The sequence below is a fragment of the Nitrobacter winogradskyi genome (assembly GCF_006539545.1).
In the GTDB taxonomy this organism is placed as follows: Bacteria; Pseudomonadota; Alphaproteobacteria; order Rhizobiales; family Xanthobacteraceae; genus Nitrobacter; species Nitrobacter winogradskyi_A.
Genome location: NZ_BJNF01000068.1, coordinates 1 through 48,653 on the forward strand (window position 1 = coordinate 1; position 48,653 = coordinate 48,653).

45 protein-coding genes and 1 pseudogene are annotated in these 48,653 nt (G+C 62.7%); 29 read left to right on the top strand and 17 right to left on the bottom strand.

Features of this window, described 5'->3' with window-relative positions; all coding sequences use genetic code 11:
* Positions 1-204 precede the first annotated feature (204 nt).
* Together NWI01_RS12310 and NWI01_RS12315 are read right to left on the bottom strand one after the other, a co-directional pair.
* Complete coding sequence (locus tag NWI01_RS12310; RefSeq protein WP_141384126.1) at positions 205-576, bottom strand: DUF2794 domain-containing protein; 372 nt, start codon at positions 574-576, stop codon at positions 205-207.
* A gap of 432 nt (positions 577-1,008) precedes the next feature.
* Positions 1,009-1,764 carry a DUF1223 domain-containing protein gene (locus tag NWI01_RS12315; RefSeq protein ID WP_141384127.1) on the bottom strand — a complete coding sequence of 252 codons (756 nt, stop codon included), beginning with the start codon at positions 1,762-1,764 and terminating at the stop codon, positions 1,009-1,011.
* A gap of 39 nt (positions 1,765-1,803) precedes the next feature.
* Here NWI01_RS12315 and NWI01_RS19355 point away from each other — a divergent pair, with 39 nt between their 5' ends.
* Positions 1,804-2,001, top strand: a complete 198-nt coding sequence (locus NWI01_RS19355; protein ID WP_210242972.1) for a hypothetical protein — start codon at positions 1,804-1,806, stop codon at positions 1,999-2,001.
* Positions 2,002-2,008: 7 nt separating this feature from the next.
* Here the strand turns inward: NWI01_RS19355 and acnA are convergent, their stop codons facing one another.
* Entirely contained in the window at positions 2,009-4,726 is a 2,718-nt protein-coding gene (acnA, locus tag NWI01_RS12320; protein WP_141384128.1) for an aconitate hydratase AcnA, read from the bottom strand.
* 223 nt (positions 4,727-4,949) lie between these two features.
* On the opposite strand from acnA, the gene ccmA reads away from it, so the two are divergent.
* The 6 genes from ccmA (at position 4,950) to NWI01_RS12350 (ending at position 8,396) form a co-directional block, all read left to right on the top strand.
* On the top strand, positions 4,950-5,552 hold the full coding sequence (gene ccmA / locus NWI01_RS12325) for a heme ABC exporter ATP-binding protein CcmA (protein ID WP_141384129.1): 603 nt from the start codon (positions 4,950-4,952) through the stop codon (positions 5,550-5,552).
* Positions 5,553-5,625: 73 nt separating this feature from the next.
* Entirely contained in the window at positions 5,626-6,294 is a 669-nt protein-coding gene (gene ccmB, locus NWI01_RS12330) for a heme exporter protein CcmB (RefSeq protein ID WP_141384130.1), read from the top strand.
* Between the two features lie 96 nt (positions 6,295-6,390).
* The gene (locus NWI01_RS12335; RefSeq protein ID WP_141384131.1) at positions 6,391-7,122 is read left to right on the top strand and encodes a heme ABC transporter permease; all 732 of its coding nucleotides are present in this window, start codon (positions 6,391-6,393) and stop codon (positions 7,120-7,122) included.
* Between the two features lie 5 nt (positions 7,123-7,127).
* Positions 7,128-7,307 carry a heme exporter protein CcmD gene (gene ccmD / locus NWI01_RS12340; RefSeq protein ID WP_141384132.1) on the top strand — a complete coding sequence of 60 codons (180 nt, stop codon included), beginning with the start codon at positions 7,128-7,130 and terminating at the stop codon, positions 7,305-7,307.
* Positions 7,304-7,897, top strand: coding sequence for a DsbE family thiol:disulfide interchange protein (locus tag NWI01_RS12345; RefSeq protein ID WP_141384133.1), 594 nt, complete (start codon positions 7,304-7,306; stop codon positions 7,895-7,897). Before ccmD ends, NWI01_RS12345 begins: the two co-directional genes overlap by 4 nt.
* Before the next feature lie 136 nt (positions 7,898-8,033).
* Positions 8,034-8,396: a ComEA family DNA-binding protein gene (locus NWI01_RS12350; protein WP_141384134.1), complete on the top strand. Its 363-nt coding sequence runs from the start codon at positions 8,034-8,036 to the stop codon at positions 8,394-8,396.
* Between the two features lie 46 nt (positions 8,397-8,442).
* On the opposite strand, the gene NWI01_RS12355 is transcribed toward NWI01_RS12350, so the two are convergent.
* Both NWI01_RS12355 and ftsY read right to left on the bottom strand, forming a co-directional pair.
* Positions 8,443-9,045 (bottom strand): septation protein A, encoded by a 603-nt coding sequence (locus NWI01_RS12355; RefSeq protein ID WP_141384135.1) that lies wholly within the window; start codon positions 9,043-9,045, stop codon positions 8,443-8,445.
* Positions 9,046-9,047: 2 nt separating this feature from the next.
* Positions 9,048-9,995, bottom strand: coding sequence for a signal recognition particle-docking protein FtsY (gene ftsY, locus NWI01_RS12360; RefSeq protein ID WP_141384136.1), 948 nt, complete (start codon positions 9,993-9,995; stop codon positions 9,048-9,050).
* Positions 9,996-10,052: 57 nt separating this feature from the next.
* Here ftsY and NWI01_RS12365 point away from each other — a divergent pair, with 57 nt between their 5' ends.
* The 4 genes from NWI01_RS12365 (at position 10,053) to NWI01_RS12380 (ending at position 13,688) form a co-directional block, all read left to right on the top strand.
* Positions 10,053-10,820, top strand: coding sequence for an RluA family pseudouridine synthase (locus tag NWI01_RS12365; RefSeq protein ID WP_141384137.1), 768 nt, complete (start codon positions 10,053-10,055; stop codon positions 10,818-10,820).
* Positions 10,821-11,118: 298 nt separating this feature from the next.
* Complete coding sequence (locus tag NWI01_RS12370) at positions 11,119-12,558, top strand: DEAD/DEAH box helicase (protein ID WP_141384138.1); 1,440 nt, start codon at positions 11,119-11,121, stop codon at positions 12,556-12,558.
* A gap of 382 nt (positions 12,559-12,940) precedes the next feature.
* Positions 12,941-13,222 carry a translation initiation factor IF-1 gene (gene infA / locus NWI01_RS12375; protein ID WP_011313644.1) on the top strand — a complete coding sequence of 94 codons (282 nt, stop codon included), beginning with the start codon at positions 12,941-12,943 and terminating at the stop codon, positions 13,220-13,222.
* 253 nt (positions 13,223-13,475) lie between these two features.
* Entirely contained in the window at positions 13,476-13,688 is a 213-nt protein-coding gene (locus tag NWI01_RS12380) for a cold-shock protein (protein WP_002714433.1), read from the top strand.
* A 343-nt stretch (positions 13,689-14,031) separates the two neighbouring features.
* On the opposite strand, the gene NWI01_RS12385 is transcribed toward NWI01_RS12380, so the two are convergent.
* The 3 genes from NWI01_RS12385 to NWI01_RS12395 form a co-directional block, all read right to left on the bottom strand.
* Positions 14,032-14,604 carry a TadE/TadG family type IV pilus assembly protein gene (locus NWI01_RS12385; protein ID WP_141384139.1) on the bottom strand — a complete coding sequence of 191 codons (573 nt, stop codon included), beginning with the start codon at positions 14,602-14,604 and terminating at the stop codon, positions 14,032-14,034.
* A gap of 162 nt (positions 14,605-14,766) precedes the next feature.
* Positions 14,767-15,327, bottom strand: coding sequence for a TadE/TadG family type IV pilus assembly protein (locus NWI01_RS12390; protein WP_141384140.1), 561 nt, complete (start codon positions 15,325-15,327; stop codon positions 14,767-14,769).
* 176 nt (positions 15,328-15,503) lie between these two features.
* Entirely contained in the window at positions 15,504-15,995 is a 492-nt protein-coding gene (locus tag NWI01_RS12395) for a pilus assembly protein N-terminal domain-containing protein (protein WP_141384141.1), read from the bottom strand.
* A 406-nt stretch (positions 15,996-16,401) separates the two neighbouring features.
* On the opposite strand from NWI01_RS12395, the gene NWI01_RS12400 reads away from it, so the two are divergent.
* From NWI01_RS12400 to NWI01_RS12445, 10 genes and pseudogenes are all read left to right on the top strand, one after another.
* Positions 16,402-16,572, top strand: a complete 171-nt coding sequence (locus NWI01_RS12400) for a Flp family type IVb pilin (RefSeq protein WP_141384142.1) — start codon at positions 16,402-16,404, stop codon at positions 16,570-16,572.
* A gap of 101 nt (positions 16,573-16,673) precedes the next feature.
* Positions 16,674-16,817 (top strand): hypothetical protein, encoded by a 144-nt coding sequence (locus NWI01_RS19360; RefSeq protein WP_210242973.1) that lies wholly within the window; start codon positions 16,674-16,676, stop codon positions 16,815-16,817.
* 89 nt (positions 16,818-16,906) lie between these two features.
* On the top strand, positions 16,907-17,431 hold the full coding sequence (locus NWI01_RS12405; protein ID WP_141384143.1) for an A24 family peptidase: 525 nt from the start codon (positions 16,907-16,909) through the stop codon (positions 17,429-17,431).
* A gap of 124 nt (positions 17,432-17,555) precedes the next feature.
* The gene (gene cpaB, locus NWI01_RS12410) at positions 17,556-18,338 is read left to right on the top strand and encodes a Flp pilus assembly protein CpaB (RefSeq protein WP_141384144.1); all 783 of its coding nucleotides are present in this window, start codon (positions 17,556-17,558) and stop codon (positions 18,336-18,338) included.
* Positions 18,339-18,353: 15 nt separating this feature from the next.
* Positions 18,354-19,831: pseudogene (locus NWI01_RS12415) on the top strand (type II and III secretion system protein family protein).
* 20 nt (positions 19,832-19,851) lie between these two features.
* Positions 19,852-20,589 (top strand): CpaD family pilus assembly protein, encoded by a 738-nt coding sequence (locus NWI01_RS12420; RefSeq protein WP_141384145.1) that lies wholly within the window; start codon positions 19,852-19,854, stop codon positions 20,587-20,589.
* Positions 20,586-21,851, top strand: a complete 1,266-nt coding sequence (locus NWI01_RS12425) for an AAA family ATPase (protein ID WP_141384146.1) — start codon at positions 20,586-20,588, stop codon at positions 21,849-21,851. Before NWI01_RS12420 ends, NWI01_RS12425 begins: the two co-directional genes overlap by 4 nt.
* Before the next feature lie 261 nt (positions 21,852-22,112).
* Positions 22,113-23,579, top strand: coding sequence for a CpaF family protein (locus NWI01_RS12435; RefSeq protein ID WP_141384148.1), 1,467 nt, complete (start codon positions 22,113-22,115; stop codon positions 23,577-23,579).
* A gap of 12 nt (positions 23,580-23,591) precedes the next feature.
* On the top strand, positions 23,592-24,566 hold the full coding sequence (locus NWI01_RS12440; protein ID WP_141384149.1) for a type II secretion system F family protein: 975 nt from the start codon (positions 23,592-23,594) through the stop codon (positions 24,564-24,566).
* Positions 24,567-24,578: 12 nt separating this feature from the next.
* Positions 24,579-25,556, top strand: a complete 978-nt coding sequence (locus tag NWI01_RS12445) for a type II secretion system F family protein (protein ID WP_141384150.1) — start codon at positions 24,579-24,581, stop codon at positions 25,554-25,556.
* Positions 25,557-25,584: 28 nt separating this feature from the next.
* On the opposite strand, the gene NWI01_RS12450 is transcribed toward NWI01_RS12445, so the two are convergent.
* A complete protein-coding gene (locus NWI01_RS12450; protein ID WP_141384151.1) occupies positions 25,585-26,445 on the bottom strand; it encodes a tetratricopeptide repeat protein in 861 nt (286 codons plus the stop codon).
* 147 nt (positions 26,446-26,592) lie between these two features.
* Here NWI01_RS12450 and NWI01_RS12455 point away from each other — a divergent pair, with 147 nt between their 5' ends.
* Positions 26,593-27,975 (top strand): leucyl aminopeptidase family protein, encoded by a 1,383-nt coding sequence (locus NWI01_RS12455; RefSeq protein WP_141384152.1) that lies wholly within the window; start codon positions 26,593-26,595, stop codon positions 27,973-27,975.
* Positions 27,968-28,813: a C40 family peptidase gene (locus tag NWI01_RS12460; protein ID WP_141384153.1), complete on the top strand. Its 846-nt coding sequence runs from the start codon at positions 27,968-27,970 to the stop codon at positions 28,811-28,813. Before NWI01_RS12455 ends, NWI01_RS12460 begins: the two co-directional genes overlap by 8 nt.
* 126 nt (positions 28,814-28,939) lie before the next feature.
* On the opposite strand, the gene NWI01_RS12465 is transcribed toward NWI01_RS12460, so the two are convergent.
* The 6 genes from NWI01_RS12465 to NWI01_RS12490 form a co-directional block, all read right to left on the bottom strand.
* Entirely contained in the window at positions 28,940-30,577 is a 1,638-nt protein-coding gene (locus NWI01_RS12465) for an ABC transporter ATP-binding protein (RefSeq protein WP_141384154.1), read from the bottom strand.
* 9 nt (positions 30,578-30,586) lie between these two features.
* Positions 30,587-31,759 carry an ABC transporter permease gene (locus NWI01_RS12470; protein WP_141384167.1) on the bottom strand — a complete coding sequence of 391 codons (1,173 nt, stop codon included), beginning with the start codon at positions 31,757-31,759 and terminating at the stop codon, positions 30,587-30,589.
* Positions 31,760-31,764: 5 nt separating this feature from the next.
* The gene (locus tag NWI01_RS12475) at positions 31,765-32,874 is read right to left on the bottom strand and encodes a microcin C ABC transporter permease YejB (protein WP_141384155.1); all 1,110 of its coding nucleotides are present in this window, start codon (positions 32,872-32,874) and stop codon (positions 31,765-31,767) included.
* Positions 32,875-32,876: 2 nt separating this feature from the next.
* Positions 32,877-34,787 (bottom strand): extracellular solute-binding protein, encoded by a 1,911-nt coding sequence (locus NWI01_RS12480; RefSeq protein WP_141384156.1) that lies wholly within the window; start codon positions 34,785-34,787, stop codon positions 32,877-32,879.
* A 14-nt stretch (positions 34,788-34,801) separates the two neighbouring features.
* Positions 34,802-36,697 (bottom strand): extracellular solute-binding protein, encoded by a 1,896-nt coding sequence (locus tag NWI01_RS12485; protein WP_141384157.1) that lies wholly within the window; start codon positions 36,695-36,697, stop codon positions 34,802-34,804.
* Between the two features lie 416 nt (positions 36,698-37,113).
* Complete coding sequence (locus tag NWI01_RS12490; protein WP_141384158.1) at positions 37,114-37,671, bottom strand: c-type cytochrome; 558 nt, start codon at positions 37,669-37,671, stop codon at positions 37,114-37,116.
* A 193-nt stretch (positions 37,672-37,864) separates the two neighbouring features.
* Between NWI01_RS12490 and NWI01_RS12495 the strand changes: the two genes are divergently transcribed.
* The 5 genes from NWI01_RS12495 to NWI01_RS12515 all read left to right on the top strand — a co-directional run bounded on the left by NWI01_RS12495 (position 37,865) and on the right by NWI01_RS12515 (position 45,104).
* Positions 37,865-38,629, top strand: a complete 765-nt coding sequence (locus NWI01_RS12495; RefSeq protein ID WP_141384159.1) for a 3-deoxy-manno-octulosonate cytidylyltransferase — start codon at positions 37,865-37,867, stop codon at positions 38,627-38,629.
* Positions 38,630-38,651: 22 nt separating this feature from the next.
* Complete coding sequence (locus tag NWI01_RS12500; protein ID WP_141384160.1) at positions 38,652-39,500, top strand: prephenate dehydratase; 849 nt, start codon at positions 38,652-38,654, stop codon at positions 39,498-39,500.
* A gap of 328 nt (positions 39,501-39,828) precedes the next feature.
* Positions 39,829-40,743 carry a methylenetetrahydrofolate reductase [NAD(P)H] gene (gene metF / locus NWI01_RS12505; RefSeq protein WP_141384161.1) on the top strand — a complete coding sequence of 305 codons (915 nt, stop codon included), beginning with the start codon at positions 39,829-39,831 and terminating at the stop codon, positions 40,741-40,743.
* 60 nt (positions 40,744-40,803) lie between these two features.
* The gene (metH, locus tag NWI01_RS12510) at positions 40,804-44,676 is read left to right on the top strand and encodes a methionine synthase (RefSeq protein WP_375782183.1); all 3,873 of its coding nucleotides are present in this window, start codon (positions 40,804-40,806) and stop codon (positions 44,674-44,676) included.
* A gap of 2 nt (positions 44,677-44,678) precedes the next feature.
* The gene (locus NWI01_RS12515) at positions 44,679-45,104 is read left to right on the top strand and encodes a PAS domain-containing protein (protein ID WP_141384163.1); all 426 of its coding nucleotides are present in this window, start codon (positions 44,679-44,681) and stop codon (positions 45,102-45,104) included.
* A 46-nt stretch (positions 45,105-45,150) separates the two neighbouring features.
* On the opposite strand, the gene glpK is transcribed toward NWI01_RS12515, so the two are convergent.
* A complete protein-coding gene (glpK, locus tag NWI01_RS12520; RefSeq protein WP_141384164.1) occupies positions 45,151-46,653 on the bottom strand; it encodes a glycerol kinase GlpK in 1,503 nt (500 codons plus the stop codon).
* A 251-nt stretch (positions 46,654-46,904) separates the two neighbouring features.
* On the opposite strand from glpK, the gene NWI01_RS12525 reads away from it, so the two are divergent.
* Positions 46,905-47,297 (top strand): hypothetical protein, encoded by a 393-nt coding sequence (locus tag NWI01_RS12525; RefSeq protein ID WP_244613744.1) that lies wholly within the window; start codon positions 46,905-46,907, stop codon positions 47,295-47,297.
* 124 nt (positions 47,298-47,421) lie between these two features.
* Here NWI01_RS12525 and NWI01_RS12530 read toward each other — a convergent pair whose 3' ends face one another.
* On the bottom strand, positions 47,422-48,609 hold the full coding sequence (locus NWI01_RS12530) for an acetyl-CoA C-acyltransferase (protein WP_141384166.1): 1,188 nt from the start codon (positions 48,607-48,609) through the stop codon (positions 47,422-47,424).
* Positions 48,610-48,653: the final 44 nt, after the last annotated feature.

A 48,653-nucleotide genomic window follows, 5' to 3' on the forward strand; every position in this document is an offset into this window, starting at 1 on the left:
TGACCTAGAGCATGATCCCGAAAAGTGGAAACCGGTTTTCGGGTAAGATCAGGCTCGATCAAAAAGTAAGGGCTAGAGTCTGATTCAATGTAGTCGGATCAGACTCTGGAGCATTATCGCTTCCGACGGAATCAGAAGCAAAATCCTCCGCGGAGCATTCATCCTGCGGTCCCCTTATCCGGGGGCCGCAGGAGCGTGGCTGCATCAGACCAGCGACAGCTTGCGATCGATGACAAGCAGCACGCGGTCGAGTTCGTGGCCACGCCGCAGAATGAGGCCACTCGCCGAGATCACGCTATACGCACCCTGCTTGCGCGCCAGTCGCGGATCTTTCTCGATACGATAAATCGGAACTTCAGAAGCGCGGCGGAAGACCGAGAACACCGCGCGATCCCTGAGAAAGTCGATGGCATAATCGCGCCAGTCCCCATCGGCAACCATCCGTCCATAAAGATTGAGGATGCGATTGAGTTCGAGACGGTTGAACGTCACCCTGCCTGGAGTGGGAACGGGGGCGGGGCCACGTTCCGTCACGCGGCTCCCGGCTGGATCAAGGTCGTCCGGTAACGAACTCATCGGCGCCTCCTGTCAAGGTCGGATGGCATCATCGCCCCGGCCACGACTTGCCGCAAGAGGCTCGGCTCCCCGGTCCAGGAAGCGGCGCGGGGATCAACTCATTCCTTCATTCCTCGCCTTATTCCTTGCGCTGCCGCCGCGTCCCAATAACAAGAACGTTAGGCGAAATCATAATGCAGCCCAAATTCCGTCAAGCAACCGCCCCGCTGAGCTGCGAAAAAACATTCTCTGCGATGGCCCGATTCTTTTGGAACCGGTTCCTCAGCCCCCAGCCCCCCGGGGCCATCAGGATCGGGCCTATTCGCAGGGTTCAATTTCGGATTTGCAAAAGCTCGGACCCGGCGCCGGGCTTTTTTCGTTCAGATCATCCCTGACTGAAGACAGGCTGCATTCATCGCGCGGGATTCGAGTCGCGGCAAACGCGAATCAATATCAGTGCAGCAGGGTGTAGGCCGCGCCAAGCATCCGGCCGGGTCTTTCGCGATTGCCATCCTGAACATAGACCACCGCAGCATCGACGCCGTGATGGGCGATATTCTCAATTGGCACCGCCCAGGTGCCCGCCTTGCCCGTCCAGTCACCCACCTTGAGCCAGCTCCGAACGACATTGTGGTAGGTCACTTCGCGGCCGCTGTTCTCTCCGCGCTTGATCGCAATCGGGACCGCCTTGGAGATCGCACAGACCCAGATTTCGCCGCGATCAGAAAGATGCTTGCCGTTGGTGGATGCGACCGACACGTTGAGCTGCCGGCCCGACACCGACATCGAAACCGGCACCGACATCACCTCCTTGCTTTGTTGCGTATCGCGAACCGCCCTTTCGATGGCCCCGCGATCGTTGCCGATCACATGGACCGATCCATTGACGATCACCTGCGGCGTGTAGACATCGCGATCGCCCCGCATCTGCGAATAGGCCTTCTGGCGCGCTGTGAAGCGATTGTCCGCGAGCGTATCCTTCCAGCCGAGATAATCCCAGTAATCGATCGGCATACTGACCGCGACGATCGACGGGTCCTTGGAAAGATCACCCAGAATTTCATCGGCGGCCGGACATGAGGAGCAGCCCTGCGACGTGAACAGTTCAACCACCGCGCGCGGCTCCGCCAAAGCTGCACGACTGAGCGCAACAAGCGCGCAAACACCGAGCGCACCGGACAGTCGTGTCAAACCACCACGAGACATCATCAAGATCACCGAAACCGCGGCACGGCGGGGGCCTGCGGCATGAAGGAAAAGCACACTTTAAGAATGCGAGAAGCCGGCATTTTGATAGGCTGCCCCTCGCTTGCCCGCCACTCAATTCGCGGTGAAGGCCTCATACATCAAATGCGCCGTTCTGACATCGTCACTCCGGCGATCGCGGCCGTCGAGGCTACGGATCCTCAGAATGCGCCTGAACGCGATGCACCTGTCGGTGTCTGATAAGCAATCAGGCCGCGAGCTTGCGCAGCACATAGTGCAGGATGCCCCCGTTGCGGTAGTAGTCGAGTTCGTCGAGCGTATCGATGCGGCAGAGCAGCAAGACGCGGCGAAGCGAGCCGTCGCGGGAAACGATGTCCGCCGACAACCTCTGGCGCGGCTTCAGATCGCCCTGCAAGCCGCGAATCGTCACCGTCTCATCCCCCGTGAGACCGAGGGATTGCCAGGACACGCCGTCCTCGAAGGTCAGCGGCAGGACGCCCATGCCGACGAGGTTGGAACGATGGATGCGCTCGAAGCTCTCGCAGATCACCGCACGCACGCCGAGCAGCCGCGTCCCCTTGGCTGCCCAGTCGCGCGACGAGCCGTTGCCGTACTCGGCGCCGGCGAACACGACCAGCGGCACGTTCTCCTGCTGATACTTCATCGCGGCGTCATAGATCGACATCTGCTCGCCGTCCGGCCAGTGCCTGGTCAAGCCGCCTTCCGGCACCGTGCCGTCGGCGCCCCTGAGCATGAAGTTCTTGATACGGATATTGGCGAAGGTGCCCCGCATCATCACTTCATGATTACCGCGCCGCGTGCCGTATTGATTGAAATCCGCCGGACGCACCTGGCGTTCGCTGAGATATTGTCCGGCCGGCGACGTCAGCTTGATCGCACCGGCCGGCGAGATGTGATCGGTGGTGATCTTGTCGCCGAACATGGCCAGGATGCGCGCATCCACGATGTCCTCGATCGGCTCCGGCTCCTTCTTCATGCCATCGAAGTAGGGTGGATTCTGCACATAGGTCGAATTCATGTTCCAGCGATAGGTCTCGCTCGCGACGGTCTGGATCTTGCGCCAGTTGTCATCGCCCTTGAACACGGCGGCGTACTTCTTCTTGAAGATTCTGGAAGTCACGTATTTCTTGATGAGGGCGTTGACCTCCTTCGAGGTTGGCCAGATATCCTTCAAGTACACCGGCTTGCCGTCCGTGCCCGTGCCGAGCGGCTCGCGGCCGAGATTTTTGGTCACCGAGCCCGCCAGCGCATAAGCGACGACCAGCGGCGGCGAGGCCAGATAATTCGCCTGCACGTCCGGCGAAACGCGACCCTCGAAATTTCGGTTGCCCGACAGGACCGCGGCGGCAACGATGCCGTTGTCGTTGACCGATTTTGAAATCTCCGGCGCCAGCGGTCCTGAATTGCCGATGCATGTGGTGCAGCCGAAGCCGACCAGATTGAAACCCACCTTGTCGAGATCGAGTTGAAGCCCGGACGCCGCGAGATATTCGGCGACCACCTGGCTGCCCGGCGCCAGCGACGTCTTCACCCAGGGCTTCGCGGTCAGCCCTTTCGCCGCCGCCTTGCGCGCCAGCAGCCCGGCGGCCATCAGCACGCTCGGATTGGATGTGTTGGTGCATGAGGTGATCGCCGCGATCACCACGTCGCCATGGCCGAGATCGAAGTTGCGGCCCTCGACCGGGAATCGCGCCGCAGCGTCGGTCTTCCTGTATTCGTCGGCAAGCGCGCTCGCGAAGCCGTCCGCGACCGCCGACAGCGGCTGCCGCCCCTCCGGCCGCTTCGGTCCCGCGAGTGACGGCACCACCGTTCCGAGATCGAGCGCCAGCTTTTCGGTGAAGACCGGATCGGCCGAAGCGGCGCTGCGAAACAGGCCTTGCGCCTTGGCGTATTTCATCACCAGCGCAACGCGGGCCGCCGGGCGCCCGGACGTCTTGAGATAGTCGATGGTCGCCGCATCGATCGGAAAGAAGCCACAGGTCGCGCCGTATTCCGGCGCCATGTTGGCGATGGTCGCCTTGTCCGCGACCGACAGATGATCGAGGCCCGGCCCGTAGAATTCGACGAACTTGCCGACGACTCCCTGCTTGCGGAGCATCTGGGTGACGGTGAGCACGAGATCGGTGGCGGTCACCCCTTCCTTGAGCGCCCCCTTCAGCTTGAAGCCGACCACGTCGGGCAGCAGCATCGATAACGGCTGGCCAAGCATGGCGGCTTCCGCCTCGATGCCGCCGACGCCCCACCCCAGCACGGCAAGACCATTGACCATGGTGGTGTGGGAATCGGTGCCGAGCACCGTATCCGGATAGGCAACCTCGGTGCTGGCGGTCTTCTTGCCGATCGTCAGCCTTTCCTTTCGCGTCCAGACCGTCTGCGCCAGATATTCCAGATTGACCTGATGGCAGATGCCGGTGCCGGGCGGCACCACCGCGAAATTCGAGAATGCCTTCTGTCCCCATTTCAGGAACTCGTAGCGCTCCCGGTTCTGCCTGTATTCCTCGACCACGTTCCGGGCGAACGCCTTGTTGTCACCGAAGAAATTCACGATCACGCTGTGGTCGATGACGAGATCGACCGGCACCAGCGGATTGATCTTCTCAGGCTTGCCGCCGAGATTCTGCATCGCGTTGCGCATCGCCGCGAGATCGACCACCGCGGGCACCCCGGTGAAATCCTGCATCAGAACGCGAGCCGGACGGAAGGCGATCTCGTGCTCAAGCCTGCGCTTTCTCAGCCATTTGGCGAACGCGGCGATGTCTTCCTTCTTCACCGAGCGGCCGTCCTCGTTGCGCAGCAGGTTTTCCAGCAGCACCTTCATGGAATAGGGCAGCCGGGAGATGCCCTTGAGGCCATTCTTCTCCGCGGCCGGCAGACTGTAGTAAGCGTAAGTCTTGCCTCCGACCTTGAAGGTTTTCAGGCACTTGAAGCTGTCGAGCGAAGCCATGTGAGAAATCCCGAATTAACGTCTGGGGTACCGGCCGGCGAACCAGGGTATTGAAACACCGCTGACGCACCAAGCCGCGGGGTTTCGCTGCGGCGCGTTTTGTGCTGCATCAGGTTCCAGATTTATAGAGTCTTTCCAGATCGTCCGCCACCGCCCCTCGAACGCTTGTACCCCGCCTTTCAGCCATACACAGAAACGCGACAGTTCCGCGAACAGGACCATCATGAGACTCTCAGGGAACGGATTGCGATGCGTCAGAGGTGGACGGGAGGTGTTTTCCGGCCTTGATGTGGCGGCGGAGTCGGGCCACGCCGTGGCGATCACCGGCCCTAACGGCGCCGGGAAAACGTCCCTGCTCCGGCTGCTGGCGGGTCTTCTGGCGATGGAGGGCGGGTCGATCAGCCTTGAAGGCGGCGATCCCGAATTGACGCTGCCGGAACAGGCGCATTACCTCGGCCATCGCGACGCCTTGAAGCCTGCGCTCATGGTCCGTGAGAACCTGTCGTTCTGGCGGGATTTCCTCGGCGGCGGGAAATCGGACGAATCGGATGCGCTCGCGGCGGTCGGACTCGACCATGTCGCGCATCTGCCGGCGGCCTATCTTTCGGCGGGACAGCGGCGGCGGCTATCCATCGCACGGCTCCTGGCGGTCAAGCGCCCGGTCTGGCTGCTGGACGAACCGACCTCGGCCCTCGACGTCACCGGTCAGGCCGCCTTCGCCGCGATCATGACCGGCCATCTCGCGGGCGGCGGCATCATTCTGGCCGCGACCCATACGCCGCTCGGCATTGCCGTGCGGGAACTGCGGATCGGAGGCGCGGCATGAGGTTGGCTGCAATCCACATGCGACGAGCCTTGCCCCCCCTTCCCTCGCGGGAAAGAAGAAAAGGGTCCTCTTCATGACCGCCCTCGCTGCCGTGATCCGCCGGGACATGCGCGTCGCGCTGCGCGTCGGCGGCGGCGCGCTGATCGGGGTGCTTTTTTTCCTGACCGTCGTGGTGCTGATGCCGTTCGCGGTCGGCCCCGATCTCGCGCTCCTGAAAAAACTCGGGCCCGCGATTCTCTGGCTCGGCGCGCTGCTGGCGAGCCTGCTGACGCTCGATCGCCTGTTCACCGCCGATCACGATGATGGTTCGCTTGACCTGATCGTCATGGGCCGCACGCCGCTCGAACTGGTCTGCGCCGCGAAGGCGCTGGCGCACTGGTTGGCGGTAGGGTTGCCGCTGGTCGCCGCGACGCCGGTGCTGGGGCTGCTGCTCAACCTTGACGCCGTCGCGACCGGCGCGGTGGCGCTGACGCTCCTTGCGGGGACGCCCGCGCTCACCTTCACCGGAATGGTCGGCGCCGCCCTCGCCGTCGTCCTGCGTCGCGGCGGGCTGCTGCTCTCGGTGCTGGTGCTTCCGCTGTCGATCCCGGTTCTGATTTTCGGCGTCGCCGCGTCCAACGCCGCAATTTCCGGACCATCGCCGTTCGGCACCCCGTTCTCGATTCTGTGCGCGCTGTCGCTGTCAAGCCTGGTCATCGGCCCATTCGCCGCCGCCGCAAGTCTGCGGCACGGGCTGGATTGAGGCGCCTGATGCAGCCAATCAATTTTTGCTCACGGAAGGAAACCGGACGCAAATCCGCATTGCCTGCGGTAGCTCCGGCGACTATCAGTGGTGCCCATGCCGTTGATTGACCTCGCCAACCCCTCCCGGTTTCTCACGCTTGCCGGCCGGATTCTGCCGTGGCTCGTGGCCGTCACCACACTCGTGCTCGCGGTCGGCCTCTACCAGTCCGTGATCGCGCCCGACGACTACCAGCAGGGCGCCACCGTCAAGATCATGTTCATCCACGTTCCCAATGCGTGGCTGTCGATGTTCGTGTGGGGCGTGATGAGCATCGCGGCGCTGGGCACGCTGGTGTGGCGGCATCCGCTGGCCGACGTCGCGGCCAAAACCGCCGCGCCGATCGGCGCGGCCTTTACATTTCTCGCGCTGCTGACGGGATCGCTGTGGGGCCGGCCGATGTGGGGCACCTATTGGGAATGGGATGCGCGGCTGACCTCGGTTTTGATCCTGTTCCTGATGTATCTCGGCCTGATGGCGCTATGGCGCGCGGTCGAGGATCCCTCACGCGCCGCGCGCGCCGCCGCGGTGCTGACGCTGGTCGGCTCGGTCAACATTCCCATCATCAAATTCTCGGTGGACTGGTGGAATACGTTGCATCAGCCTGCCTCGGTGGTGCGCATGGGCGGCTCGACGCTCGACCGCGCGTTCCTGATCCCCCTCGTGGTGATGGCAATCGGATTCACCTTGCTGTTCCTGACGCTGCATATCGCGGCGATGCGGAATGAAATCCTGCGCCGGCGCGTGCGCACCTTGCAGATGCTGCAAGCCAGCAAATCGGTGGCGTGACAATCATGGCGCTCGGTCCCTATGCCTCGTTCATCGTGACGTCCTACGTGTCGGTCGCAGCCGTGGTTGCCGCGCTCATCGTCTGGGTGACCATGGATTACCGCCGCCAGAAGGCGCGCCTGCGCGGCCTTGAAGCTTCGGGCGCGGTCAGGCGATCGGGACGCAGCGCAGCGGAGGTTCAATGACCGACCCTGCGACGCCCGCCGCCGCGCCGAAACGGCGCTGGCTGATGGCGCTGCCGCTTGTGCTCTTTGCCGCGCTGGCGCTCCTGTTCTGGTTCCGTCTTGGCGACAGCGACATCTCGCGAATCCCCTCGGCGCTGATCGGCCGAGCCGCGCCCCAAATTCCGCTGCCGCCGCTGTCCGGCCTCATGGTGGACGGCAAGCCGGTGCCAGGGATCGACCCCGCGACCTTCATAGGCAAGGTCAGCCTGGTCAACGTCTGGGCATCCTGGTGCGTCCCCTGCCATAGCGAGGCGCCGCTGCTGACCGAGTTCGCCAAGGACCGGCGCGTGCAATTCGTCGGCATCAACTACAAGGACGCTTCCGACAACGCCCGACGCTTCCTCGGCCGCTATGGCAACCCGTTCGACGTCGTCGGCGTCGACAGCAATGGCCGGGCCTCCATCGAATGGGGCGTCTACGGCGTGCCCGAGACCTTCGTGGTCGCGCGAGACGGCACCATCGCCTACAAGCTGGTCGGGGAAATCACTCCCGAGAATATCGAAGCGGTGCTGAAGCCCGAGATCGAAAAGGCCCTGAAGGCGGGCTCGTGACATAGGTGCCGTCGCGGCGAAGGCCCGCCAAAGTATTCGGGGCATTTATTTGCCGTTCACTCGACCGCCATGCCGCCGCCGCAAATTAGCAGCTAGCCTTAGCGTCGCCACCAAACACCCGCTCAGGGAGGTTTTCATGCGCCGTTACACGCTCGCCTCGATCACCACCGCCGTTCTTGCGCTCGGCCTGCTTGCTTCTTCACCATCGATGGCCCAGTCGTTTCAGCCCGCTCCCCACTCCGACAGGATGGCGCCGGCGGGGAAGATGGCTCCCGCCAGCAAGATGGCGCCAGCGAAATCCGACGTGGAGAAGCTCGACATCAACACTGCGACCAAGGAAGAACTGATGGTTTTCAAGGGCATCGGCGACAAGTATTCCGACAAGATCATCGCCGGCCGTCCCTACGCCAAGAAGGACCAACTCGTTTCCAAAAAGATTCTTCCCGAGGCGACGTACAAGAAGATCTCCGGCCAGATCATCGCCTCGCAACCGAAGTAAGTCACGCCTACCCCACGCCGCTCAAACAGGGCAAAGGTGACACTGATCAGCCTTGGCTGACGTCCCCTTCCCTGGCATCGCTGGCTTCCAGGGTAGCCGGCTCCAGATGATAGCGCCGGGTCAGCGGCATCTGCATCATGGCAAAGATCATGGTGAGCGGGACCGCTCCGAAAACCTTGAAATTGACCCAGAAATCCGTGCTCTGGGTCCGCCAGACGAATTCGTTCAGGACGGCCATCGCGGCAAAGAACAGCGCCCAGCGCAGCGTCAACAGCCGCCAGCCGCGCGGCGTCAGGTTGAACACCTGATCGAACATGATCGCGATGAAGGAACGGCCGAACAGCAATCCGCCGCCGAGCACCGCCGCGAACAGGGCATAGATAATGGTGGGCTTCACCTTGATGAAGGTCTCATCATGCAACACCAGGGTCAGCGTGCCGAACACGATGACGACGACCCCGGTCACCAGCGCCATCAGGGGAATATGTCGCGTCACCGCATAGGACGCGATCATCGCCGCCATGATCGCCACCATGAACGCGGCCGTTGCGACGAACAGCCCGAACTTCGCATTGGCGGCGAAGAACACCAGCAGCGGACCGAGTTCGGTCGCGAGCTTGAACAGCGGGTGCGGTTGGGATTTGTTCATCGTCAGCCTTCGATCCCCGCGACCGCCCGCGCGAAATCGCCTGCCGTGAACGGCGCGAGATCGTCCACTCCTTCGCCGACGCCGATGAAATGCACGGGCAGCTTATGCTTCTCCGCGAGCGCCACCAGAATGCCGCCGCGCGCCGTGCCGTCCAGCTTGGTCATCACCAGCCCGGTAACGCCGGCGGTGCGATGAAACGCCTCGACCTGCGACAGCGCGTTCTGTCCGACCGTGGCGTCGAGCACCAGCAGCACGACATGCGGAGCCGACGAATCAACCCGGCGGATGACGCGAACCATCTTTTCCAGTTCGTTCATCAGTTCCGCCTTGTTCTGCAGGCGGCCCGCGGTGTCGATCAGCAGCACGTCGCGGTTCTGGTTTCGCGCCTCGGTCAGCGCGTTGAACGCAAGGCTCGCGGAATCCGATCCTTGCGCGCCCGCGATGACCGGCGATCCGGTCCGCTCGCCCCAGACCTTCAACTGGTCAATCGCCGCGGCGCGAAACGTGTCGCCGGCCGCCATCATCACCTTGCGGCCCTCGGCGGACAATTTCGCCGCCAGCTTGCCGATTGTCGTGGTCTTGCCGGAGCCGTTGACGCCGACCACCAGAATAACGAAGGGCTTGACCGTCTCGTCGATGACCAGCGGCCGTGCCACCGGAGCGAGGACTTTTTCGACTTCGGTCGCGACGACGGCCTTCACCTCGTCGGCGGAGATCGCCTTGTCATAACGTCCCTCGCCGACCGCCTCCGCGATGCGTTCGGCGACCGCGGTTCCGAGGTCGGCGCGCAGCAACACGTCCTCGATGTCGTCGAGCATCGCGCGGTCGAGCTTGCGCTTGGTGACGAGATCGGCCACCGCCGTCCCGAGCGAAGCCGAGGTCCGCTTGAGTCCGCCGGACAGCCTGCGCCACCAGCTTTGTTTCGGTTGATCCTCGGTGCTGTCGTTCATTGTGGAGGTGTGTTAGCCGTTTCGGCGATCATGCTGCAACCGGAAATAAAGTGAACCATGGATACGGCACAACCGACGCCGGAGGAAATCCAGGCCCGCGTCCTTCACCGCGACGGGTTGATGCTGGTGATCGACAAGCCCGCGGGCATCGCCGTCCATCGCGGCCCCAAGGGCGGCGCCAATCTCGAAGCGTCGTTCGACGCGCTGCGGTTCGGCCTGCCGCGCCCCCCGGTGCTGGCCCATCGGCTGGACCGCGACACCTCGGGCTGTCTGGTGCTCGGACGACACCGCAAGGCGACGGCTTCGCTCGGCCTGCTGTTCAAGCACGGCAGAATTTCAAAGACCTACTGGGCCGTGGTCGAAGGCGGCCCGACAGATGACGAGGGCACCATCGACATTCGGCTCGGGCGGATGAACGAAGAACGCGGCTGGTGGCAGAAGCCGGATCCGAACGGATTGCCGTCGACCACGAAATGGAAAGTGCTGGGGCGATCCTCCGCTGACGCCTCCTCCATCGCGGAAGCAGGAGTTCAGCTCACCTGGTTATCTCTGGAACCGCTTACCGGCCGTACCCATCAACTGCGCGTCCATTGCGCGGCGATGGGCTGGCCGATCGTCGGCGACAATATTTACGGAACGCAGGCCAGTTTACGCCGTTCGCGGAACGAACAGTACGTCCCGCGCCTCGACGAGCCGGGCCTGCATCTGCATGCGCGCGAAATCGCTGTTCCTTTGTCGAAGAACAAGCCGCCCGTCGTGGTCACCGCGCCCGCGCCCGCGCATTTGCACGCGCGGCTCAGGGCGTGCGGCTGGAACGCAGAGTAATCCGACAGGTGCGGACGACCGGTTGAAGGGGCAAAGGGTCGGCCAAGGGGCCGGTTATGGCTCCACGCGGAGCCCCCGGCGGACGGAGTCACGACAATTCACCTTGAATCCGCCGCGTTCCTGCTTCATATGGTAACATGACCTTGAGAGATGTCAGGTCACCGCGAGCCGCGTGTTCTGAGCCGTCAACGGTTTTTGGCTTGCCCCTTCAGCTAAAGTCAATCGACGCCCCAAACACGCGGGTGTCACAGACGCCCTGGCACGCTCCGGCCGATGTGGCCGGGCGCCTGGTCCCATAATGGAAAGAAGCAACCTTTTGTCCTCCTTTCAGGATTTCGGCCTCGCCGATCCGATTTCACGTGCGCTCGCGGAAGAGAATTATCTGACGCCCACGCCCATCCAGGCTCAAACCATTCCTATTGCCCTCACCGGACGCGACCTTGTCGGAATTGCCCAGACCGGCACCGGCAAGACCGCGGCCTTCGCGTTGCCGATCCTGCATCGGCTGCTCCAGAATCGTATCAAGCCGCAACCCAAGAGCTGCCGGGTTCTGGTGCTCAGCCCGACACGCGAGCTTTCAGGCCAGATCCTCGAAAACTTCAACGCCTACGGCCGACACCTGCGCCTGAGCTCGGCTCTCGCGATCGGCGGCGTTCCGATGGGACGTCAGGTCCGCGCCGTCATGCACGGCGTCGAAGTGATGGTCGCCACGCCGGGCCGCCTGCTCGATCTGGTTCAAAGCAACGGGCTGAAACTCGGTCAGGTCGAATTTCTCGTGCTGGACGAAGCCGATCGCATGCTCGACATGGGCTTTATCCACGACATCCGCAAAGTCGTCGCCAAGCTGCCGGTGAAGCGGCAGACGCTGTTTTTCTCGGCCACCATGCCGAAGGACATCGCGGAACTCGCCAACCAGATGCTGCGCGATCCGGCCCGCGTCGCGGTCACGCCGGTCTCCTCGACCGTGGACCGCATCGCTCAACGCATCATTCAGGTCGATCATGCGGGCAAGGCCGCGTTCCTGGCCCAGCTCCTGAAGCAGGAACCGGTCAACCGCGCGCTGATCTTCACGCGGACCAAGCATGGCGCCGACAAGGTCGTGAAAAGCCTCGCCAAGTCCGGCATCAAATCCAACGCGATCCACGGCAACAAATCGCAGAACCACCGCGAGCGGGTTCTGGCGGAGTTTCGGGCCGGCGAGATCCGGACCCTGGTTGCGACCGACATCGCGGCACGGGGCATCGACGTCGACGGGATCAGCCATGTGGTCAATTTCGACCTCCCGAATGTCCCGGAAACCTACGTCCACCGTATCGGCCGCACCGCGCGGGCGGGCACCGATGGCGCGGCGATCTCGCTGGTCGCCGGAGCGGAAGAGATGGCCTATCTCCGTGATATCGAGAAGCTGATCCGCGTGGTCCTCCCAAGGGAAGACCGCCGGACATCGGGGCAGCGCGAGGCTGCGCCGGCTCCCCCGCAAAATCGCGGCGGAAGCCCCGCACCCCACGGTCATGCGGCCAGAACGGGCGAGGTCTCCTCGGGGAAAGGTTCGCGCCGTCGCCGCAGCAAGAGCAGCAAGAAGGGGACGCCGCAAACCAGCCGGCGACCGGAATCCGGTCGGCAGGAAACATCCCGTTCAGCACCGGGGAGCAAGCCCGGTGGAATGCAGGGGGTTGCCTTCCTGCACCGCAAAAGCCGGCCAGCGCGCCTGAAATCCAGTCAGCCGCCTCAGCGCTAGCGGGTGAGGATAACCTTTGCTATCCACTTCGCGACAGATCGGTAAGCGCAAATCGGTAGGCGAATGTCGATAAGCGGATGTCAAACCCGGAAGTCATCCGCAGGGATTGCTGCCCGACGGATGCAAGTATCAGACTCGAACGACCGGAGCGGGCGAGGACGTAGCGGTTTTCCGCCCGCCTCCCGCTTCTCAAAATATCGAAATCGATCGCGTTGATGGGTTTGGATCGTTTCGATCCAGAATCATCGTGATCCAGGGCGTTTTCAACGTGGGTACCAGTTCACCCCAAGAGAATGCATCAGACAAGAAACTGGAGCCTTATTCCGATTTGATCGGAACGGAAATGGCTCTCTTGAACCGCCACTCGATCCGGAGAACCTTCATGGCGAAAGAAGAATTGATCCAGTTCGAAGGACTGGTCACCGAAATCCTCCCCGACGCCCGGTATCGGGTGCAGCTCGATGCCGGGCACGAGATCGTTGCCTATACCGCCGGCAAGATGAAGAAGAATCGGATCAAGACGCTGGCCGGCGACCGCGTGACCATCGAGATGTCCCCCTACGATCTGGAGAAAGGACGCCTGATCTTCCGGCATAAGGACGAGCGCCCCGGCGGGCCGCCGCGCAGTGGACCGCCGCGAGGGGGTCAGTTTCGCCGCAGGTAAGTCGTCGGCGTGGGAAAGACCTTGCGCCCTGCGGGGCCAAAGCCCGGTCAAACCCACCCCTTAAAAAATCCTGCACGTCAGGATTGTTTTGGAGCCTGCCTTCGAATAACATTGGAATAGCGATTTTCGGCCGGACGACATTAGCTACCACCGGTACAGCCGGTTTAGACGCTGACGACCCTTCCAAAAATCCGATCTCACCAGTTCGCCAAAAGCGAGCTTCGACATATGTACTTGATCAAAGGGACTACCCGTGAGCATGGGAACCGTGAAGTGGTTTAACGCAACCAAGGGCTACGGCTTTATTCAACCTGACGATGGCGGCAACGACGTGTTCGTTCACATCAGCGCGGTTGAGCGGGCCGGACTCGGAACGCTGCGTGAAGGACAGAAGATCAGCTACGAGATCGTTGCTGATCGCCGTTCTGGAAAATCTTCAGCCGACAATCTCCGAGCGGCTGGATAGGCAGCGCCAGCGTCCTGTTGGTAACGAAAAGATCACATCAGAAGAAAAGGCCGCGCCCTCAGCGCGGCCTTTTCAGTTTGCGACGAGCTCCGAACGGGCCAGGATAGTTGGGGTGGTGGCCGCCTGGATCCCTCCTGAACGGGAGCGTTCTGCAGCGAAGTGTGTCCGCGGGCTTGACGTGATGAACGGAAGCCCGTCGCGTGTAAAAAAAAGCGTCGAGCGAAGCGGATACCGGCTCGCGTAACGAAAACGCGTCAAAACATAAGGGTAGAGCACCCTTTCCATGAAGTGGTGAAAGACTCCAGCCCCCGTGATCCTGTACAGCAACGATGACCTGTCCCTGTCAGGTCGTCGGGCAAATGATGCTGCTGGGGTTGCCAAAAAACACGCACGCCGATTGCCGCGGCCGGGTGAAGGCGGTGTCGCGCAGCCTGATGCCGGCCTTCGACATGACGTAGCCGAGGACCGGTTCATAGATATAGCTGACCTCGCTGAAGATCAGGTATTGGTTGGGAAGCACTTTGCCTGACGAGTCCCGCCCGATGAGTCCCGAGGGAATGCTGACGGTCGACCCGGCGCCTCGCGGCGCCTTGCCCTTGCTCCATTGCACCCGCGCCACCGATGTCGCGGGATCGATATACAACTCCGAGATCGTCGCCTGGACCGGTGCCGAGGAATAAGGCCACATGATGCCGTAGCTGGCAGCCAGAAAATTCGTCACGTCGGCATCGTTCACCACCTTGGACTGCGAAGTAAGATCGGACAGCGTTCGCGCAACCAGCGTGACCTTGCGATTGACCGCGACACCTGATGACACCTCGATGGTCCCGAACAGCATCACCAGCATCAGCGGCACGATCATCGCAAACTCGGTCGCTGCCAAGCCGCGCGTATCCCGCCGCAGCGCTGCCGCCATACCTTTCAGGCAAGACCACCGGTCAGAGCCATTTCCGTTTCGATCGGATCGGAACGAGGCTTCGGGTTTTTGTCTTGCAGCGCTTTCTTCGCTCAAACACGCGCCCCGCATCGGCTTCACATTCTCAACTCGCATATGCTGCCGTTTCCTGCATACCCATCATCAGGATGATGGGGCCGGATAGGGCTCGTTCTTGAAGGCTGCGGTCGCCGACAGCAGCCGCTTGCTGCCGCTCAGGTTGGCGATATTGTAACCAAGTCCGGTGACGAACAGCGGCCACTGATAGAACAGCCGGACGACGACGATATCTCCCGGACCGCCCGGATTGTACTGGGTGTTGTCGGCGAAGCTTCCGCCGGCGATCGGATCGGAGATCGTCACGCTCCCGAAGCCGGAAGGATAGCTCTGGACATCGACATAGATTCCGTTCTCGCAGTCGAACAGAACGTTGACGTTGGCGCAGACGACGTTGGCCTTGAAGCTCTGTTTCGTCAGATTAGTGATCTGCGCCTCGCCGGTCATGATCTTGCGCGCCGAGTCCTGCAGGGCGGTCTCAAGACTCTGGCTGGCGAAGAACACCAGTCCCGTTTCGATGATGGCAAACAGCAGCGCGAAGAACATCGGCGCGACGAGCGCAAATTCCACCGCCGCGGACCCGCTCTCATGGCCGTGAAAACGAGCGGCCATCCTTGCTGTGACCTTGAAACGGGGAAGCAACGACATCGGGAAATCCTTGCACACGGCGGGATTTATCTACCGTCAAGGACTACCCGAAACTGATTGTGGAAGTGTTTCGCCCAATAGAAGCAAAACGCCCATTGTCGTATACTTGTTGCTAACCAACTCCGGACCGTGAGGCGCCGCGCCTGGGAAGCCGGATACGCGTGTCGACCGGCGCTTTATCTTGTGGCGCCGCCGCCGGCCTGCGAACTCAGATTGCTCGCCTGATCCATCGTCGCCTTGAAGTATGCGGCGCTGTCCCCGAGAGTGACCCGCTTCTGGCAGATCGGCATGCAGCTATATGATTCACGCTCGAGGCCGCGATACACGGTCACCACCTGATCGCTTGGCCCCTCGACCTGAATGACGCGATCAACCATGATGCTCCCGGCGCGGTCCATCGCAATCATGTTGGTTGCGCCATAGCCCTTACCCGTCACGACAACGAGGCCGCCGGGCTGCAGGGTGACGTCGGCAATCAGCGGATTGCCGACCACGATCGTCGCGATCGGTCCGGGCAACCTGACCAGCTTGGCCTGATCGACATTGACCGAGATCGGCTCACTGATCACCTCTGCCGGAGCCGTCGCCGCACCCAACAAAATCGCTGCCGCAAACGATACGCCGATGACCGAGACACGCGACCGGCCGCGCAGGAACTTGAACCACATACTCTATACTCTACTCGGGAACGCAGAGAGCCGAAAAGGCGATGCCAACCGTGTCGGCCCACAACATGAAATCTGCCGTTAATTGATGAATGAACCGCAAACGCGCACCAGGAGAGAAGCGCGGCCATCCCTTCATTTCCGGATAAAGATGGATGATATGCAGACGCCGCCGCCGCGAACATGCGAAGCGCTGGAGGACGGCATTTTAATAGAACGCATTTTTATAAATCACCCTTAAATATAAATTCACCGTGTCGCACACACGGCTCGTTATGGCTGTGTTTCTGCAATCGAATTAACTGCGCTGCAATTCTCCCCGCTTACGGTAAGGCCATGGTCACGGTGCTCGAGAACGCCGTTAGGACCAAGTGAAGTTCGACAGCCACGTGAACACATGGAGCCAGTTATGAAGAACCTTTTTTCGCGCTTCCTGAAGGATGAATCCGGTGCGACCGCGATCGAATACGGCCTGATCGCCGCTGGCATTGCGGTCGCGATCATCACCGCGGTCAACACGCTCGGAACCTCGCTGAACACCACCTTCACGAAGGTCGAGCAAGACCTGAAGAAGAATTGAACGAAAGTCTTTCGTTCCGCGATCAAAAAGGTCCCGGCATGCCGGGACCTTTTCTTTTCCTGCTTCCTTCTGCTCACAGACAAAAGCGCGGTCGAACGACAATGACTATATTAAAGCCTTCCGCGCCCGAGACGCATCTTCCGCCGGGCGATGAGGCAACGAGACGGGCGATCCAGACTGTCTGCATGGCGCTGACAGTCGCCGTCATTGCCGTCGCGGCGAGAATTATCGCCGTTTGGCCATGACCTTTCCCGTTTCCAGAATGTTCACATCGAACGCATACGATCGGACTCCATAACGGATCACGCCGCAGAGGAACGGGAGTGGTATTTCCATGGTGCTCGATGTCGCGCGATTGCTGTTATTCCCCGCGCTGATGGCGTTCGCGGCCGCGAGCGACCTGCTGACCATGACGATCTCGAACAGGGTCTCGCTGCTCTTGGTCGCCGGCTTCCTCGTGCTGGCTCCCCTGAGCGGCATGGGACTTCACGAAATGCTATCCCATGCGGGAGCGGGGCTTGCGGTTCTCGTCGTGGCGTTCTCGTGTTTCGCGATGGGCTGGGTCGGCGGCGGCGACGCCAAGGTGGCGGCGGCGGCCGCTCTCTGGTTCGGCTTCGGGCACACGCTGGAGTACCTCGTCTATGCCTCCCTGTTCGGCGGGGCCCTGACGCTCCTGCTGCTCCAGTTCCGGCAATGGCCTTTGCCGGCCTCGCTTTACGGTCAGGACTGGCTTCTCCGGCTGCACGGCAAGAACACCGGCATCCCCTATGGCATCGCGCTCGCCTTCGCGGCTCTGCTGATCTACCCGGAAACCGACTGGGTGCGGGCGGTCGATCTGGCGCGCTTCGGCCTTCACTGATCACGCGCAACAACAGCTCGTTAACGCGATTTAGATACGCCTCATTAACCATGCTTTGACGAATAAATGTTCAACTCACGTGACGGCGACGCAAGCGCCGCGCCGTAACGTGGACAATCAGCGCATGAACACCGCACGCATCGTCGTCCTGACCATCGCAGTCGGCGCCGGCGGCCTCGCCGCCTACCTCGCGAGCGGATCCGACAAAGAGACCCAACCCGTTCAAACGGAGCAGCTTCGAACCGTCGACGTCCTGGTTGCGAAGTCCGACATTCCGCTCGGCCAGGCGGTCACCGCGAACGACGTGGCATGGCAGGTCTGGCCCGCAGATAGCGCCAGCAGCAGCTTCATTCGCCGTGACCAGCGCCCGGACGCCACCACCCAGCTCGCAGGGTCGATCGCCCGCTCGCCCTTCATCGCCGGAGAACCCATTCGCGAACTCAAGCTCGTCAGCGCGAAAGGATCCGGCTTCATGGCCGCGATCCTGCCGACGGGAATGCGCGCGATCTCGACGGAAATCTCGCCGGAAACCGGAGCCGGCGGTTTCATTCTTCCCAATGACCGCGTCGACGTGATCCTGTCGAAACGGGAGAAAAACGCCGATCACGCCAACGGGGATTCCGTCAACTCGGAGACCGTACTCGGCAACGTGCGCGTTCTCGCGATCGATCAGACCATCGAGGAAAAGAACGGGCAAAAGGTCGTGGTCGGCCGGACCGCGACGCTCGAACTGAAACCGGAGCAGGCGGAAACACTGGCGCGATCGCGCCAGATGGGAACGCTGTCGCTCGCGCTGCGCAGCCTCGCCGACGCCAATGCCCCGGAAGGCGACATCGATGATCGGAGGCGCGACAGCATCAATGTCGTCCGTTACGGCGTTCCGACTCAGACCAGCGTACAGAGGTAATCGAGGACGCCCGCCATGGAATCGACGACAAAACCCACATCAGTGCGGGCCTTTGTGGCGCGGTCGCTCGCCTTCGCGGCAATCGGCGCTTTCACGCTGGACCCGGCGCTGACGCCGGTGTTCGCGAGCGATTACCGCGTATCCGCTGCAATCGCTGGCGCAAACATGCACGCGCAATCGCTTTCGCTCGGCATCGGCAAGTCGGTCGTGGTGGACCTGCCCCGCGACGTGAAGGATGTTCTGGTCGCCGACCCGAAGATCGCGAACGCCGTGGTGAGGTCGGCGCAGCGCGCCTACATCATCGGCGCAGCGGTGGGTCAAACCAACTCATATTCTTTGACAGCAGCGGGCAGCAGATTTCGGCCTACGATATCGCGGTCACGCGCGACCTGAACGGCTTGCGCACCGCGCTCAAGCAGCTGCTGCCGAACGCCGCCATCAAGGTCGATGGCCTCGGCGACGGCGTCATGCTCTCCGGATGGGTATCGAACCCGATCGAGGCGCAGCAGGCCGGCGATCTCGCCGCGCGCCTCGCCGACGGCCCACAAAAGGTCGTCAACAACATCGCCGCGCGGGGTCGCGACCAGGTCATGCTCAAGGTCACGGTGGCCGAGGTCGCTCGCACCATCATCAAGCAGATGGGCATCGATCTCAGCGCCAACATGAACTACGGCACCGCGGTCGTGAACTTCACCAATGCAAATCCGTTCACCGCACTCGGCCGGCCGCTGACGAACAACAGCGCGGCCGCGTCATTCGGCTCGACGATAGTCGGCGGCGCTCCGGTGCCCTCGGTCACCGCGACTCTCCGGGCGATGGAAAGCGCCGGCGTGATCCGGACGCTCGCCGAGCCGAACCTCACTGCAATATCGGGCGAGTCGGCGACATTCATCTCGGGCGGCGAGTTTCCCATTCCAGCCGGCTTTTCATGCGATCCCGCCACCCGGGTCTGCCTGACGCAGATCAGATTCAAGAAGTTCGGCATCTCGTTGAATTTCACGCCGGTGGTGCTGACCGAAGGCCGGATCAGCCTGCGGGTGATGACCGAGGTCTCCGAGCTGTCGAACGAGAACTCGATGACGCTGAACCAGTCAGTCGGCAACTCGCTCACCGTGCCCTCGATAAGAACCCGGCGCGCGGAAACGACGCTGGAGATTCCGTCCGGCGGCTCGATGGCCATGGCCGGCCTGATCCATCAGCAGACCAAGCAGGTCATCAACGGATTGCCGGGCATGGCCCAGGTACCGGTCCTTGGAGCGCTGTTCCGCAGCCGCGACTATGTCAACGGCCAGACCGAACTGATGGTCCTTGTAACTCCTTACGTCGTGCGCGCTGTCGCGCAAAAGGATCTGTCGCGGCCCGATGACGGCTTCGCCGACGCATCCGATCCGCAATCCGACCTCCTCGGCAGCCTCAACCGCATCTACGGCGCTCCGGGTCGTGTCGAGCCGGCGCGTCCCTATCGCGGCACCTACGGCTTCATCACCGATTGAGGCGGGCAAGGAACGAAACGATGACATCCGCAGATTCCGCCGTCCGCCGCAACCTTCGCCTCGCCGTTCTGGCCGCCGGCCTCTCCGCCGCGCTGGGCGCCTGCACGCATACGGATCGGGTGGACACCACCGCAAGCATTCCGGACGATTATCGCTTGCGGCATCCCATCGCGATCCAGGAAGCGGACCGGACCGTCAATATCTTCATCGGCAATACACGAGGTGGCCTGACGGCCCCGCAGCGCGCCGATGTTGTCGGGCTCGCGAGCGTCTGGCTTCGCGAGGGGACCGGCGCCATTGTCGCGGAGGTGCCGACAGGCACCAGCAATGCGCGCGCGGCGGCAGATTCATTCCGGGAAGTGCGCTCGCTGCTGGCCGCAGCCGGCGTGCCGCCGCGCGGAATCATCGTCCGCCACTACCATCCCGCCGATCCGCGCCTGTTCGCAACCATTCGCCTGACCTATCCGCGCATCGCCGCCGTGGCAGGCCCGTGCGGTGTCTGGCCGGATGATATCGGTCCCTCGGCCAAGAACAGGGGCTATCTCGACAACAAGCCTTACTGGAATTTCGGGTGCGCCACTCAGCGCAACCTTGCATCGATGATCGACAACCCGTCGGATCTGGTCCAGCCGCGGCCCGAAACTCCGGCCTACACGGCTCGCCGCACCCAAAGCTTCGAAAAATACCGCAAGGGGATGTCCACCACGACGGATTATCCCGAAGCCGAGAAAGCCAAACTCAGCGACACAGGCAAATGATCAGTTACGCTCGCAACGACGCAGATTCGACCACCTCCCCTTCGCCGCGGGCGGAGGATCACATCGCGCCTGCGCCGCGTGTCTCGGTGCAGGCCTTCTGCGAGACGATGGAAACAGCCACGGCCGTTCAAGCCGCCGGCGAAGACCGCAGGCTGGCCAAGGCTCACCTCAAGATCCAGATGGGCGGCATGACCGCCGCGGTGGAAGCCTATCGATCGGCGCCGACGCCGAACGTCATCATTCTCGAGACCGAAGAGCACGGCGACATCCTGGCGGCGCTCGACCACCTTGCGACCGTGTGCGACGCGGGCACGCGCGTTATCGTGATCGGCCGCGTCAACGACGTGACGCTGTATCGCGAGCTGGTCAAGCGCGGCGTCAGCGATTATCTCATGGCGCCAGCCGCCCCCATCGACATCGTCCGTTCGGTCTGCGGCCTGTTTTCGGCCCCGGAAGCGAAAGCAGTCGGCCGGATTATCGCAATCGCCGGCGCCAAGGGCGGCGTCGGCGCCTCGACGATCGCCCATAATGTCGCCTGGGCGATTGCGCGCGATCTGGCACTCGATTCCGTCGTCGCCGACCTCGACCTCGCCTTCGGCACCGCCGGGCTGGATTTCAATCAGGATCCGCCACAAGGAATTGCCGACGCTGTCTTCTCACCCGACCGCATCGACACCGCGTTCGTCGATCGCCTGTTGTCGAAATGCACTGATCACCTGAGCCTGCTCGCCGCCCCGGCGACGCTGGACCGCGTCTATGACTTCGGCACCGAGGCATTCGACTCGACGCTCGATACGCTGCGGGCGACGATGCCCTGCATCGTGCTCGATATCCCGCATCAATGGTCGGGCTGGACCAGGCGGGCCCTGATCGCAGCGGACGACATCCTCATCGTGGCGACGCCCGACCTTGCGAACCTCCGCAATACAAAGAACCTGTTCGACCTGCTCAAGGTGGCGCGGCCGAACGACCGGCCTCCGCTCTATTGCCTCAACCAGGTCGGCGTTCCGAAGCGGCCGGAGATCAACGGCGGCGAATTCGCCAAGGCCATCGAAAGCCAGCCGGTCGTCAGCATCCCGTTCGATCCCCACATGTTCGGGTCGGCCGCGAACAACGGCCAGATGATCGCGGAGATCGCGCCGAACCACCGCGCCACGGAGATGTTCCTGCAGATCGCCCAACGCCTGACCGGGCGCGGCGAAGCAAAGAAGCCGAGAAAGTCGTTCCTGCCGCCATTTATCGAGAAGCTGCGGGCGAGATAAGTCAGAGCATGATCCCGACCCGAAGGGCCGCACCAGCGCAAAGTGGAAACCGGTTTTCGGAGAAGATCATGCTCAAGCAAAAAGAGATAAGCGACGAGTCTGATTCAACACAGTTGAAACAGGCTCTAGAGCGGGGTGAGGAAAGGTGTGTAGCAGTTTTCCGTCCGCATCCCGCGTCTCAAAATATTGGGAATCGATCAGGTTCATGGTTCTGAACCGATTCGATCCAAAACCATCGTGATCTAGTGCGTGGAGTAAGTCGTGTTTGGCAAGCGTAGCGGACCAGAGGACAACGCCCGGAAGCTGGCGGGCCTGACGGAGGTCACGCCGCCAACCTCGAATGCGCGAGCTTCCGCGGAAATCGCTTCGCCAAAGATCGCCTCGCCACCGCTCGCGCCGCCGCGCCCGGCGACCCAGACGCCGACCGTCGATGCCCGCAGGTCCGACACCTACTACCAGGTCAAGGCGACCATCTTCGGCGCCCTGATCGAGGCCATCGACCTCGCCCAGCTCGCCAAGCTCGACGGCGAATCCGCGCGCGAGGAAATTCGCGACATCGTCAACGAGATCATCGCGATCAAGAATATCGTGATGTCGATCGCCGAGCAGGAAGAACTGCTCGACGACATCTGCAACGACGTTCTCGGGTATGGACCGCTCGAACCGCTGCTGTCCCGCGACGATATCGCTGATATCATGGTCAACGGCGCCGGCACGGTCTTCATCGAAGTCGCTGGAAAGATCCAGCGAACCGGAATCCGGTTTCGCGACAATCAGCAACTGCTGAACATCTGTCAGCGGATCGTTAGCCAGGTCGGACGGCGGGTCGACGAGTCCTCGCCGATATGCGACGCACGTCTCGCCGACGGATCCCGCGTCAACGCCATCGTCCCGCCGCTCGCGATCGACGGGCCCGCGCTGACGATCCGCAAGTTCAAGAAGGACAAGCTGACCCTCGATCAACTGGTCAGGTTCGGCGCCATCACCCCCGAAGGCGGCACGATCCTTCAGATCATCGGGCGGTGCCGCGCCAATGTGCTGATCTCGGGCGGCACCGGCTCCGGCAAGACCACGCTGCTGAACTGCATCACCAACTATATCGACCACGACGAGCGCATCATCACCTGCGAGGACGCGGCCGAGCTTCAGTTACAGCAACCGCACGTCGTTCGGCTCGAAACCCGTCCCCCCAACATCGAGGGCGAGGGCCAGATAACGATGCGCGATCTGGTCCGCAACTGCCTTCGCATGCGTCCCGAGCGCATCATCGTCGGCGAGGTTCGCGGACCGGAGGCATTCGACCTGCTGCAGGCCATGAACACCGGCCATGACGGTTCGATGGGCACGCTGCACGCGAACAATCCGCGCGAAGCGCTATCGCGATGCGAGTCGATGATCACGATGGGCGGCTTTGCACTGCCTTCGCGAACAATCCGCGAGATGGTCTGCGCCTCGATCGACATCATCGTCCAGGCCGCGCGCCTGCGCGACGGCTCGCGACGCATCACGCACATTACCGAGCTGATGGGGATGGAGGGCGACACCATCATCACCCAGGATATCTTCGTCTACGATCTGCTCGGTGAGGATGCCAACGGCAACGTCATCGGCCGGCACCGCTCGACGGGAATCGGCCGGCCGCGGTTCTGGGAACGCGCGCGGTACTATGGCGAGGAGAAGCGACTTGCCGCCGCGCTCGATGCGGCGGAAGTCAAGGTCGAGATCTGAGGACACGCGCTCATGAATTTGCAGACCCTGGCCCTGGCGTTCATGGCCGCGACCGCGGTGGGCGGCGTCGCGTGGGTTTTCCTGTATCCGGTGCTATCAGGCGAGATGAAAGCGGAGAAGCGCCGGGCCGCGCTGGCGCGGACATCCCCGGCTATCCGGCAGGTCGACCGAGCCCAACGCTCGCGCCGCGAGCAGATCGAGGAATCGCTGCGGGAGATCGAGCAACGCCAGAAGCGCGACAGAAAGGTTACCCTCAACAACCGCATCACACAGGCGGGCCTGTCGTGGTCGAAGGAGAAGTTTCTGATCGTTTCCGGCATTCTCGCCCTGACCAGCTTTGCCGTTCCCATGGTTCTGGGAGCCGGGCTGGTCGCGGCGGCAGGCCTAGCCTTCGCGGCTGGGTTCGGTGTGCCGCGCTGGCTGCTCGGTTTCCTCAAGAAACGCCGGGAGACCGCCTTCTTGCGCGCGCTCCCCGATGCGGTGGACGTGATCGTGCGCGGCATTAAAGCCGGCCTGCCGCTGTTCGAGTCGCTCAAGGTTGTCGCGGCCGATTCGCCGGAGCCGTTGAAAAGCGAATTCTCGGCGATCATCGAGACCCAGGCCATCGGCATGCCGCTCGGCGAGGCCTGTTCGCGGCTGTACGAGCGAATGCCGGTTCCTGAAGCGAATTTTTTCGGCATCGTGATCGCGATCCAGCAGAAATCCGGCGGCAACCTTTCGGAAGCTCTCGGCAACCTGTCCAAGGTGCTGCGGGACCGCAAGAAGATGGCCGAGAAGATCAAGGCGGTGTCGATGGAAGCCAAGGCGTCGGCCGCCATCATCGGCTCGCTCCCGCCGATCGTCATGCTGCTGGTCTATCTATCCACTCCCGACTACATCGCGCTGCTGTGGACCCATCCCACCGGGCAGCTGATGCTGGCCGGCTCCGCGCTGTGGATGTCGGCCGGCATCCTCGTGATGAGGAAAATGATCAACTTCGACTTTTGACGGTGCAGCAGCATGCTCGACATCCTGATCGAGAAATTCCACAATCCGCAGTTCATGACGATGGTTCTTGCCGCCATCGCCGCCAGCGCAACTATCTACACGCTGATCACGCCCTTCTTTGCGACGGACGGCCTTACCAAGCGGATGAAGGCCGTCGCCAGCGAGCGCGAGCGCATTCGGCAGCGCGAGCGCGAACGGCTCGCGAGAACCGAGAAGGTCTCTCTTCGTCAGGCACCGAAGCAGTTCATCTCGAAGATCGTGGAGGATCTCAATCTCGGAAAATGGGTGGCTCAGGAAGCCGCTCGCGAAAAGCTCGTCATGGCGGGATATCGCGGCCAGGCTCCTTACGTCACCTTCCTTTTCTTCCGCATGGTCACCCCGATCGTGATGCTGATCGGAGCGATCGCCTATGTTTTTCTGCTATCGCACACGCAGCAGTCCACAACTGTCAAGCTCGGCATCTGCATCGGCGCCACGTTCTTCGGCATGCAGGCGCCAATGCTGTTTCTGCAGAACGCCATCACGAAGCGGCAACTCTCGATCAAGCGGGCTTTCCCGGACGCGCTCGACCTGCTGCTGATCTGTCTTGAATCCGGCATGTCCATCGAAGTCGCGTTCCGCAAGGTCAGTACGGAGATCGGCAACCAGTCGGTCGCGCTGGCCGAGGAGTTCACGCTGACCACGGCGGAACTGTCCTACCTTCAGGACCGCAAGGTCGCCTATGAAAATCTGGCGAACCGCACTGGCGTGGAAGGGGTGAAATCAGTATGCCTCGCGCTCCAGCAATCAGAACGATACGGCACTCCGCTCGCGCAAAGCCTTCGCGTGATGGCGCAGGAAAATCGCGACATGCGGATGACAGAGGCCGAGAAGAAGGCAGCCGCTTTGCCGCCCAAGCTGACGGTCCCGATGATCGTATTCTTCCTGCCCGTGCTGTTCGTGGTTATTCTCGGACCGACCGGCATCAAGATCGCGGCGCAAATGCACTGAGGGGTTTTACAGGGCCGGCGGCTTAATCTTAAGAGATCGGCCGGTCCGACCGCGGATTGCTTTCCGCTCGTGATCGGCGGGAGCTCTGCCTGACGTTGTCAGCCGCGCCGACCCGCGCGTTGCCGCCGCGTCCCAGCATCTGCTTCAGGTAAGCCACGTTCGCCGCGGCTTCGTCGATCGGCAGGTCCGCCTTCACGATATTTTCGGCTTCGTCAAACCGGCCCTGCAACCCCACGGCCAGCGCGAGGTTCTGCCGGATCCGGCTATCCACGGGGGCGCCGTCGTGAGCACGGCGCAAAGTCTCCTCGGCCTTGGGCAGTTCCCTGGTCAGGACGTAGGACATGCCGAGATTGGACAGCACCGAGGGCTCGTCGGGCATGATCCTGAGCGCGCTCGCATAGTAGCGGCGCGCATCTTCGTGACGGCCGAGCTTGTCGAGCGTCGTGCCCTGAACCGAGAGAATCCGCCAGTCGGGATTGGCCGGCGTATGCGCCCGGCCAAGCACATCGAACGCCTGCTGCGACTGACCGTTATCGGCCAACGCCCGGCCCCAGCCGGCAAGCACCGTCTTGTTGCCCGGATTCAGGATCGCGGCGCGTTCCAGCACCGCGACCGCCTGGGCGCGCTGCCCGATCGCGCGCAATGCCAGTCCGTACTTCAGGGCGGCGTCGGCATCCTTCGGATTGGCCCGAAATCGCTCGCCATAGACTTCGACGGTGCGATGCGGATCCGTTCCGGAATGCTTTTCGGACTTGGCCTCGGCCTTGGCGCCGAGCGAGCCTGTGACATCGGACATAGCCGCGGTTTGACAGCCGCCAAGTCCGATGGCCAGCATGGCGGTTACGGTTGAGGATGCGAGAAGCCTTGCAAGACACGACTGCCGGCGCATGGTACTTTTCATTCGTAGCTGCTAGCTGATCGAAAGTAGGGGCGACCTCAGCAATAGACTGTTAACCCTAACGCCTGGTTAACTGCCGCGATCGACGCCTGCCGCATCCTGACAACTCTCTCCCTCTTCGGATCGAGATCATCCACCATGCATCCCGCGTTTGCGACCACGCCGGCCGAAAAGGCTGTACCGATCATCCTGGTGTCCAAGGCGGCCTGGGAAGCCAACGGCAACAGCCTCGATGATTCCGCCCGCCGGTTCGCCGAGGCGAACGGCTTTCAGGCCAAGTCCGGACAGTATCTCGCGCTACCCACGGCGAGCGGCGACATCTCCCGCATCCTCTTCGGGCTTGGCGAGAAGGCGGACCAGACACGCGATCCCTTTCTCGCGGGCAAGCTGCCGGGGCTGCTGCCGCCGGGCACCTTCCACTTCGCCGAGGCGGCGCTCGATATGCATCTTGCGACGCTGGCCTTCGCGCTCGGCAGCTACCGCTTCGATCGCTACCGCAAGGCCGATGCGCCCAGAGCGCGGCTGGTGCCGCCCGATGGCGTCGACATCGCTGATATCTCGCGGATGGCGGAAGCGGCGTCGCTCGCCCGCGACCTGATCAATACGCCCGCCAACGACATGGGACCGGAGGAGCTTGCGGCCGCCGCCCGGAATCTCGCGCGGCGTTTCGATGCGGAATTCAGCTGCGTCGTCGGCGACGATCTGGGGCAGCGGAATTTTCCGCTGATCCATGCGGTCGGCATGGCGTCGCCCCGCGCGCCGCGCCTGATCGATTTCACCTGGGGTGATCCCACCCATCCGAAAATCACGCTGGTCGGCAAAGGCGTCTGCTTCGACACCGGCGGCGTCGATCTCAAAACGGCCAGCGGCATGCAGATCATGAAGAAGGACATGGGCGGAGCGGCCAATGTGCTGGCTCTGGCGCTGATGGTGATGGATGCGAAACTGAAGGTCCGGTTGCGCGTGCTGATCCCGGCGGTCGAGAATGCTGTCGCCGGCAACGCGTTCCGGCCGCTCGACATCTTTCCGTCCCGCAAGGGCTTGAGCGTGGAGATCGGCAACACCGACGCCGAGGGCCGGCTGGTGCTCGCCGACGCGCTCGCCTTGGCCGACGAAGAAGCGCCGGAGTTGCTGATCGATGTCGGAACGCTCACCGGCGCGGCCCGCGTAGCGCTCGGGCCGGACTTGCCGCCGTTCTATACCAGCGACGAGAACCTTGCGCTCGATGTCGCGCGCTGCGGGAAGACCGAGAACGATCCGTTGTGGCGGATGCCACTGTGGCCGGCCTACGATGCCTGGCTGGATTCCAAGATCGCCGACATCAACAATGCGCCGTCAGGCGGTTTTGCCGGTTCGATCGTATGCGCGCTGTTCCTGCAACGTTTCGTCGAGGCGGCAACAAGCTGGCTTCACGTCGATATCTACGGCTGGACGCCGTCAGCCAAACCGGCGCGGCCCGAGGGCGGCGAATGCCAGGCCGCGCGCGCCATCTACAGATTGCTGAGCGAACGCTATGGATGATCCGCGACTCACACCGGCCCGACCCGAAGTCGCAGCCCGCTATCTGGAGGGCAGGGTCGATGCGGCGCGCTTCACCGACGGCGAGGAGTACGAAGTCGTCGAAGCGGCGGCGCCCCTACAGCGCGAGCCTGCGCCGGATGCGATACTGCAGACCCAGGCGCTGCGCGGCGAGCGCGTCACGATCTACGACCACAGCGCTGAAGGCTGGGCCTGGGGCCAGTTGAACGGCGACGGCTATGTCGGCTGGCTTCCGGACCGCGCACTGGCAAGGCCCGGCGCAGCGCCGACGCACAAGGTCGTCACCTTGCGGACGTTTGCTTTTCCCGGACCGTCGATCAAGCTGCCGCCGGTGGAAACGCTCTCGCTCGGCGCAAGACTCACTGTCCAGCGCCGCGACGGCTGCTTCGCCGTCACTGATGATCGTCTGTACATCCCCGCCATCCATGTCGCCCCGCTCGATCATTTGGCCGCCGATTTCGTCACGGTCGCCGAAATGTTCGTCGGAACGCCGTATCTGTGGGGCGGCAAGACCAGCCTCGGCATCGACTGCTCCGGCCTCGTGCAGGTGGCGCTCAACGCATCCGGCATCGCATGTCCGCGCGACAGCGACATGCAGGAAGCGGCCATGGGCCGCACGCTGTCTCCGCAGGAGACGCAACAGCCGCGGCGCGGTGATCTGATGTTCTGGAAAGGACACGTCGCCATCGTCCGGGACGAGGCCACGCTTCTCCACGCCAACGCTCATCACATGGCGACGGCGATCGAGGGCATTCACGACGCGGTCGCCCGCATAGAATCCGCAGGCAACGCCGTCTCCTGCGTGAAGCGGCTGGACTAAAGCGTTTTCGAGCGAAGCATGTCCTCGGGCTTGACCCGAGGATGCAATCCGGTTCGCGTGAAGAAAACGCGTCAAATCAAAAGCTGGAGTTTTTCATCGCTTCCTGAAAGCAGTGAAAAACTCTAATTACTCCGCGCTTGCTTCGCCGGGCGCGGTCTCCAGCCGGAAGGCCGCTGCAAACAGCGCGCGCGTATAATCCGATTTCGGATTCCTGAACAACTCCGACGCGGGACCTTCCTCGACCACCTTGCCCTGGCGCATCACGATGAGATGGCTGGCAAGAGAGGCGACCACGCGAAGGTCATGCGAGATGAACATGTAGGTCAGGTCGCGCTTGCGCTGCAGTTCACGCAGGAGATCGACCATCTGCGCCTGAAACAGCATGTCGAGCGCGCTGGTCGGCTCGTCCAGCACGACGAAATTCGGCTCCAGCACCACGGCGCGCGCGATGCTGATGCGCTGACGCTGGCCGCCTGAGAACTCGTGCGGATAGCGGAAGCGCGTCGCCGGATCGAGGCCGACGTCGGTCAGCGCCTTCACCACCCGCGCCTCCCGTTCGGTCTCCGACAGCAAACCCTGATGCACGCTCAAGCCCTCGGCCACGATGTCGCCGACCGACATGCGCGGACTCAAGGCTCCGAACGGATCCTGAAACACGATCTGCATGTCGCGGCGGAACGGCCGCATCTCCTTGAACCGCAGACCCTGGATATCCTTGCCCAGGAACACGATCGGACCGTCAGATGAGATCAGGCGGAGCAATGCGAGTCCGAGCGTGGTCTTGCCGGAGCCGGATTCGCCGACGACGCCGAGCGTTTCTCCCTGACGAACCTTGAGAGTCACGCCATCGACCGCCTTGATGTGACCGACCGTCTTGCGCAACAGCCCGCGCCGGATCGGAAACCAGACCTTGAGATTGTCGGTTGCGATCACGACCGGCGCGTCAGGCCGCGGCGGCGCGGGATCCGGCTTCGGCTCCGCGGCGAGCAGTTCACGCGTGTAGGGATGTTGCGGTGACTCGAAAACCTGCTCGACCGGCCCCTGCTCGACGATCTTGCCGCCGTTCATGACGCAGACGCGATCGGCGATGCGGCGGACGATGCCGAGATCGTGGGTGATGAACAGCAGGCTCATGCCGAGCCGGGCGCGGATATCCGCCAGCAAAGCCAGAATCTGCGCCTGCACGGTGACGTCGAGCGCGGTGGTCGGCTCGTCCGCGATCAGAAGGTCAGGCTCGTTGGCCAGCGCCATCGCGATCATCACACGCTGGCGCTGGCCGCCGGACAGTTGATGCGGATAGCTGGCAAGGCGGGTGTCCGGCTCGGGAATGCCGACCTGCGTGAGCAGTTCCAGCGTCCGCTTCCGGGCCGCCGCGCCGCGCACTCCCCCGTGCAGCAGCAGTATCTCGCCGATCTGCGCCTCAATGGTGTGCAGCGGGTTGAGCGAGGTCATCGGCTCCTGGAAAATGATCGAGATATCGTTGCCGCGAATGCTCCTGATCTCGCGCTCGGACAGGCCGAGCAGTTCGCGTCCGTTGAAACGGATATGACCGGAAGGGTGTGACGCGGCCGGATAGGGCAGCAGCTTGAGGACGGAGAGCGCGCTGACCGATTTTCCAGAACCGGACTCACCGACGAGAGCCACGCACTCGCCACGTTTGATGTCGAATGAAATGCGATCGACAGCCATCGTCGATCCGCCGCCATGATGAAATACAACGGACAGGTCGCGAACGTCGAGCAGCGGCTGATCGATGGCGTCCATCCGGGTGCCTTACCTGAACGTCTTGCGCGGATCGAAGGCGTCACGCACGGCCTCACCGATGAAGATCAAAAGAGACAGCATGATCGCGAGCGAGAAAAACCCGGTGAAACCAAGCCATGGCGCCTGCACGTTGGCCTTTCCTTGCGCCAGCATCTCGCCGAGCGAGGGCGATCCCGGCGGCAATCCGAAGCCAAGAAAATCGAGCGCGGTCAATGTCATCACCGACGACGACACGATGAACGGCAGGAACGTCATGGTCGCGACCATCGCGTTCGGCAGAAGATGGCGGAACATGATAGTCGCACTCGACACGCCGAGCGCCCGCGCCGCGGTAATGTATTCGAAGTTGCGTCCACGCAGGAATTCGGCGCGCACGAGACCGACCAGCGACACCCACGAGAACAGCAGCAGGATCCCGAGCAGCACGAAGAAGCCCGGCACCAGGATCGACGACAGGATCAGGAGGAGATAGAGCGAGGGAATCGCGGTCCAGACCTCGATGAAGCGCTGGAAGCCGAGATCGACCCAGCCGCCGAAATAGCCCTGCACGCCGCCCGCCGCGATTCCGATCACCGACGAAACGATAGTCAGGCACAGGCCGAACAAGACCGAAATCCGGAATCCGTAGATCAGCCGCGCCACCACGTCGCGGCCCTGATCGTCGGTCCCGAGCCAATTGTATTCAAGATCACGACAGCCCGAGAGGTTCTTTCGCTGCACCACGTCCTTGCATTCGGCTTCGGTCAGAAGCCAGGTCGGTTTTGAAGGCGCCGGCGTCGGCAGATCGAGGTTGTGGGTGTCATAGGAATAGCGGATGAGCGGCCAGACGATGGTGCCGCCTTTTTCCGCGATCAGCTTCTGCAGATAAGGATCGCGATAATCGGCGGCGGTTTCGAAATCGCCGCCGAATGCGGTTTCCGGATAAGTGACGAACGCCGGAAAATAGAGGTGTCCCTCGAACCTGATCAGAAACGGGCGATCGTTGGCGATCAGTTCGGCGAACAGCGAGACGACGAACAGGATCAGAAATATCCAGAGCGACCAGTAGCCGCGCCGGTTCGCCTTGAAGTTCTGCCAGCGGCGGCGATTGAGCGGCGACATGCCAAGCGAATGGCGCGCCGGCGGCACAGCCTCGCCGAGCGGCGACGTTGCCCCAGCTTCGACGGGCCTGGTCGAAGTCATGGCCATCAGACCTCCCGCGCCTCGAAGTCGATTCTCGGATCGATCCACATGTAGGTCAGATCGGAGATTAGGTTCACCACGAGCCCGACCAGCGAGAAGATATAGAGCGTGCCGAACACCACCGGATAATCGCGGTTGAGCACGCTCTCAAACCCGAGCAGGCCAAGCCCGTCGAGCGAGAAGATGGTTTCGATCAACAGTGATCCGGAGAAGAAGGCATGAACGAACGCGCCAGGGAATCCGGCGATGACGATCAGCATGGCGTTGCGGAAGACGTGATTGTAGAGCACCTGCCGCTCGCTGCAACCCTTGGCGCGCGCGGTCATCACATACTGCTTTCGGATCTCGTCAAGGAACGAATTCTTGGTCAGCAAGGTCATGGTGGCGAAGGCGCCGAGCGCCATCGAGATCAGGGGCAGCGTGAGGTGCCAGAAATAATCGAGAATTTTCCAGTACCACGGAAACTCGTTCCAGCCGTCCGAGGTCAAGCCGCGCAACGGGAAAATGCTGAAGAACGATCCGCCCGCGAACAGGATGATGAGAAGGATCGCGAACAGAAATCCCGGAATCGCGAAACCGACGATGATGACTGCCGACGTCCAGGTATCGAACTGCGATCCGTCCTTGACGGCTTTGCGAATGCCAAGCGGGATCGAGATCAGATAGGTCAGCAGCGTCATCCAGATGCCGAGCGACATCGAGACCGGAAGCTTCTCCTTGATCAGCTCGATCACAGTGGTGTCGCGGAAATAGCTCTTGCCGAAATCGAAGCGGGCAAAGTTCCACACCATCAGCAGAAAGCGTTCATGCGCCGGCTTGTCGAAGCCAAATTGCTGCTCAAGGCTCTTGATGAAGGCTGGATCAAGCCCCTGCGCGCCGCGGTACTTCGAATTGACGGCGTCGGACGACGCTCCGACCTGGCCGCGCGCGCCGAAGTCGCCCCCGGACGAGCCGGAAATGCGCGACATTCCGCCGGTATCCGAACCGCTCAATTGCGCGATCACCCGCTCGACCGGACCACCGGGCGCGAATTGCACCACGACGAACGACACGAACAGAATGCCCAGCAATGTGGGCAGCATCAGCAGAATGCGGCGGACGATGTAGGCGCTCATGCTTATCCCGCCTGCCCGGATGATGCCGGCCGGGCCTGCGTCGACCACCAGATATCAGGCGCCATGACGCCGAGGTATTTCGGCAGGCTCGGCGGATGAGCGAACACATCCCAATAGGCCAGCCGGTGCGTGTTCGAATACCATTGCGGCACCCAATAGCGACCGGCGCGAATCACGCGATCCAGCGCGCGCGCCGCGAAGACGAGCTTGGCGCGGGTGTCGGCGGCGATGACCTGCTCCATCAGCGCATCGATCGCGGGATCGGCGATGCCTGCAAGGTTGTTCGAGCCCTTTGTCGCCGCCGCGCGCGACGAAAAGAAGGGCCGCAGCGAATCGCCCGGAATGGTCGAGAAACTGAAACGTTCGATGATCATGTCGAAATCGAAGTCGTCACGCCGCGACCGCGCCTGAACCGGGTCGACGAGCCGCAGCGTCGCCTCGATGCCGAGGGTCTGGAGATTCTTGATATAGGGCATGTGGTGAGCCTGGAAGGCCGGCTCATCGAGCAGGAATTCGAGGCGGAAGACCTCGCCCTGCGGGGTCATCCGCTTCCTGTCCTTGATGTGGAAGCCCGCCTCGTCAAGCAGCTGCGCGGCCCTGCGCAACAGCTTGCGGTCCTGCCCCGATCCGTCGGACACCGGCGGCACGAACGGCACTCCGAACACCTCCTCCGGCACCTTGCCGCGGAACGGCTCCAGCAACGCCACCTCCTCCGGCGACGGCGGGCCGCTCGCCATCAGATCGGAATTCTGGAAGGGCGATACCGTCCGCACATAGGCGCCGTACATGATGGACTTGTTGGTCCACTCGAAATCGAAGGCGCAGTCGAGCGCTTCGCGGACGCGAGGATCCCTGAACTTGTCGCGGCGGGTGTTGATGAACCAGCCCTGCGCGCCGGACGGCGTCTCGTCCGGCAATTGCTCGCGCTTGACACGGCCGTCGGTCATCGCCGGGAAATCATAGCGCGTATTCCAGATGCGGGAGGTGAACTCCTCGCGGTACAGATAACTGCGGCCGGTGAAGCCCTCAAACGCCACATCGCGGTCGCGGTAAAAATCGAAACGCACCGTGTCGAAATTGAAAGCGCCGCGGCACACCGGAAGATCCGCGCCCCACCAGTCCTTCACGCGGTCGAACTCAATGAAGCGGTTCACCTCGAACCGGCCGACCTTGTACGGTCCGCTGCCGAGCGGAACGTCGAGCGTCGTTTCATCGAACGGGCGCGCCGTGTAATAGGCTTGCGAAAAGATCGGCAGGCCGGCGACGAACAAGGGCACGTCCCGACCGCGCTTCGCCGCAAAGGTAACGACGAGCGTTGCGTCGTCGAGCGCTTCCGCCTTCACCATGTCACGCACCTGCTGGGTGATCACGGGATGACCCTTGGTCTTCAGGATCATCAGGGAAAAGGCGGCATCGCGCGCGGTCAGTTTTTGCCCGTCATGAAACCGCGCCTCCGGCCGCATCGTGAAACGGTAGGTCAGACCATCGGCCGAGATGCGCACCGATTTCGCCGCCAGGCCATACATCGCATCGGGCTCGTCACCGGCGCGCGCCATCAGCGACGTGAACGTCATCCCCATGCCCTGCGCGCCGTCGCCCTTCAGGATGAAGGCGTTGAGCGAGTTGAAGGTCTGGAATGATTGATTGAAAGCGCGACTCGACGGAATGGTCGCGAACAGTCCGCCCTTCGGCGCGCCGGGATTGACGTAATCGAAGTGATGAAAATCAGCCGGATATTTCAGGTCGCCGAAGGCCGACATGCCATGAGATTGGCCTTGAGATTCGCCTCGGGATTCGCCTTGAGCCTCGGTCGCCGCGCCGCTCGCGGCCCCGGCGAGAGCCGGCCGCAGCCACGCCGCGCCTGCCACGCCGATCCCGAGACCGATCACCTGCCGACGGCTGGGCCGACTCATCCTTGCGATGCTCCTCAAGATCGCTTGCCCGCCGCCCTGCCGGCATCATGCCACCACAGCGTCGGAAAGGCGGAAAGACCGTACTTCGGCATGTTCTCCGGCCGGCCAAAGCGGTCCCAGCGGGCCGTGCGATGGAAAGGATAGGTGAATTGCGGCACCACGTAGTGATTCCATAACAGCACGCGGTCGAGCGCCTTGGTCGCTGCCACGAGGTCGGCGCGGTCCTTCGCGAAAATCACACGCTCAATCAGCTTGTCGACGGAAGGATTCTTGATGCCGACGACATTGCGCGAGCCCGGCATGTCCGCGGCCTGCGAGCCCCAGAACTCCCTCTGCTCGTTACCGGGTGACAAGGACTCGATCCAGAGATTGCCGACGACATCGAAGTCCCAGCTTCTCATCCGGTTCTCGTACTGCGTCGAATCGACGGTCCGAACGCTGACGGTAATGCCCATGCGCTCCAGCGACGGCTTGTAGAACAGCATGATGCGCTCGGTGCTTGGCGCTTCCGACAACAACTCCAGTTCGAACGGCGCGCCGGTTTTGCTGTCCACCAGCTTGTGGTTGCGCACCTCAAATCCAGCTTCCTTGAAGAGCTTCATGCCCTCGCGGAGATTGTTGCGAACCGCCTCGGGGTTGCCGCCGACCGGATTGCTGTAAGGCGTGGTGAACACCTCGGCCGGCACCTCGGCGCGAACGGTTTCAAGGATTTCAAGCTCCCTGCCCTCGGGCAGACCGCTTGACGCCAGTTCGGTACCGTCGAAATAGCTATTGATGCGCTTGTACTGACCGTAGAACAACTGCTTGTTCATTTCCTCGAAATTGAACGCAAAGTTCAGCGCCCGCCGCACGCGAGGATCCCTGAACTTGTCGCGGCGGATGTTGAGGGCGAACGCCTGCATCACGCCGGCATTGCGATTGGGGAATTCCTCAAGGACGACGCGGCCGTCCTTCACCGCCGGGAAATCGTAAGCCGTGGCCCAGTTCTTGGCGCTGTTTTCGGTGCGCCAGTCGACCTGATCGCCTTTGAAGGCTTCCAGCGCGACCGTGCCGTCGCGGAAATACTCATAGCGCAGTTCGTCGAAATTATTGTGGCCGATACTGAAATTGAGATCGCGGCCCCAGTAATCCCTGACCCGCTCAAGCGTCACCGAGCGCGCGGCGTCGAAACGCTTGATCCTGTAGGGGCCGCTGCCGAGCGGCGGCTCCAGCGTGGTCGCGGAAATATCGCGCTTCCTGCCCGCATCATCGGCGCCTTCCCACCAGTGCTTCGGCAGCACCATCAGTTGCCCGACAATCTGCGGCAGTTCGCGGTTACCCGGCGCATCGAAGGTGAAGGTCACATCCCGCTCGCCGGTTTTCTCCACTTTGGTGATGTGACGGTAATAGGCTCCATAGAACGGATGATGCTTCTTCAGCACGTTGAGCGAGAAGATCACGTCGTCGGGCGTGACCGGCTTGCCGTCGTGCCACTTCGCTTCCGCCCGTAGCCGGTAGACCACGAAGGAAAAATCATCGGGATAAGCGACCGACTCGGCCAGCGCGCCGTACTCGGTTGAAACCTCGTCCAGTGACGGAGCCGTCAGCGCTTCATAGATCAGCCGCCCTTCCGATGCGATCGAACCCTTCACCCCCGACACGACAGGGTTGAAATTGTCGAAGGTGCCGATCGCGATCTGCCGTACCAGACCGCCTTTGGGCGCGTCCGGATTCACATAATCGAAATGCTTGAAGCCTTCCGGATATTTCACCTCGCCGAACAGCGAAAGCCCGTGCCGCCATTTCAGGCCGGTCGGTCCGGCCTGCGCATGGGCTGCCTGGATCGAGGAAGCGCCGGTCAGGACTTTGATTGCGGGAGCGGCTGCGATCAGGGCTCCGCCATGGAGAAGTCGTCGTCGTGTGAAGGCCAATGCGAATATTCCTGCGAACTGTCGGGGCGAGTTATAGCGTTTTCGAGCGAAGAAGTGAGCACCGGTTCGCGTGAAGAACACGCGTCAGATCGAAATATATAGCGCGCCGCTTCTAATTCCATCAGAAGCGAAAAAGCTCCAGCGCCGGATGCGCCTCAGCAGGACCGGCCAGAGTCTGTTTCAACGGCGTTGAACTGGAAGCGCAATCGACGCAAGATGGCCGATCGCGCTCCGGGTGCAACTTGAAGCCCGCAGTGTTCCGGCTGATTATGTCGGTTTTCGGGGGTGACGCCACCCACCTCTCGAACTTGTGCGGCGAAACCCGCCGATCAAGCGTGGGTAACCGACAAAATGAGCGGCTCTGGAAACTCTCGCCAATTGTTGGCGACGCCATGCCGCATCACCGCGGCAGATGCTTAAGGCTTGTCGGAATTCTTGCGCAGATACGCGATGAGATCGGCACGATCGCTGTCCTTCGGAACGCCGGCGAAAGACATCGCCGTTCCGGGGATGTATTCCTTCGGATTGGCCAGAAACTTGTCCAGTTCATCCAGCGTCCAGGTGCCGCCCTTGGCCTTCATGGCCGCCGAGAAATTGAAGTCATGACCCTGCCCGCGCGGCTCGCCGACGATGCCGTAAAGATTAGGACCGACACGGTTCGGTCCGCCCTTTTCGAAGGTATGACATGCGGCACATTTCTTGGCGACGACAGCACCATTCTCGGCCGAAGCGGCTTGCAGCCTCTTCCCCAGCGACACCGCTGACGCGACGTCGGCTTCCTTACTTGCGGCCGCAGCCTTGCTCGCGGCCACCGGCTTGTCGTCCTTCTGAGCAGCAGCCGGCTCTTCCTTGGCGGCGATTTTATAACCAGGCTTCGCAGGCACAGCCGGCGCGAATATCGCCCGCGCGACTAAATTCATGACCAGCAAAACGAGGCAGGTGCCCAGAACCGCACCAATAAATTTATTGATCATCGAGGGAGTCCATTTGCGGCTAGGCTCCACGCTCGACAGCAGACCGCACGGCCGGCTGAACGACCACGGAAATGCCGCCGAGACGTCCTCGCGGAGGCGGCAGAACGAGATAACGGTTTGCCGCCGGTCTGACAACCCGTATAAATGCCGCAGATCTTAAGCACCTGCGCCAATTCCGTATCTTCCCCGATCAATGACCGAGACCCGCACCCTCGTGCTGATACCCGCCCGCATGGCGGCGACCCGACTTCCAGGCAAGCCATTGCTGGATATCGGCGGCCTGCCGATGATCGTCCATGTCCTGCGGCGAGCCGAGGCCGCCGGCATCGGGCGCGTCGCCGTCGCCACCGACACGTCCGACATCGCGAGCGCCGTGACGGCCCATGGCGGCGAGGCCATCATGACGCGCGCCGATCATCCGTCCGGGTCCGACCGCGTTTTCGAGGCGCTGGGCAAACTGGACCCCGAAGGACGAATCGATACGATCGTCAACCTCCAGGGCGACTTCCCGACCATCCGTCCGGACACGATCCGCGAGGTGCTCCAGCCGCTGGCCGATCCCGCCGTCGATATCGCGACGCTGGCCGCCGAGATCCATACGGAAGAAGAAGCCACCAACCCGAACGTGGTCAAGGCTGTCGGATCCCCGATCGGCCCGCGGCGGCTGCGCGCGCTTTATTTTACCCGCGCCACCGCCCCGCATGGCGAGGGCCCGCGCTATCACCATGTCGGGCTTTACGCGTATCGCCGCGAGGCCTTGCAGCGCTTTATCGAACTGCCGCCCTCGCCTCTCGAACAACAGGAACGGCTTGAGCAGTTGCGGGCGCTGGAAGGCGGAATGCGGATTGACATCATGATCGTGGACGACGTGCCGCGCGGCGTCGATACCGCGACCGACCTCGAAACCGCCCGCCGGCTCATCGCCCATTCAGCCTCGCGCGAACAGCCGGCGCGCTGACAGAACACCTGAGAAAAAGATCATGAAAATCGTATTCCAGGGCGAACCCGGCGCGAACTCCCATATCGCCATCGCGGAAGCCTATCCCGATGCCGAACCATTGCCTTGCGCGACCTTCGAGGACGCCCTCGCCGCGATCACGTCCGGCGAAGCCGATCTCGGCATGATCCCGATCGAGAATTCGGTGGCCGGCCGTGTCGCCGACATTCATCACCTGCTGCCGCAGTCCGGGCTGTTCATCGTCGGCGAATACTTCCTGCCGGTCCGCCATCAACTGATGGCGCCGCGCGGCGCCAAGCTGGCGGATATCAAGACCGTCGAAAGTCACGTACACGCGCTCGGGCAATGCCGCCGCATCATCCGCAAGCTTGGCATCCGGCCAATCGTGTCGGGCGATACCGCCGGCGCCGCCCGCCTTGTCGCCGAACGCGGCGACATGAGCTGCGCGGCGATTGCCTCGCGTCTGGCCTCGCAAATCCATCATCTCGATATTCTTGCCGAGAACGTCGAGGACGAGGACCATAACACCACGCGTTTCGTGGTGCTCGCGCGAGAGGCCGACTGGGCCCGGCAGGGATCCGGGCCGCTGGTCACCAGTTTCGTCTTCCGGGTGCGCAACCTGCCGGCCGCGCTCTATAAAGCGATGGGAGGCTTTGCCACCAACAGCGTCAACATGACCAAGCTCGAAAGCTACATGGTCGACGGCAATTTCTTCGCCACGCAATTCTATGCGGATGTCGAAGGCCACCCGAACGATCGCGGACTCGCATTCGCGCTGGAGGAGTTGAAGTTCTTTTCAAAAGAGCTTCGCATCGTGGGCGTTTATCCGGCTCATCCGTTCCGCGCGACGTTCCGCGAACGGGCGGATTGATCAAGTTTCGGGCGTTTCGTCGCCTTTTGTGTTGGGCAGAATTACACAAATATGGTTACGCATTCGCCATCCCAACATCCGAAAATTGTTTTTAGTAAATAAATTCAATGTATTATGCGCCTTGCAGCCACCCACTTTGTGGCGCATCTTGGCATCGTTCTCCATATTTGTGAGGATGGTGGGCTACTTCCCATCTTAGATGCGACCAGTAATGGGCTACGCTGGTGGGAACGCCGCGCCGCGAATGGCGGGGCCGACTCCCGGCGTTTCTCGGCAGACCGCCGTGACGCGGGCACGACGCGACGGATGCAGTGGAGTTTTTCGAGCCATGACAGATGCTTTCGCTCCAACTCATAACGGCCTCGACGCGCGAAAAAGACCCACGATTTCGTTCGAGTTCTTTCCGCCCAAGACCGAGGAGATGGAGCGCAATCTTTGGGGCACCGTTACCCGCCTCGCGCCTCTCGATCCGAGCTTTGTCTCCGTGACTTACGGGGCCGGCGGCTCGACCCGCGAGCGCACCCATTCGACCATCGCGCGCATCCTTTCGGAGACCCGGCTTCGTCCTGCGGCACATCTCACCTGTGTCGGCGCACCGCGCGGAGAAATCGATGAGATTGTCAGCCGCTATCGCGACATCGGCGTCCGCCATATCGTTGCGCTTCGCGGAGATCCTCCGGGCGGCATCGGCACGGCCTACAGCACCCACCCCGAAGGCTATCGCACGTCCGCCGACCTCGTCGCCGGCATCAAGCGGCGGCATGGCGACATCGAGATTTCCGTCTCGGCCTATCCCGAGAAGCACCCCGAAAGCCCCGACATCGATACCGACATCGATATGCTCAAGGCCAAGGTCGATGCCGGCGCGACCCGCGCCATCACCCAGGTCTTTTTCGACAACGACCTCTACCTTCGCTATCTCGATCGCGTCCGCGCGCGCGGCATCGACATTCCGATCGTGCCCGGCATCATGCCGATGCATAATTTCAAGCAGGCACGGGCCTTCGTGACCAAAGCGGGCACCACGGTTCCAGCCTGGCTCGCTGAAAAATTCGAAGGTCTCGATGAGGATCCGGAAACGCGCAAGCTGATCGCGGCCACGGTCGCCGCCGGTCAGGTTCAGAAGCTCGCTAAGCGCGGCGTCGATACGTTCCACTTCTACACCATGAACCGCGCCGACCTGGTGTTCGCGATCTGCCATCTGCTCGGCATCCGGCCCGATGCTGACCAGAAGGCGGCGTGACCACATTTTCCGTCAAAAGACCTGGACGCCCGCGACAAGCGCGGACATGACGATCGCAGGATAACAAGCGTGACAAAAAGTTCGAATCCCATCGCCGACAAATTCCGCGCCCTCGCACGCGAGCGCATTCTGGTGCTCGACGGCGCCATGGGCACCATGATCCAGGATCGAGGGTTCGACGAAGCCGCATTTCGCGGCGAACGATTCAAGGATTTTCACCGCGACGTGCGCGGCAATAATGACCTTCTCATCCTCACCCAGCCGCAAGCGATCGAGGACATCCACGCGCAATACCTGCGCGCCGGCGCCGACCTCGTCGCCACCAACACGTTTTCATCGACCTCGATCGCGCAGGCCGACTATGACATGTCGGATCTCGTCTACGAACTCAATCGCGAGGGCGCGAAACTCGCACGCTCGGCCGCGGAGAAAGTCAGCGCCGAGGACGGCAAGCCGCGCTTCGTCGTCGGCGCCATCGGCCCGACCAACCGCACCGCGTCGATCTCGCCGGACGTCGCAAACCCCGGCTATCGGGCGGTCACCTTCGACGACCTGCGCAAGGCCTATGGCGAACAGATCAACGGCCTGCTCGACGGCGGCGCCGATCTGCTGCTGGTCGAAACCATCTTCGACACGCTGAACGCCAAGGCGGCGCTGTACGCCATCGCCGAAATCGGCGAGCAGCGCGGCATCGACATTCCGGTGATGGTCTCGGGAACCATCACCGACAAGTCCGGCCGCCTGTTGTCCGGTCAATTGCCCGAAGCGTTCTGGCACTCGGTGCGGCATGCGGGGCCGATCACCATCGGCTTCAACTGCGCGCTCGGCGCGGAAGATCTGCGCGCGCACGTCGCCGAGATCGGCCGCGTCGCCGATACGCTGGTATGCGCCTATCCGAACGCGGGCCTCCCCAACGAGTTCGGCCAGTACGATGAAAGCCCCGATTACATGGCGCGGCTGATCGGCGAGTTCGCGCAGGCCGGCCTCGTCAACGTCGTCGGCGGCTGCTGCGGCACCACGCCGGATCATATCGCGGCGATCGCGGCCGCGGTCGCGCCGCACAAGCCGCGCGTCGTGCCGGCGATCGAGCCGCGGTTGCGGCTGTCGGGGCTGGAGCCGTTCTCGCTGACGCCGGACATTCCCTTCGTCAACGTCGGCGAGCGCACCAACGTCACCGGCTCGGCCAGATTCCGCAACCTGATCAAGGCCGGCGACTATGCCGCCGCCCTCGACGTGGCGCGCAACCAGGTCGAGAACGGCGCCCAGATCATCGACGTCAATATGGACGAGGGCCTGCTGGATTCAGAAGCGGCGATGGTCACCTTCCTCAACCTGATCGCGGCGGAGCCGGATATCGCCCGCGTGCCGGTAATGGTGGACTCCTCCAAGTTCTCCGTGATCGAGGCCGGGCTGAAATGCCTGCAGGGCAAGCCGGTGGTGAACTCGATCTCGCTCAAGGAGGGCGAGGAGAAATTCTTAGCTGAGGCGCGAATCGCCCGCCGCCACGGCGCGGCCGTCGTGGTGATGGCGTTCGACGAGACCGGCCAGGCCGATACCTGCCAGCGCAAGATGGAAATCTGCAAGCGCGCCTACGACATCCTCGTCGAACAGGTCGGCTTTCCGCCGGAAGACATCATCTTCGATCCCAACGTCTTCGCCATCGCGACGGGCCTGGAGGAGCATAACAACTACGGCGTCGACTTCATCGAGGCGACGCGCTGGATCCGCCAGAACCTGCCGCACGCGCACATCTCGGGCGGCGTCTCCAACCTGTCGTTCTCGTTCCGCGGCAATGAGCCGGTGCGCGAGGCGATGCACTCGGTGTTCCTCTATCACGCCATCAAGGCCGGCATGGACTTAGGAATCGTCAATGCCGGGCAGATGGTCATCTATGACGACATCGATCCGGAGCTTCGGCAGGTTTGCGAGGACGTGGTCCTCAACCGCGATCCCGGCGCTGGCGAGCGGCTGCTGCAACTGGCCGAGAAATTCCGCGGCGCGGGCAAGGAAGTGAAGGAGAAAGATCTCTCCTGGCGCGAATGGCCGGTGGAGAAACGCTTAAGCCACGCGCTGGTCAACGGCATCACCGAATACATCGATCAGGATACCGAGGAAGCGCGGAAGTCGGCCGATCGTCCTCTGTCGGTGATCGAAGGGCCGCTGATGGCCGGCATGAACGTGGTCGGCGACCTGTTCGGCGACGGCAAGATGTTTCTGCCGCAGGTGGTGAAGTCGGCGCGGGTGATGAAGCAGGCGGTCGCCTATCTGATGCCGTTCATGGAGGAGGAGAAGGCGCGCAATCAGGCCGCCGGCATCGAGGGCACGGGCAGCACCTCCGCCGGCAAGATCCTGCTCGCCACCGTCAAGGGCGACGTCCACGACATCGGAAAGAACATCGTCGGCATCGTGCTTCAATGCAACAACTACGAGGTGATCGACCTCGGCGTGATGGTGCCAGCCGCCAAGATCATCGAGACGGCGAAGGCCGAGAAGGCCGATATCGTCGGCCTCTCCGGCCTGATCACGCCGTCGCTGGACGAGATGGGCTATTTCGCGGCGGAGCTCGAGCGTCAGGGCCTCAACCTGCCGCTCCTGATCGGCGGCGCGACCACCAGCCGCGTCCATACCGCCGTCAAAATCGATCCCAACTATCGCAACGGTCCGGTGATCCATGTCAACGACGCCAGCCGCGCCGTCGGCGTCGTCGCCTCGCTGATGTCGCCGGAGCGGCGGGAGGCTTACGCGGCCGGCGTGCGCGCCGAATACGCCAAGATTTCCGCGGCGCACTTCCGCGCCCAGCAGGACAAGAAGCGGCTGCCGCTCGCGGCCGCCCGCGCCAACGCGGTGCCGATCGACTGGAGCAGCTACCGCCCGGTCAAGCCGACGTTCCTCGGAACCAAGGCCTTCACGGACTACCCATTGGAAGAACTGGTGGAGGTGATCGACTGGACACCGTTCTTTCAGGTCTGGGAACTGGCTGGACGGTACCCTGCGATCCTCGACGACAAGGTGGTCGGCGAAACCGCGCGCGCCCTCTATGACGACGCGCGCAAGATGCTGGACCGCATCGTCAAGGAGAAATGGTTCACCGCCTCCAGCGTGATCGGCTTCTGGCCCGCCAACCGCATCGGCGACGATATCGCCGTCTATAGCGACGAAAGCCGCACCACGCAGATCGCGACCTATCACACCCTGCGCCAGCAACTCGAAAAACGCGAAGGCCGTCACAACGCCGCGCTGGCGGACTTCATCGCGCCGAAGGAGACCGGCATCGCCGACTATATCGGCGGCTTCGCCGTCACCGCCGGGATCGGCGAGGATGAAATCGCGGCGCGCTTCAAGAACGCCAATGACGATTATTCGTCCATTCTGGTGAAGGCGCTGGCCGACCGTCTCGCGGAAGCCTTCGCCGAACGGATGCATCAGCGCGTGCGCACCGAATTCTGGGGCTACGCGCCCGATGAGGCGCTGACCAACGATCAGCTCATCAGGGAAGAATATGCCGGCATCCGCCCCGCGCCCGGCTATCCGGCGCAGCCCGACCATACCGAGAAGGCCACGCTGTTCCGCCTTTTGGATGCCACCCGTGCCACCGGCGTCGAACTGACCGAGAGCTTTGCGATGTGGCCGGGGTCCTCGGTCTCCGGTCTGTATTACAGCCATCCCGAGAGCCAGTATTTCGGCGTCGGCAAGATCGAACGCGATCAGGTCGAGGACTATGCCGCGCGCAAGGGGATGGAGGTCGCCGAGATCGAGCGCTGGCTGGCGTCGATCCTCAACTACATTCCGGGTCAGGATGCTTCCGGAAAGCCGGCCGCGACGCCGGTCCCCGCGCCCGCCAACGACGCCTCCGCCGACGTCGCCAATCATCCCCCGGGCTGCCAGTGCGCGGTCCATCTGCAGCTTCGCAAAACCACGGCGCGGGCAGGCTGACCGTGGACGCATCCTCGATCGCCGCCGCCTTGCTCGATTCTCCCGCGGACGCGATCATCGCCACCGACCGCAACGGCACGATCACATTCTGGAATCCGGGCGCGGTCAGGATTTTCGGCCATCGCGCCGATGAGGCGATCGGCCAGTCGCTCGATCTGATCCTTCCGGAAAACCAGCGTGCCCGGCACTGGGCCGGCTACCGCGAGATGATGCTGACCGGACAGAGCCGCTACAGCGGCGGCGACGTACTCGCCGTTCCCGCGCTTCACAGGGACGGCCGGCGCATCTCGCTCGAATTCACTATCGTGCCGCTGACGGACGCGAGCGGCCGCATCACCGGGCTCACGTCGGTGCTGCGCGACGTCACCGCGCGTTTCGAGGAAATCCGCCAACTGCGCCGCGAGGCGGCGGTCGCCTCACCGACCTGAGCGATCTTCCCTTGCCGCGCCTGTCGGGGGCGCGTGGATACCCGCCTTACCCTTCATCGCTCGCCAGCACGCCACGCACCGCCGCCGCCCACCCCTTGAGCTTCCGCGTACGCATCTCGGCTCTCATGGCCGGCTTGAAACAGCGATCGCGACGCCAGTTGTCGGCGAACAGCGACGGCTCCGGATAAACGCCCGCGGAGAGTCCGGCGAGGTACGCCGCGCCCAGCGCCGTGGTCTCCTGAATGACCGGCCGGTCGACGGGCACCCCGAGCAGGTCCGCGAGGCGCTGCATGGTCCAGCTGGAGGCCGTCATGCCGCCGTCGACCCGCAGCACGGGGTGGGCGGCGGCGGCGACCGGCCAATCGGCGCGCATCGCCTCCCACAGATCAAACGTCTGGTAGCAGACGCTTTCCAGCGCCGCATGTGCGAGTTCCGCCGGCCCGGTGTTACGGGTCAGTCCGAACAGCGCGCCGCGCACATTGGGATTCCAGTATGGCGCTCCCATGCCGACAAAAGCCGGCACAAGATACACGGATTGGGCGGGATCGGACTGCTCCGCCAGCGGCTCCGTCTCCGAAGCATTCTTGATGAGGCCAAGGCCGTCCCGCAGCCACTGCACCGCCGAACCGGCGACGAAGATCGAACCTTCCAGCGCGTAGGTGCGCTCGCCGTTCAGTTGATAGGCGATGGTCGTCAGCAGCTTGTTTTTCGAGGCGACCGGTGTCGCGCCGGTGTTGAGCAGCGCGAAGCAGCCGGTGCCATAGGTCGACTTGATCATTCCGGGGGTGAAACACGCCTGACCCACCACCGCGGCCTGCTGGTCGCCGGCGATGCCGCGGATCGGGATCGGCGCGCCGAACAATTCAGGCGCGCTGTCGCCGAAATGCGCCGAGGAATCCTTCACCTCCGGCAGCATCGCGCGCGGTATCTGGAGAATATCCAGGAGCGCGTCGTCCCAGTGCCCGGTGTGAATGTCGAACAGCATCGTGCGCGATGCATTGGTGGCGTCGGTGGCGTGCACCTTGCCGCCGGTCAGCCGCCACAGGAGATAACAATCCACGGTCCCGAACATCAGCTCGCCGCGCATCGCACGCGCACGCGCGCCCGGAACCGAATCGAGGATCCAGGCGATCTTGGTGCCGGAGAAATAGGGATCGATGATCAGGCCGGTTTTCGCCGATATCGCGGGCTCATGACCCTCGGCTTTCAGCCGCGCGCAGATATCCGCCGTGCGCCGGTCCTGCCATACGATGGCGCGATGCACCGCCTTTCCGGTGGCACGGTCCCAGACCACCGTGGTTTCCCGCTGGTTGGTGATGCCGATGGCCGCGATGTCCTTCGGCGTGACGCCCGCCTTCTCCATCGCCTGCCGGCAGGTCGTAACGGTTGAGGTCCAGATGTCTTCCGGTTCGTGCTCGACCCAGCCCGACGCCGGAAAGTGCTGCGGGAATTCCTGCTGCGCGATCGCGGCGACGGTAAGGTCGGCGCGAAACACGATGGCCCGTGACGATGTCGTGCCCTGATCAATGGCGAGGACGTGGGTGACCATGACGTTGTTCTCGAACTTGCGGGCTCACGGCGGCGACAAGGGACAGGAGCGGCAAGGCAAGCGGATTGCCCGTCCAAGGTCAAGTTTGTGCCTTCGTTTTGATTCACGTTTCAACGGGCGATAAGGATAAGATGCTTGGTACAGCTTCATCCAACCCGTCCCGCGAGGTAGAAATGCCTCTCCGGAAACAAATCGCACTCGATTTTCATGACTGTTCAGCAACCGAAAGACCCTAGATGATACTGGCAAAGATGATTCTGGCCGCCTCCTTGTTCGCGATCGTCGGCGCAACGGCCTCCGCCCAGGCAACGCCACCGACCCAGCAAACGCCATCGGCGGAGACCCGCAAGGGTCTGGTGACGGTCGTCAACCGGCTCAGCGGCACCATTACGATCCGGGAGGAGCAGAACGACAAGGGTAAAGAGAAAGAAAAAGAGAATAAGGATAGCGACAAGGATAAGGATAAGACTAAGGATAAAGACAAAGATAGCGCCGACGCCGAGGGCGTAGTCACGCGGTTCAAGATCGACCTCAAGCTGTCAGAGTCGGTGCACGCCGGCGACAAGGTGAAATTTTCCGCCAAGGACGGCGGCGACCCCAAAACCAGTACTGATAAGACCATCACTAAAATCGAGGTGGAGTAGCGGCGAAGCCGATCGCCTCAGAACCGTCCCGCTTCTGACAGAGTCGGAAGCGGGACTCTATGATGTTGGTCTGACGCGTCGTCGGATGGTAGGAGCGTATCGGGGAATTTACTGGAGCAGCCCTTTACTGAAGCACCTCGAACAGGCCCGCCGCGCCCATGCCGCCGCCGACGCACATGGTGACCACGACATATTTCGCTTTGCGCCGGCGTCCCTCGATCAGGGCATGACCAGCAAGGCGCGCGCCCGACATCCCGTAGGGATGACCGACCGCGATCGCTCCGCCGTCGACGTTGAGTTTTTCGGGATCGATGCCCAGCCTGTCGCGGCAATAGATCACCTGCACCGCGAACGCTTCGTTCAGCTCCCAAAGATCGATGTCCTCCACCGTGAGGCCGTGCCGTTTCAGAAGGCGCGGCACCGCGAAAACCGGGCCGATGCCCATTTCATCGGGCTCGCAGCCGGCTGAGACGAAACCGCGGAAGATGCCGAGCGGATTCAGGCCGCGCCTCGACGCCTCCTTGTCACTCATGATCACGCTCGCGCTGGCGCCATCCGACAGCTGGCTGGCATTGCCTGCGGTGATGGTGCAGCCCTCGCCGCGAACCGGCTTGAGCCCGGCGAGACCTTCAGCCGTCGTATCAGGGCGCGGACCTTCGTCCTGCGACAGCGTCACGTCCCTGAACGTGACGTTCCCGGTTTCCTTGTCGACGATCGCCATTCTTGTGGAGAGCGGCGCCAGCTCGTCCTTGAATCGGCCGCCCTGCTGCGCGGCGGCGGTGCGGCGCTGGCTTTCGAGCGCATATTCGTCCTGCGCCTGGCGCGAGATGCCGTAGCGCTTCGCGACCACTTCCGCGGTGTCGATCATGGGCATGTAGACCTCGCGCTTTATCTCCAGAAGCGCCGGATCCTCCGCATGAAAGGTATTGGCGTGCTCGTTCTGCACCAGGCTGATCGATTCGCCGCCGCCGCCGACCGCGATTGTGACGCCGTCGAACAGGACAGAACGCGCGGCCAGCGCGATCGCCTGAAGACCCGAGGCGCACTGGCGGTCGATGGTGGCGCCGGAGACGGTCACGGGGAGCCCGGCGCGAAGCAGCGCCTTGCGGGCGATGTTGCCGCCGGTGGCGCCCTGCTGCATGGCCACGCCCATCACCACGTCCTCGATCTCCTGCGGATCCACCCCGGCGCGGACAACGGCTTCTGCGATGGCATGGCCGAGCAGGGTCGCTCCTTCAGTGGCGTTGAGGACACCCCGATAGGCCTTGCCGATCGGCGTGCGGGCGGTGGAGACAATCACGGCTTCGGTCATCGGCGGCCTCCTGGTAAAATCCGGGGTTCATTCTGATCTAGAGC

Bases quoted from the DNA above. Each gene is read 5' to 3' on its own strand.
- NWI01_RS12310 (WP_141384126.1), bottom strand. From the start codon at position 576: ATGAGTTCGTTACCGGACGACCTTGATCCAGCCGGGAGCCGCGTGACG.
- NWI01_RS12315 (WP_141384127.1), bottom strand. From the start codon at position 1,764: ATGATGTCTCGTGGTGGTTTGACACGACTGTCCGGTGCGCTCGGTGTT.
- NWI01_RS19355 (WP_210242972.1), top strand. From the start codon at position 1,804: ATGAAGGAAAAGCACACTTTAAGAATGCGAGAAGCCGGCATTTTGATA.
- acnA (WP_141384128.1), bottom strand. From the start codon at position 4,726: ATGGCTTCGCTCGACAGCTTCAAGTGCCTGAAAACCTTCAAGGTCGGA.
- ccmA (WP_141384129.1), top strand. From the start codon at position 4,950: ATGAGACTCTCAGGGAACGGATTGCGATGCGTCAGAGGTGGACGGGAG.
- ccmB (WP_141384130.1), top strand. From the start codon at position 5,626: ATGACCGCCCTCGCTGCCGTGATCCGCCGGGACATGCGCGTCGCGCTG.
- NWI01_RS12335 (WP_141384131.1), top strand. From the start codon at position 6,391: ATGCCGTTGATTGACCTCGCCAACCCCTCCCGGTTTCTCACGCTTGCC.
- ccmD (WP_141384132.1), top strand. From the start codon at position 7,128: ATGGCGCTCGGTCCCTATGCCTCGTTCATCGTGACGTCCTACGTGTCG.
- NWI01_RS12345 (WP_141384133.1), top strand. From the start codon at position 7,304: ATGACCGACCCTGCGACGCCCGCCGCCGCGCCGAAACGGCGCTGGCTG.
- NWI01_RS12350 (WP_141384134.1), top strand. From the start codon at position 8,034: ATGCGCCGTTACACGCTCGCCTCGATCACCACCGCCGTTCTTGCGCTC.
- NWI01_RS12355 (WP_141384135.1), bottom strand. From the start codon at position 9,045: ATGAACAAATCCCAACCGCACCCGCTGTTCAAGCTCGCGACCGAACTC.
- ftsY (WP_141384136.1), bottom strand. From the start codon at position 9,995: ATGAACGACAGCACCGAGGATCAACCGAAACAAAGCTGGTGGCGCAGG.
- NWI01_RS12365 (WP_141384137.1), top strand. From the start codon at position 10,053: ATGGATACGGCACAACCGACGCCGGAGGAAATCCAGGCCCGCGTCCTT.
- NWI01_RS12370 (WP_141384138.1), top strand. From the start codon at position 11,119: ATGGAAAGAAGCAACCTTTTGTCCTCCTTTCAGGATTTCGGCCTCGCC.
- infA (WP_011313644.1), top strand. From the start codon at position 12,941: ATGGCGAAAGAAGAATTGATCCAGTTCGAAGGACTGGTCACCGAAATC.
- NWI01_RS12385 (WP_141384139.1), bottom strand. From the start codon at position 14,604: ATGGCGGCAGCGCTGCGGCGGGATACGCGCGGCTTGGCAGCGACCGAG.
- NWI01_RS12390 (WP_141384140.1), bottom strand. From the start codon at position 15,327: ATGTCGTTGCTTCCCCGTTTCAAGGTCACAGCAAGGATGGCCGCTCGT.
- NWI01_RS12395 (WP_141384141.1), bottom strand. From the start codon at position 15,995: ATGTGGTTCAAGTTCCTGCGCGGCCGGTCGCGTGTCTCGGTCATCGGC.
- NWI01_RS12400 (WP_141384142.1), top strand. From the start codon at position 16,402: ATGAAGAACCTTTTTTCGCGCTTCCTGAAGGATGAATCCGGTGCGACC.
- NWI01_RS19360 (WP_210242973.1), top strand. From the start codon at position 16,674: ATGACTATATTAAAGCCTTCCGCGCCCGAGACGCATCTTCCGCCGGGC.
- NWI01_RS12405 (WP_141384143.1), top strand. From the start codon at position 16,907: ATGGTGCTCGATGTCGCGCGATTGCTGTTATTCCCCGCGCTGATGGCG.
- cpaB (WP_141384144.1), top strand. From the start codon at position 17,556: ATGAACACCGCACGCATCGTCGTCCTGACCATCGCAGTCGGCGCCGGC.
- NWI01_RS12420 (WP_141384145.1), top strand. From the start codon at position 19,852: ATGACATCCGCAGATTCCGCCGTCCGCCGCAACCTTCGCCTCGCCGTT.
- NWI01_RS12425 (WP_141384146.1), top strand. From the start codon at position 20,586: ATGATCAGTTACGCTCGCAACGACGCAGATTCGACCACCTCCCCTTCG.
- NWI01_RS12440 (WP_141384149.1), top strand. From the start codon at position 23,592: ATGAATTTGCAGACCCTGGCCCTGGCGTTCATGGCCGCGACCGCGGTG.
- NWI01_RS12445 (WP_141384150.1), top strand. From the start codon at position 24,579: ATGCTCGACATCCTGATCGAGAAATTCCACAATCCGCAGTTCATGACG.
- NWI01_RS12450 (WP_141384151.1), bottom strand. From the start codon at position 26,445: ATGCGCCGGCAGTCGTGTCTTGCAAGGCTTCTCGCATCCTCAACCGTA.
- NWI01_RS12455 (WP_141384152.1), top strand. From the start codon at position 26,593: ATGCATCCCGCGTTTGCGACCACGCCGGCCGAAAAGGCTGTACCGATC.
- NWI01_RS12460 (WP_141384153.1), top strand. From the start codon at position 27,968: ATGGATGATCCGCGACTCACACCGGCCCGACCCGAAGTCGCAGCCCGC.
- NWI01_RS12465 (WP_141384154.1), bottom strand. From the start codon at position 30,577: ATGGACGCCATCGATCAGCCGCTGCTCGACGTTCGCGACCTGTCCGTT.
- NWI01_RS12470 (WP_141384167.1), bottom strand. From the start codon at position 31,759: ATGACTTCGACCAGGCCCGTCGAAGCTGGGGCAACGTCGCCGCTCGGC.
- NWI01_RS12475 (WP_141384155.1), bottom strand. From the start codon at position 32,874: ATGAGCGCCTACATCGTCCGCCGCATTCTGCTGATGCTGCCCACATTG.
- NWI01_RS12480 (WP_141384156.1), bottom strand. From the start codon at position 34,787: ATGAGTCGGCCCAGCCGTCGGCAGGTGATCGGTCTCGGGATCGGCGTG.
- NWI01_RS12490 (WP_141384158.1), bottom strand. From the start codon at position 37,671: ATGATCAATAAATTTATTGGTGCGGTTCTGGGCACCTGCCTCGTTTTG.
- NWI01_RS12495 (WP_141384159.1), top strand. From the start codon at position 37,865: ATGACCGAGACCCGCACCCTCGTGCTGATACCCGCCCGCATGGCGGCG.
- NWI01_RS12500 (WP_141384160.1), top strand. From the start codon at position 38,652: ATGAAAATCGTATTCCAGGGCGAACCCGGCGCGAACTCCCATATCGCC.
- metF (WP_141384161.1), top strand. From the start codon at position 39,829: ATGACAGATGCTTTCGCTCCAACTCATAACGGCCTCGACGCGCGAAAA.
- glpK (WP_141384164.1), bottom strand. From the start codon at position 46,653: ATGGTCACCCACGTCCTCGCCATTGATCAGGGCACGACATCGTCACGG.
- NWI01_RS12525 (WP_244613744.1), top strand. From the start codon at position 46,905: ATGATTCTGGCCGCCTCCTTGTTCGCGATCGTCGGCGCAACGGCCTCC.
- NWI01_RS12530 (WP_141384166.1), bottom strand. From the start codon at position 48,609: ATGACCGAAGCCGTGATTGTCTCCACCGCCCGCACGCCGATCGGCAAG.